This is a genomic window from Mycobacterium sp. NGS41 (genome assembly GCF_059812725.1).
Genome location: NZ_JCALDF010000018.1, coordinates 1 through 57,671 on the forward strand (window position 1 = coordinate 1; position 57,671 = coordinate 57,671).

The window sequence follows — 57,671 nt, forward strand, 5'->3', positions numbered from 1 at the left end:
ATAGAAGCGTCGGGTCTGCTCGATGGACTTGAGGGCGCCGCGCGCCAGGACCGCGTGGAGCTGGTCGACTGGTTACTCGATCGAGGTTTCAGTCTCGAGCACATTCGCGAATCGGGTGCCGCGCCGATGATGCTGCCCGCCTACCGGGTCCTCGGCGATGACGGAACACTGGTGTCTGCGCGCGAAATCTGCGAGTCGACCGGGATCGAGCTCGGTGTGCCGTGTTGCCGCGCGCAGACGCCGAGGCGGTGAAACACGCCAAAGTCTTTCTGGATATCGGCTATGACCCCGACGATGCGGTCGCCGTGATGCGGATGCTGGTGGAAAGCCTGGGGCATGCCGCCGCAATGATGCGTGAGGCGGCCCTCAAGACCCTGCTACGACCTGGTTCTTCCGAGATCGAGCTGGCTAAGGCAACCGAGCAACTGGCCCAGGTGGCGCTTCCGTTGCTGGCGCCGATGATGGACGACCTGATGCGCCTGGAACTGCGTCATTCGGTGCAGAACGAGGCCCTAAACGCGGCGGAACGAGCCGCTGGAACGTTGCCGGGTGCGCGTCCCGTCACCATCGCCTTCGCCGATGTGGCCGGCTTCACGCGGCTCGGCGAAGCGCTACCGGCCGAAGACCTTGAACGGGTGGCCAGCCGGCTCGCGGATTTGGCACACGACGTGGTGATAGCGCCGGTTCGGTTCGTGAAGTCGATCGGCGACGCGGTGATGTTGGCCTGTCCGGACCCCACCCCTCTGTTGCACGCGGTGCTGGACTTGGCCGCTGCCGCGGCGAACGACTTGCCGCCGTTGAGGATTGGTGTTGCGTCCGGGTCAGCAGTCACCCGCGCGGGCGACTGGTTTGGGAGTCCAGTCAACCTGGCTAGCCGGGTCACTGCCGCTGCACAGCCCGGGACGGTTCTGGCCGCTGAGTCGACGCGCGATGCCGTCGGCAACGCCGGGAACTTCGAGTGGTTTTCGATCGGCGCACGACGGCTGAAAGGTGTGAGTGCCGAGGTCAAACTCTTCCGGATTGAACGCGACTCGTTCGAGTCACCGGAGGATAGCTGAATTAGCCAGCGCTGTAACAACCTTGCGGACCGCATCTTCGATAGCGCCGGCGTCGGCGCCCGCGATGTCGCTTCCAGCGAGGTGTTGGCACGACGCCATCGCCGGCTTGATAAACCAGATGCGCACCGAGGGAGGCATGGTGAGCGGGTGCTCCCGTTCTGGCGACGTCGGCCGTGCGCCGTCGGGGACCCTACCGAGGCGGTTCTACAAGGCGCTCGAGCGAGTCGGCGTGCCCAGCGGCGAGATCGTCGGGTCGGTGTGAAAAAGGGCTGAGATGACTTGAAACACTCAAGCATTGCCGGCGATTTGGACGATCACCCCGATGTCCGCGCGCCTCGACTGCCGCAAGGAGTCAAGGTCGGCGCACAATGCTATAGCCACCACTTCTTGACTTCCTGAGGAGACCGCATGTCGCTGTTCGATGTTTCCGAGCGCGCTGAGCAATACCAATCGGATTTGCTCGATTTCATGGGCTCACACGTCTACCCCGCCGAATCCGTCTACGACGAGCAGATGCGGGAAGCGGGTGACCCGCACTTTCATCCGCCTATTCTCGAGGAGCTCAAGGCCGAGGCGCGAAAGCGCGGGCTGTGGAACTTATTTCATCCCCATCCCGAGTGGGGGCCGGGCCTGACCAACCTCGAATACGCGCCGTTGGCCGAGATCATGGGCCGCAGTCACATCGCGTCTGAAGCCTGCAACTGCAGCGCTCCGGATACCGGCAACATGGAGGTGTTCACCCTGTTCGGCACCGACGAGCACAAGGAGCGTTACCTCAAGCCGTTGCTCGACGGCACGATCAGGTCCGCCTTCGCGATGACCGAACCTGCGGTGGCGAGTTCGGACGCGACGAACGTCGAGATGTCGATGGTCCGCGACGGCGACGAGTTTGTTCTAAACGGGCGAAAGTGGTTTGCGTCCAACGGGATGCACCGTAACTGCAGGGTCTTGATTGTGATGGGGAAAACAGACCCGTCAGCGGCTCCGCACCGCCAGCAGTCGATGCTGGTGGTGCCAATCGACGCGCCGGGGATCACGGTGCGGCGCAACCTGCCGGTCTTCGGCTATCAGGACCGCGAAGGGCACGCCGAAATCGACTTCGACGACGTGCGGGTGCCGCTGACGGACGTGCTCAAGGGCGAAGGCGAGGGCTTCGCGATCAGCCAGGCCCGGCTGGGCCCTGGTCGTATCCATCACTGCATGCGCGCGATTGGCATGGCAGAGCGAGCATTGGAGCTGATGTGTACGCGTGCGCAGTCCCGCGTGACCTTCGGAAAGCCGATTAGTGAGAACGCGAATGTGCGCGATTGGATTGCCGAGGCGCGCATCGATATCGAGATGATCCGGCTGCTCACCCTCAAAGCCGCATACCTGATGGATACCGTCGGCAACAAAGCGGCCCGCACCGAGATCGCCGCAATCAAGGTGGCCGCGCCGAACATCGCCCTCAAGATCGTCGACCGGGCGATTCAGGTGCACGGCGGCGGCGGGGTGACTGACGACTTCCCCCTGGCCATGGCGTGGGCGCACCTGCGGACGCTGCGCCTGGCCGACGGTCCGGACGAGGTGCACAAGCGAGCGATCGCGAGCCAGGAGTTGCGTAAGTACCGCGAAGGAACGTCGACGTGAAGGGGTCAGGGAGTGACTTCGCGCCTTCGACGCTCGAAGGATTTCCCGATCGCGCGGAAACGACCCTGCAGTACCGCTAGGTTTTCTCGGAAATCGTCTCGATCAAGCTCGGCCGGGTTCGGTTCGCCGATTCAGGCTCGGGGACTTCGCTTTTCGGTACTTCGGGTTCGATCAGATCCTGCACGGCACGGCGTGCGAGCCGGCCCGTCTCCATGCCACCGAGGATCCGGACCGTTCCACCGGTAGCGGTGTGCTGGTGCTGCCAGTCGCTGATGGCCTGGTGTGCGGCGTGGTCGAGGTAGTTGACCGCGAGATCGACGGTGACAGTGGCACGTTGCGGCATCGACGCCAGCACGCGGGTAAGCCGGGGCAAGGCCAGGAACGTGCAGGCGCCCTCGACGACCACGTGCCATTCGTCGCCAACTTGCTCGGCGGCCACCTTCGCCCGTACCACCCGCCACCCCGTCATCGCGACGGCCAGCGCGAGCCCGATCAATACCCCGTGCAGGAGATTGAGGAAGATGACACAGACCACGGTCACCAGGTAGACAGCGAGATCGCCGTTGCGTAAAGCAGTTTCGATATGAGCCGGCTTCAGCAACTCGATTCCGATCACGATGAGTAGGCCCGCCAGCGCCGCGGTAGGGATTCGTTCGACCAGACCTGCGAAAGGCAGGGCAAACACTAGAATCCAGAAACCGTGCAGGATCGTCGACGCGCTGGTCTTTGCGCCCGCATTGATATTCGCCGAGCTTCGGACGATCACGCCAGCGATGGCAAGCCCTCCGATGGCGCCCGACACCATGTTTGATGCGCCCTGACCGAGCAACTCGCGATTCAAGTCAGTGCGCGGTCCGTTGTGCATCCTGTCGGTGGCAACTGCGGTCAGCAGGCTCTGGACGCTGCAGATGAGCGTGACCGTGATTACTCCGATGGCGATAGCTCCCCAGTTTCCGTGGGGCACCGTCGGCAAGTGCACCGCCTGCAGGATCGAGCTATCCAGCCTGATGCGCGACACATTGAACGGAAGCACTACCGAGATGACGGTCACGACCACGATGGCGACCAACGGACCCGGAATGCGGGCCAGTCGGCGAGGGGCCTTGCGCCACAAGATCATGATGGCGATCACAAGCAGACCCAGGATGAGCCCTGGCCGGTGTGCACCGAGAATTTGGGCGGGCAGACCGGTGACGTTCTCCCAGGCTGTGCTTTGTGATTCGCCGCCGAGCAGCACGTGGGTTTGCTGGAGCGCGATGGTGATACCGATGCCGGCCAGCATCGCGTGTACGACGACGGGTGAGATCGCGAGCGCTGCTCGCGCAACGCGACTGAGCCCCAACAGAATCTGCATAACGCCCGCGACCATGGTGATGAAACACGTTATCCCCCAGCCGAACTCTGCGATGAGATCGGCGACGACGACGGTAAGCCCGGCCGCGGGTCCACTGACCTGCAAATGCGAGCCGCCAACGGCTCCGCCGACGACGCCCCCGACGATCGCCGCGATCAGACCGGCGAGCACAGGCGCGTCCGAAGCTATTGCGATTCCCAGCGATAGCGGAAGTGCGACCAAGAACACAACCAGTGATGCGGGCAAGTCGTGTCGGATTACCGCGCGCAAGCGCCCAATTCGTGATACCGGACCATCTTCAACGTCCTGCTGTTGGGCATGCTGCATCGGTTGCTCCCTCGTTAGGTCGTAGCGGGGGACGTCGCGATATCCGCCCCTATCGTGCGGTAGATGGCATCGGTGTAAAGTACCGGAGCACAAGCGTTTACGCTCTGCGCCAACTTCGTCGTTCAGCTGCGAATGCCTAGCCCCTACCTGTGAAGGTATTGGCGCGTTCCGACACGGTCAACTCGACGGGCGGGGTGCATAGCGAATCCAAATCTTTCGCCCCGCGAGCAGACGCAAAATCGCGTAAAACGGAGCGGTTTTGCGCGATTTTGCGTCTGCTCACCCCATTTAGCGCACGATCTCGCGGTGGCCGGCGTCCAATCGGCGGGTCCAGCCGCGTGCGTCCAGGTGTTCCAACAGCGGGATCGCGACACGTCGGGTAGTGGCAAGGGCCTGCCGCGCTTGGCTTGTGGTGAAGGGCTGCTCGAGCCGGGCCAACTCCCGCATCGCCAGCGCGGGCGCCGTGGGCAGGAGCACCACGCCGTCGCGCAACCGCAGCACCCGGCCGGCCCGCTCGGCCGCGGCCAGTTCGCGCGCACCAAGGTGCAGTGCCGACAGCTCGTAGGCCTCCGGCGCGCGGAACGGCTCAGCCCGCAGCCGGGATTCCAGCTCGCCTACCGCCGCTTCGGCGCCGCCGAGATCGCCACGAGCACCGGCTACCCGGATGTGACCGCCTTCCTGCTCGAGCCCCGCGTCGCTGGCGATAGCATCAAGCAACGACTCGTCGGGCAGGGCAAGCAGATCACGCGCCGCTCCGCGAGATAGCCCACCAGCCAACGGATCTCGGGCGTGCAGCTCGTCGACCGCTGTCCGTAGTCGCTGCTGCCACGCGTCATATGTCGGCCGATGCACCCACCAGCCGCCTAGTACCCGCACCTGCGCGGGTACGGCCTCCGGCAGTAACCCGAGCCGACGCAAGTGGCTGTCTTCCACCGCACCCCGACGGGCCACTTCGGCGGCAACGTCGCCGCGGGCGTCCATGTCGACCAGCGCCGCGGCGCGGCGGGCGCCAGCGCCGCGTCGGCGCAACACCGGCGGATCGGCGTCGAGGACCTGAGCACCGCCGAGCAGTCGAGCGCTGCCTGGGGCACGCCACACCAGCCGGTCGCCGAGAACCAGGGGCAGCCGCCGGTCGAGCGTGAGTCGCCCGTGGTCGTCGTCGAAAGCTCGCAGCCGCGCGGGTACGGCCGCGGTACCGACGTGCACGATGAGTTGCGCCCCGACCTCGGTCAATGGGCTGCCGGTAGTGCGCTGCACGTCGAGCGCGCGAGTGCTCGGCCAGGCGTCGGGAGTGACCAGGGCGTCGCCGCGGTGGATGGCATCGCGCGCGATGCCGCGCAGGTTGAGCGCCACCCGCGTCACGGGTCCAAGGGTGGTGTGCGGCTCGCCGCAGCTCTGCAGACCGCGGACCACGGCCGGCCGCACACGCTCCGCGCCGAGCAGGTCCAATCGGTCACCGCGGGCCAGGGTCCCGGCCGTGAGCGTCCCGGTCACGACGGTGCCGGCTCCCGCGATGGTGAAGGAACGGTCTACCCACAGCCGCAGCCGGGAGGTGGTATCGGGGGCGGGCACCTGGGCCAGGACGCGATCCAAGGCGGCGCGTAACTCGGGCAGGCCGGTGCCGTCGACCGCGGACACGATCACCCCGGGCGCGTCGCGCAGACCCGTCTCGGCCAGCTGCGCGCGCGTCTGCGCAAGTACCTCGGCTCCGCGCTCGGCTGCCCGGTCGGCGCGGGTAATCGCGACCACGCCGTGCCGAATTCCCAACGCCGCGATGGCATCTCGATGGTCGCTGGACTGCGCCTGCCAACCCTCGTCGGCCGCCACGACGAAGCAGACCACCGGCGCCGGACCAAGGCCGGCCAGGGTATTGCCTAGGAAGCGCTGGTGGCCCGGCACATCGACAAACGCGATCGCGCGGCCTGACGGCAGCGTGGTCCAGGCGAAGCCGAGGTCGATGGTCAGCCCGCGTCGACGCTCCTCCTCCCACCGGTCCGGCTCCATTCCGGTGAGGGCACGGATGAGGGTGCTCTTGCCATGGTCGACGTGGCCGGCGGTGGCTATGACGTTCGTGACGTGCACGATCTAAAGATCCGCACCTAACGCTGCGCGGACAGCGGCCAGCAGGCGATCGTCGTCGGACTCGGGTATGCAGCGCAGGTCCAGCAGACAGGCGCCGTCGTGCACCCGCGGCAGCACCGCGGGGTCACCGGAACGCAGCAGGGCAGCCGCGGATTCGGGAAGCCGAACCGCCCATCCGGGCAGTGGGACGCCCGGAGCTCCGCCACCGCCGACCCGGCCATCGTGTGCGACGACGGACGCGCCGACCGCCGCGGCGAGGCGCTCGGCCCGGGCCCGCAGCCGCTCGGGGTCGGCGTGCAGGAACTGAGTCACCGGGGAAACACCGGCCCGGACGGTCGCCTCAAGCGCGGCGAGGGTGAGTTTGTCGGCGCGGACGGCGCGCGCCAGCGGGTGCCGTGCCATCCGGGCCACCACATCGGCCCGGCCGAGCACTACGCCCGCCTGCGGTCCGCCGAGCAGTTTGTCGCCACTGGCGGTGACCACGTCGGCGCCGTCGGTCAGCGCCGTTGCGGCATCGGGCTCATCGGGCAGCAGCGGGTCGGGCGCCAGCAGTCCACTGCCCAGGTCGGCGACCAACGGCACTCCCCGCTCCGCGGTCAACGCCCGCAACTCGGTCAGCGAAACGGTCGCAGTGAAGCCCTCCAGCCGGAAGTTGCTTTGGTGCACCTTGAGCACGCACCCGGTGTGCGGCCCGATCGCCTCGGCGTAGTCCTTCAGATGAGTGCGGTTGGTGGTGCCCACTTCACGCAGGCGCGTGCCGGTCGAGGCGATCAAGTCAGGCAGCCGGAATCCGGCGCCGATCTCGATCAGCTCCCCGCGACTCACCACCACTTCAGCACCGGCAGCCAGCGCGGTAGTCGCCAGTACCAGCGCTGCCGCGCCGTTGTTGACCACGAGCGCGTCCTCGGCCGCCGGACAGGCAGTCAGCAGAGCTTCCCGCGCAGCGACCCCCCGCTTGGAGCGGGTACCGGTGATGAGGTCTAGTTCGACGTCGACGTAGCCGCTGGCCGCGACCAGCGCTTCGACCGCCCCCGGCGCCAGCGGCGCACGGCCCAGATTGGTGTGCACGACGACGCCGGTGGCGTTCAGCACGGGACGTAACGCCGTGGTCGTGCGCGCGACCAATGAAGCCATCACGCCGTCCTCCACCTGGTCGGGTGCTAGGTCACCGCGGCGAGCCCGCTCTTGGACGTCGTGCACCACCGCTCTGACGACATGCTCGCCCAACCGTGCTCGCGCCCGTTGCACAGCCGGTAGCGCCAGTAGCTGATCCGTACGTGGAATCAGGCGCCGCGGGTCGACCTGCGTCACGTCCTCTCCTCGTTGGATCCTCGGCGGACTCGCGGAGGCGGACGGGAATCGAACCCGCCAGACCGAGCTGCTCGATCTCACCGGTTTTGAAGACCGGGGGGACCACCAGGAACCCAAACGCCTCCACGGGTAAACCTAGCGTGAGACTCGGCCCTCGATGTCACACCCGCCACATTGGCCTCTGTCGGCGGGAAAGCCACCCACTCCGGCGCGGGGGCTGATGTGGCAGCTGTGACGATGCGCCTCGGTCACCACTGGCACGTACGCTCGGCCCATGTCCACGACGCGCCTCACCGAGTACGCGCACGGCGGCGGCTGCGCCTGCAAGATCCCGCCCGGCGAGCTCGAAGACGCTGTTCGCGGTCTGATCGGGCAGCCGACAGACAACGTCCTCGTCGGGCTCGACGACGGCGACGACGCGGCCGCGGTGCTGGTCGGCAACCTCGCCGTACTGTCCACGGCTGACTTCTTCACCCCGGTCGTCGACGACGCCTACGACTGGGGCCGCATCGCCGCAGCAAACGCGCTTTCGGACATCTACGCGATGGGCGGACGCCCGGTGATCGCGATCAACCTCGTCGGTTGGCCGCGGGAGCTGCTGCCGCTGGAGCTGATGACCGAGGTACTGCGCGGGGGTCTCGCGGTGGCCAACGAAGCGGGCTGCCCAGTGATCGGCGGCCACTCCATCGACGACCCGGAACCTAAGTACGGCATGGCCGTAACCGGTGTGGCCGCTCCCAGCAAGTTGCTGCGCAACGACGCCGCCGAACCGGGTCTGCCGCTCACCCTCACCAAACCGCTCGGTGTCGGGTTGCTCAACAACCGACACAAACAGACCGGCGAGGTCTTCAAAGAAGCGATCGCGACCATGACCCAGCTCAATCGCGACGCCGCCGCTGCTGCCGTGGCCGCCGGGGTGCGCGCGGCCACCGACGTGACCGGATTCGGGTTGCTCGGCCACCTGCACAAGATGTGCCGGGCCTCCCAGGTGGGTGCCGTCGTCGAGCGCGCCGCGGTGCCGGTCATCGACGCCGCACGCGAGGCGCTGCGCGACGGGTTCGTCTCCGGTGGAACCCGCCGCAACCTCGACTGGGTGCGGCCCCACCTGCGGCAGACAGCAGGCGTCACCGAAGACGACCTATTGCTGCTGGCCGACGCGCAGACATCCGGCGGCCTGCTGCTGGTCGGCGAACTACCCGGCCATCCCGTCATCGGCCACACCGTGGCCGGCCACGGCATCGAAATCCGCTAGGCGGTGGTGATCGAGTCGTCGGTGATACCCGCCGCACGGCGCGCGGCCAGCCTGCGCTTTTGCGGCTCGATCGTGTAGCGCGGATCGCGGGCGGATTCCAGACCCGCCTCGAATACGCCGAACCGGGTGAGCGCCGACGCCGCCATCAGGGCCAGACCGGACAACGCCGCGACACCGCGATGCCGGCCGCCCAGCAGCGTGCCCACTCCGCCTGCGATGACCAGCCGCTCGCTCCACCGCAGCATCCGGCCAGGCTTGCCGTGATGCAGTGGCTCGGCGGCCACCGGGTCCATCCGGTGTTCCAGGACTTTCGTCGCGACCAGGTCGCCGACCACGCCGAGGACGGCCAGCCGACGCGCCGGACCGGCCTCGACGACGGGAGTGGTGATCATCGCCAGGCCCGACGCCGCAAGGCTGGCAGAGCTGACGAAGACGAACGGCAGGTCTTCGTGGGCGGCGTTCCAGGTCGGGGTCGCGGTGTCGGCGAGCAGCACCGCGGTGTAGACCGCCAGCGGCGGCGCGAATAGTGCGGCTTCCAAACCGGCGGGCCCTTCGACCACGCGCAGCACGGAACGCAACGGCCCCAACGGAAGTCGTTCGCCCGTCATTTGGTCGATCTCGGCCGCCGCGGCAACGCCGGCACCCGCGCTGAAGGCGCTGAGGATCCACGAGCCGAGGCTCATCGGCGAGGTGAGTTTGATGGTCCTGAGCATGTTGACGAACCGCTCGGGCCGACCCAGGTCCTTGACCAGCGCGGCCGCGCTGAGTATCACGGCGACCAGCGCGGCCAAGCGTGCGTTGCGGCGCAGCGTCGGCCGCCCGGTGAGTTGCGCTCCGGCGGCGAGCAGTCCAGACCCGCCCGCCACCCCACCCAGAAACAAGTACGCCCCTACCTCGTGACCCCACGGCGCCGGTTTGACCACGGGACGCCCGTAGTAGCTGGTGAACTCCGCTTCGGGCACCATCAATGACTCGTCGCGACGGCGCCGCCGGACCCCCCTTTGCGAACGCTTGCCCGGCTGCGGAGGCCGCAGGCTGTCGTACTCCGACGAGCTCACCGCCGCTTCACCTCGCCCCTCGAAGGAAAGCGACGGCCGCCACGACAACCATTCCCGCGGCGGCCATCCCTGCCCGCTTGAACATCTGCGGCAGGTCGGCGGTCGGCACCCGCGGGTCGGGCGGCAGGCCGTAGACCTCGGGCTCGTCGAGTAGCAGGAAGATCGATCCGGTGCCGCCGACGCCGTCGTGCTCGTTGGCGCCGTAGAGGCGGGCCTCAGTGAGGCCACGCGCGTGTAGTTCGGCGACGCGATCCCGTGCCTGCCCTACCAGGTCGTCGCAATCACCGAACTTGATGGACGTGGTCGGACAGGTCTTGGCGCAGGCCGGTACCTGATCTTCGACGAGGCGGTCGTAGCAGAGGGTGCATTTTTGGGCTACTCCAGTGACGGGGCCGGTGACGGGTGTTTCGGCCGGATGATCGGATCGCTGGGCTGGCGTCGTGTACGTCCCGTCGCTGCGCCGTTCGACCACGCCGAACGGGCACCCGGCCACGCAGGTGCCACAGCCGTTGCAGACGTCGTCTTGTACGACGACGGTGCCGAATTCGGTGCGGAACAGCGCGCCCGTCGGGCAGACGTCCAGGCAGCCGGCGTGCGTGCAGTGCTTGCACACATCGGAGGCCATCAGCCAGCGGAACTCCGGGGTGTCCGGCGGGCTGGTGTCCACAGTGTCCGGCGAGCCGGGGACGGCCGGCATGCCCAGGTTCACCAGCGCCCGGCCGGACTCCCGCGCCTCCTCGATACGTTCGCGGCCCTGCTCGATGAACGCGACGTGCCGCCAGGTGCTGGCACCCAAGTGGCCGGTGTTGTCGTACGACGAGCCCAGCAGTTGCAGGTCACCGTCAAGCGGGTTTCGATTCCACTCCTTGCATGCCACTTCGCACGCCTTGCAGCCGATGCAGATCGATGTGTCGGTGAAGAAACCCTTGCGCGGCTTAGGATCTGGCCACCGCGCGTCGGCGGTGGGATCAGTTGGTCCAGCCAGTTGGCCCATCAGTCCTCCCGTTCCGGCCGGGTGACCCGCACGTTACCCGTCTCCACCGTCGCACCCGCCCGCGACTGATACTCCTCGATCAGGCGCAGCAGCGCCTCGCCCTGGGGCCGGCGGCCCGGACGGATGTCGCAGGATCCGGCCTTGGACTCCTGGATCTGTACGTTCGGGTCCAGGGTCACGCCGAGCAGGTCGTTGGCCGCGTCACCGCTCACCACCGCGTCACCCCCCACCCCCCAGTGGTAGGGCAGCCCGATCTGGTGCACCGTGTGTCCGCCGATCACCAGCGGGTTCATCCGTTCTGTGACAAGCACTTTGGCCTCGATAGCTGCGCGTGGTGAGACGATGGTGGCCCAGCCGTAGGGTTCCAGGCCCCGTTCGGCGGCCAACTCCGGGGATACCTCGCAGAACATCTCGGGCTGCAACTCGGACAGGTAGGGCAGCCAGCGACTCATGCCGCCCGCGGTGTGATGCTCGGTGAGCCGATAGGTGGTGAACACGTACGGGTACACCTCAGCCCCAGGGTCGCCGGCACTCGGTGCGCTCAAATTGTCCTTGCGCGGGAACATGATTCGCGACGGACTCTGCTGTTGCGGGTAGAGCGCGTTGGCGACCGGCGACTCCTGCGGTTCGTAGTGGGTGGGCAGCGGGCCGTCGACCATACCCTTGGACGCGAACAGCCAGCCCTTGCCGTCGGCCTGCATGACGAACGGGTCATCACCCGCCAGCGCTGCCGGGCCGCCAAGGCCGGGATCCGGCCGGGCGCTCGGAGCGCGGTCGACCGGGAAGTCCGGCACGTCGTCGCCCACCCAGCGGCCCTGCTGCTCGTCCCACCAGATGCACTTCTTGCGCTCACTCCACGGCTTGCCGTCGGGGTCGGCCGACGCGCGGTTGTAGAGAATGCGGCGGTCGGCGGGCCAGGCCCAGCCCCATTCCGACTGACTCGGCGTCGGACCGCCGTGCGGCACCCGACGGGCGGCCTGGTTGACGCTGTCGGCGTATACCCCGGAGTAGATCCAACAGCCACACGACGTCGAACCGTCGGAGCGTAGTTCGGTGTACCCGGAGACGGGCTTGCCGGCGTCGGGACCAGAAACGTGATAGCCGTTGATCTCGGCGACCACGGATTCGGCATCGGGCTCGCCGTGCTCGTCGATGGGGTAGTCCCACGTCAGATCGAGCAGCGGGCGGTCACGTTCGTCGGTCGAATCGGCCAGCCGCGCACGAATTCGCTTGCCCAGCTCCACGAAGAACTGCAGTTCGCTCTGGCAGTCACCCGGCGGCGCGACCGCCTGATGCCGCCATTGCACCAGCCGCTGGGTCTGGGTGAACGACCCGGCTTTCTCGACGTGAGTGGCGGCGGGGAAGAAGAACACCTCTGTGTCGATGTCCTCGGTGCGCAACTCGCCGGACGCGATCTCTGGCCCGTCCTTCCACCAGGTGGCCGACTCGATGAGGTTGAGATCGCGGACCACCAACCACTTCAGGTGCGACATGCCGAGGCGCTGCATGCGACCATGCGCCGATCCGACGGCCGGGTTCTGGCCCAACAAAAAGTATCCGTCGACCTCGTCGTCGAGCATCGCCATCACCGTCTGATACGTGCCGTGTGGTCCATCGATCCGCGGCAGGTAGTCGTAGGCCCAGTTGTTGTCTTCGTGTGCGGCCTCACCCCACCAGGCTTTGAGCAGGCTGACGATATACGTGTCGGCGTTGGCCCAGAAGCCTTTCTGGGTCTTCGGCCCGACCGCCTCGACGTATTCGCCAAAGGTGTCGTGGACGCCGGCTTTGGGCATCGGCAGATAGCCGGGCAGCAGGTTGAACAGCGTCGGAATATCGGTGGAGCCCTGGATGGTGGCGTGTCCGCGCAGCGCCATGATGCCGCTGCCCGGGCGTCCGACATTGCCGAGCAGCAGCTGCAAAATCGTTGCGGTGCGGATGAATTGGGCACCGAGCGTGTGCTGGGTCCATCCCACGGCGTAGGCGAAACAGGTGGTCCGCTCGCGACCGGAGTTCTCGACGACGGTCCGCGCCAGGTAGTAGAAGTCCTCGATGCTGATGCCGCAGACGTCGCGCACCATCTCGGGTGTGTAGCGGGCGTAGTGGCGTTTGAGGATCTGGAACACCGTCTGCGGATGCTGCAGGGTCTGGTCGCGCACCACCTGGGCATGCGGAAGCGGGGGCCCACCACTGCCGAGCTCATCTCCCGACGCGCGCTCCGAGGCGCTGGCTCCGTGTTCGTGATCGGCGTCCTGCTCTGCTTCGTGTTCGGCATAAGCCCACGAGGACGGGTCGTAGTGGCCGGTATCAGGGTCAAAGCCGGAGAACAGACCGCCGAGATCCTCGGTGTCCCGGTAGTTTTCGTTGATCAGGGTCGCGGCGTTGGTGTAAGCGAGCACGTACTCCTCGAACCACAGGTCATGGGTGAGGACGTGATTGATGAGCGCGCCCAGCAGCACCACATCGGACCCGGCCCGGATCGCAATGTGCTTGTCGCACACCGCCGAAGTACGGGTGAACCGTGGGTCCACGTGAATCACCTTGGCGCCCTTGGCTCGGGCCTCTTCTACCCACTGAAAACCGACCGGATGGCACTCGGCCATGTTCGAGCCTTGAATGACGATGCAGTCCGCGTTGGCCATGTCTTGCAGTGACTGGGTGGCGCCGCCGCGCCCGAAGGAGGTTCCCAGACCGGGAACCGTGGCGGAGTGTCAAATACGGGCTTGGTTCTCGATCTGGATGGCACCCGCGGCGGTGAAGAGCTTCTTGATGACGTAGTTCTCTTCGTTGTCCAACGTCGCGCCGCCAAGCGCGGCGATCTTCATCGTGCGCCGCAGCGGATGGCCTTTCTTGTCGATGTCCTGCCAGGCATTGCGGCGGGCGTCGACGAAGCGGTCGGCAACCATGTCGATGGCGGTGTCGAGATCCAGCGGCTGCCATTCGGTGGAGCGGGGGGCACGGTAGAGCATCTTGATCTGCCGTCCCGGGGAGTTGACGAGCTGCTCGCTGGCCGAGCCCTTCGGACACAGCCGGCCGCGCGAGATCGGCGAATCGGGATCGCCTTCGATCTGCACAACCCTCTCGTCCTTGACATAAACCCGTTGCCCGCAACCGACCGCGCAGTAGGGGCACACACTTTGCACCACCCGGTCGGCGGTCGATGTGCGCGGGGCGATGGCGCGGGTATGTTTAGACGTCACCGCCGGTCCGCGGCCGAGCACATCCCCCGAGCGCAACTGACGGACAACGGGCCATTCTAGGAAAAGACGCGTCAAGCCATTCTTTTCAGCCATCTTCGTAGCCTAGTGCGCTGCATGACGAACTTGAACCGCTTCGAGCCTGCGTCCACGGCGTCGAGACTGCGTCCACGGCTACGGTTTCGGCAATTCGCACGCCGTGAGCGCAGGTTCGATGCGGGAAAGCGAGGACGCGATTTGCCCAACCTCAAGTGAGTGAGTACTCTCTCACCATGCCCAACTCGGGACGTGCCCGGCTGTTGGCCGCGGCGTTGAAGCTCTTTGCCGCCAAGGGATACGCGGCGACGTCGGTGGCCGACATCCAGCGGGCATCCGGTCTGGCGCCCGGATCGGGTGCGCTGTACAAGCACTTCGCGTCCAAGCGCGAATTGTTAGAGGCCGCAGTCCAGTACCGCATCGATAGCATCGTGTCCGCGCGAGAGCAGTACGACGCCGAGGAACCAGGCGGCGTGAAACAAGCGGTGTGCACCGCGGGCCGATTGATCTGGGACAACCTGAAACAGAGCGAAGACCTGCTCAAGGTCATGCTTCGCGAACCCGACGAGCTCGGCGATCTCGACGAGAAGACGTGGCAGGTCATCACCGACAACGCCTATCAACGGTTCGCCGACGAATTGACCAAGTCGAATCGCTCCGGCCGCACACGCATCCCTGATCCCGAGGCCGTCGCGGCCGTTGCCATCGGGTCGCTGTCCTACGCCGCCACGCTGCAAGCACTGACCGGCCGCTCCCCCGGCAATATCGACGACGACCGCTACTTCGAGGCCTGGGTCAACCAGACCCTCAGCGTTCTGGCGCGGTACACCAATGACCCCAAAAATTCCGAACAACAATCTATTTCAGGAGTTTGAACCGTGACTTTCTCAATGCAACTGAGCGACGACGTCATCCAGGTCCGCGATTGGGTGCACGAGTTTGCAGCCGAAGTCATCCGCCCTGCCGCGGCCGAATGGGACGAACGCGAAGAGACCCCATGGCCGGTGATCCAGGAGGCCGCGAAGGTGGGCCTTTATTCACCCGATTTCTTCGCGCAGCAAGCCGCTGAGGAGACGGGGTTGGGCATGCTCGCCGCGTTCGAGGAGATGTTCTGGGGTGACGCGGGTATTGCGCTGTCCATCATGGGCACCGGCCTAGCCGCAGCGGCGTTGGCGGGCAACGGAACTCCCGAACAGCTCGGCCGCTGGCTGCCCGAAATGTTCGGCACCGCCGGCGAGCCCAAGCTGGGTGCGTTCTGCTCGTCGGAGCCCGACGCGGGCTCTGACGTCGGCGGCATCCGCACTCGTGCGCGCTACGACGAGGCGTCGCGCGAGTGGGTTCTCAACGGCACCAAGACGTGGGCGACCAACGGCGGTATCGCCAACGTGCACATCGTGGTGGCCTCCGTCTATCCCGAACTCGGCACCCGTGGCCAGGCCTCATTCGTCATCGGGCCAGATACCAAAGGGCTGGCTCAGGGGCAGAAATTCAAGAAGCACGGGATTCGCGCGTCACACACCGCCGAGGTGGTGCTCGACAACGTCCACCTGCCCGAGGACGCGATCCTCGGCGGCCGCGAGAAGTTCGAAACACGCATCGCCCGGGTCAAATCCGGTGCCTCCGCGGGCGGCCAGGCGGCGATGAAGACCTTCGAGCGCACCCGCCCCACCGTCGGCGCCATGGCCGTCGGCGTAGCCCGAGCCGCGTACGAGTACGCACTCGACTACGCCTGCCAGCGTGAGCAATTCGGTCGCAAGATCGGCGAGTTCCAAGCGGTGGCGTTCAAGCTGGCGGACATGAAGAGCCGGATCGACGCGGCACGGTTGCTGGTGTGGCGGGCCGGCTGGATGGCACGCAACAACCAGAACTTCGAGTCCGCCGAGGGCTCGATGGCCAAGCTGGTGGCAAGCGAGACCGCGGTCTACGTCACCGACGAAGCCATCCAGATTTTGGGCGGCAACGGCTATACCCGTGATTACCCAGTGGAGCGGATGCACCGCGACGCAAAGATCTTCACCATCTTCGAGGGAACCAGCGAGATCCAGCGCTTGGTGATTTCGCGAGCGGTGACGGGCCTGCCCATCCGCTAGCGGCCTGAGCTCCCCTCGGTCCGCCGAGCGTGGGCCCTATGGACTAGAAATCGTCGGAATTCGTCCATATCCCCCACCTTCGACGCGACCATGAGGGTGTAGGCCGGACAAGGTGTTGACAACTTTACGTTACGTAATGTAACGATATCGTCATGGCTGCGCCCGAACCCAGCCGCGGTCGTCCGCGTGATCCGCGCACCCAGCGCGACATCACGGGCGCGACGCGTCGGTTGCTGACCCGCGACGGCTACGACCAGGTGACCATCGACGCGATCGCCCGCGAGGCCGGAGTCAGCCGGCCCACCGTCTACCGGCGCTGGCCGTCCAAGGCGCACGTGGTGTTCGATGCGGCATTCGGTCAGCCGCCAGATGCCGCGCTGGTCAAGAACTCCGGCGACTTTAAGACCGATCTGCTGGTGTTCGTCCGCGGCGTGCTGCGGTTCTGGCGTGAGCCCGTGGTCGAGGCCGCCGCGCTCGGTATTCTCGCCGACCGCAACCGCGACCGAGAACTGCACATCCGCACCCAGCAGCTGCTCGACGAACGCACCCTCACCGAGTTCGGGGAACTGGTGAGCAGCGGGGTCGAGCAAGGTCTGCTGTGCGCGGACGTGGACGTCGACATGCTCTACCAGGTGCTCGTCGGCACCGCCTTCTACGCCGCCCAGGTACAGCAATATGACGATATAGATGCCCTCGCAGAACGACTGTGCGCCTTGGTCATTCGCGGAGCCGGAAAACGAAAGTGAGAAATAGATGACAAGCGATGTATCCGAAGCGTCAGAAGCCTTTCGAGGCCTGCTCGACGAGGTGCGTGCCATCGAACAGAAAATGCTCGCTGCCGACCCGCCATTGGACGAGCCCGACGTCCTCGACGGCTACCGCCTGGCCTTCAGCGTGCTTCGGGTCGCAGTCGACACCTACGTCTGGGGCGACAAGGACAACCCGATTCTGGTTGACGTGATCGGCCCATACCTGAAGTGGGGCGGCGACAACTCCGATGCGTTCTACCAAGTCGCCCCTATCGATCCGAATCGCACGTACCGAGTCAGCGGGAACCGCGGCGACGCCGTCTATATGTCGATGACGGTCTACGGCGGACCCGACGATGGCCGTTACAGCAACCGGATCGTCGGGACCATCAACGACCGAAACCTCGAGTTCGACGACGACGGCAACTTCGAGTTCATTCTCAGCCCGGATCCGCAGCCGGGAACGTGGCTGAAACTCGACCCTGACGCGGTCCACGCGCTGACCCGTGACTATCTGACCGAACCGGCTACCGGTCGCCGCACCCAATGGAAGATTGAAGCGATCGACCCGCCCGCCCGCAAGCAAGACAGTCCCGAGGACCTGGCCCGACGGTTCCGCGCGGCGCGCACTTGGCTGCGTGAGCAGATGTCGTTTCTGCCCACCCGCGTTCAACCGGCCAACCAGATCGCCGAGCCCTTCCCGGTGCCGCAGCACGCCTACGGCTGGTCGGCGGCCGATGCCGCCTATGCCATGGGCGCTTACGACCTGGAACCGAACCAGGCGCTGGTGATCGACGGCACGTCACCGGACTGCGTGTTCTGGAATCTGTGCCTGTGGAACCCGTTCCTGCACACCTACGACTACACCTACGAACGGGTCACCATCAACGGCGCGCACATCGACTATGAACCCGACGCCTCGTGGCGAATCGTGGTCAGCGACAAGGACCCTGGCCACCCCAACTGGGTGTCTACCGCGGGACGCGCCCGCGGACTGATCTGGCTGCGCTGGTTCCTACCCGAACAGACGCCGGAACGTCCTAGCTGCCAGGTCGTCGATGTCGCGAGCCTGACGCCGTGAGCGACCGTCCCGCTGACATCAGGCTGGCGGATCTGGCCAATCCCGTCTATCCGGCTGCGGCGCAACCGATCCGGGACGGTCTGGCCGCTTACGGCGCGACACTGAAGCTGCAGCCTGAGGAGATGATCGCCGCGGCCGAGCAGCGTACCGGCCTGAACGGTTGGGGTGATCCGGCGTTTCGGGAACGCCTCGACGTGCTGTGTGCGTCGCTGCGTGACGAGGCGGGCCTGTCCGACACCGGCGTGGCGATGGCCTACGAGCAGGTGGTGCAGAACCTGGTCAACCGGTTGCGGTTGGAAGCGCTGATTGCCGAGCATCCCGAGATCGAGGACATTCCTATCGAGCGGCCGATCGTCATCTGCGGGTTGCCGCGCACGGGCACCACGCATCTGCACAACATGCTGGCCGCCGACCCGTCGCTGCGCCACCTGCCGTACTGGGAGAGTCTGGAACCCTTTCCGCCACCCGACGAGGCACATGATGAGCAGCCGCGCCGCGACCGCTGCACGACGGCCCTGGAACTGACAAACACGTCGATGCCGGAATTCAGGCGCATGCACGACATGACGGTTGAGCACGCGCACGAAGAGATCCAGTTGTTCGCCAACGACATCTCCGGCATGCTGCTCGAAAGCGTCTATCACATACCGAGTTTCGCCGCCCACTACAAGGCGCACGACCAAACGCCCAGCTATGCCTATCTCAAGCGCATGATGCGCGCCATGCAATGGTTGCGCGGCGGTAGCCGGTGGGTGCTGAAGTCGCCGCAGCACCTCGAGCAGTTCCCGGCACTGCTCGCCACCTTCCCGGATGCGACTTTCGTCGTGACACACCGCGATCCGGTGGAGGTGGTGTTGTCGATGGCCACCATGATCTGCTATTCGTCGCGGATGGCCATGGCACGGCCGGACCCGGTGAAGACCGCGCGGTACTGGCTGGCCAGGGCCGAGGATTTCCTGAACGGTTGTCTGCGCGACCGAGATCTGTTGCCGCCCGGCCAGTCGATCGACGTGCAGTTCACCGACTTCATGGCCGACGAGGAGGCAACCATCGCACGGATCTACGAGTTGGCCGGCCAGCCGTTCGACCACTCCGTACGCCAAGCCATGGCCGAGTTCCGCGCCGAGCATCCGCGCGGCCGCTACGGCGGTGTGCTCTACAACGCCGAAGACCTAGGACTGGACCGCGAAGAGATAGCCACCCGCCTTGCCGCATACCGAAAGCGCTTCATCGACTCCGCCCGGTAATCTCGAATCTCGGCGATGAGTTGGCAATCTGTGACGGAGGGCATTGCAAATGCCGAATGACGGGTGGCGGGATCTCGTTGCCGGTCTCTCCGCCGCCGGCCGTGATCTGGATGAGTCGACCGCCGAACTCGACGCTACCGACCGCGCCGATGCCCACCTGGCGTTACTGCGCGCGTTGAACAATCTCCTCGGACGCTTTGAAATCGACCGGGAGAAACCCGAACTCGTGCCTTTCAACGGTTGGCGCGAGAAGTTCTTCATGGATAACCCCGACTACCGGTACTGGATCACCGACATCCGGGACGACGGCGAGTACCGCATCACCGGCAACGTCGGCGACTCCGTGTACCAATCGATCACGGTCTACGCCGGAACAAACATCGCGACGACGACGGCGGTCGCGCGCATCGACAGCGACGAGCTGACGCTCGACTCCGACGGCAACTTCACCGTTACGTTGTCCCGCAGTGCGATCGCGCACAACACGTGGTTGGAGTTGCCGCAAGGATCGACTTCGGTGTGGGTGCGCTATGTCCACAACGAAGCCAGCCCGGCTCATCCGGGGTGGTGTCGCATTCAGACGCCGCAGCCCAACTCAGCTGAGCCGCCGGTGGACGCAGGCCAGTTTGACCGCGACCTGTCCCGGCTCGGCGGTTTCTTGGGGCAGCTACCGAGACTGCTCGACTTGTCGGTCGCCGCTGACACCAAGGCACCGAACAGTGTGCGGCACTGGACGGCAATGGCCGGCGGGGCGGCGTTCACCGAGCCGGGAATTCACTACCTGCGCGGGGCCTGGCAACTGGCCGCGGACGAGGCACTCGTCGTCGAGGGACCGTTGGTGACGTGCCGGCACTGGAATATGGTGTTGTACAACAGGTTTCTGAACTCACTGGACTTTCGCCACCGGGTTGTCTCGCACACGGCGGCCACTGCCTCGATCACCGACGGGCGATTTCGCTTCGTGCTGGCCGGTCGAGATCCCCACACAGACGGTTACGACTGGCTCGACACCGAAGGGCGTCGTTTCGGGTTGTTCGTGATGCGGTTCCTACAGCCCGAGTCCGCGCCGGAGCTGCCGACTGTTCGCTGCGTCCGGCTCGACGATCTCGTTGCGGACATATGAGCTGGCAAGCGCCCGTCCGGACACCGGCGGCCGCGATCTACGCGGCCGCCGAGCAGGATCGCGCGGAGCGGCCCGAGCGATACCGCCTCGACGCCGATGCGGTGATCGAAAAGGCCGCCCGCCGCTGTGAAGACGCGTTGTTCGCCGACGGGTGGCAAGCCGGACTGGAATCGCTGCTGCATTCGGCCGAGCAGGACGGCCGCCTCAACGCGGTCGGTGTCCGGATGGTGTCACAGATGGCCACCGGAAGGCTGGTGGCGGGCGCCACGATTGCCAGGTGTCGCCGTGAGCATCCCGAAGTCGTTGCTACACAGCTTGACCCGCCCATTGTCATCGTAGGCGGCTGGCGGACCGGCACGACGTTTCTGTTCCGGCTGCTGGGCAGCGATCCACGCCTGCATGCGCCGCTGCCCGCGGAGCTCGTCGCGCCGTGGCTCTCCGTCGATTCGGCTCGGCCTATGGATCCCGAAACCACCTCAGCGGCAACCCAGTTGCTGCACACACTCAATCCCGACATGGCATTCGTGCATCCGTCCGGCCCCACCCTGCCCGAGGAATGCGTGCTGGGGATGGGCACCGACCTTCGCAATTGGGGGTTCACCTCGATGTTGCGGTTGCCGGCCTATTCGAATTGGCTGGCCGGCCAGGATTTCGGTGGTACTTATGGCCGGTACCGGGAAGTGCTGCAGCTGCTCGCATCCGGCGATCGCCGCCGTTTCGTGCTGAAGGCGCCGGCGCACACCGCGGAGCTGCGCCATCTCGCCGCCACCTTTCCCGGCGCCGTCGTCGTACAGATCCACCGCGACATCGTCGAGACGCTGACCTCGGGAGCCAGTCTGTTCGCCGTGTACCGATCCACCTACAGCGACGATGTCGATCCCGTCGATGTCGGCCGCCAACAGATCGATCAAAGCGAATTGTGGTTGCGCAGGGCCGCAGACTTCCGCGCCTCTACCGCCGCCGGCGAGCTGTCTTTCGTCGACCTCGAGTATCGACAGCTGCTCGCGAATCCTGCTGCCGCGCTGGCGGTTATCTATCAGGCCGCTGACATGGCGCCGCCGACGGAGCTCGGCCAGTTCGTGGCCGACTATCACTCGGCACACCCTGCCGAGCTCAATCGCCACCGGTACGCGCCTGCCGACTTCGGTATCGACGAAGACGAACTGCGTGAGCGGTTCGCCTTTCTCAGTCGACCAGCTCCCGAAGCGTCTCGATGAGCTTGACCCGCTCGGCCGGCGACTCCGCGATGGGTGCGACCGTCAGGGTGGTCACCCCGGCCTCGCGGAACGCCGCCACCCGTTCTTTGACGAAACCCGCAGGACCGATCAGGTTGACGTCTCGCACCAGTTCGTCGGGCACCGCCTTTGCAGCGCCGTCCTTATCGCCGCCCAGATAGAGTTCCTGGATCCGGTCGGCTTGCGCGCCGTAGCCGTATCGGGTGGCCAGGGTGTGGTAGAAGTTCTTGCCCTTGGCGCCCATACCGCCGATGTAGAGCGCCAGGTGTGGTTTGACGAATTCGCGTAATGGCTCGACGTTTTCGCCGATGGCCAGCACCGGACCGGCGTAGACCTCGAGCTTGCCCAAGGCAGGATCGCGCTTGGCCTGGCCGGCGTCTAACGCGCCGCCCCATACCTCGCGAGCCTTTTCCGGCAGATAGAAGATCGGTTGCCAGCCCTCGGCGATCTCGGCGGCCAGCTCGACGTTCTTGGGGCCGAGTGCGGCAACCAGGATCGGAATACGTTCCCGGACTGGCTGATTGATGAGCTTCAGGGGTTTGCCGAGCCCGGTCCCCTGCTCGGCTGGCAGCGGAATGGTGTAGTGCTTGCCTTGGTGTTGCAGGGTTTCGCGACGCCACACCTGACGGCAGATCTCGATGACTTCGCGGGTGCGGGCGATCGGTGCGTCGTAGGGCACGCCGTGGAAGCCCTCGATGACCTGTGGACCCGAGGCGCCCAGGCCGAGGATGAAGCGGCCATCGGAGACGTAGTCGAGACCCGCGGCGGTCATTGCGGTCAGGGTAGGCGTGCGGGTGTAGAGCTGCAGAATGCCGGAAGCCAGCTGAACCCGCTCGGTGCTGGCCGCGAGGTAGCCGAGCGCACTTACCGCATCGAACGAATACGCCTCGGGGACAAAGACAATATCCAGGCCGGCGCGTTCCAGGTCGGCCACTTCGGCGGCCACCTCCTTGAAGCCGCCCGCGTAGTTGATCGCCAATCCGATGCGCATGATCAGTCCCGCTGCGCGCCGGCCAATTCGGCGGCCTCCTGTTGGATGCGGTCGAATTGCGCGCCCATCGCCTCCGACAGCACCGTCGCGCCCGACAGTGGTCGCACCATAACCATGAAGTCGTCGATCAAACCCTCGTCATTGAAGTGCAGGAAGTCGCAGCCCGTGATCTTCTTTCCCGCCACTACGGTTTCGAACACGAACGCGTGATCGCGGCCGTTGGCGTCATGGATTTCCCGGACGTAGCGGAAGTCCTCGAAGACCCGCAGCACTCCGCGCAGGAACGCTGCGGTGATCGGCTTGCCAACGTACGGCTTGAACGCGATCGGGCTGGTGAAGACGACGTCGTCGGCGAGCATTGCCTGGATGGCCGCCTCGTCGCCCTGTTCGACTGCCTTGCGGAAGGGATGCTGAGAACTCACGAGACACCTCGCCTTAGTCAACTTGTTCAGTAGGTGTGGTCGACGGTAGAGGCTGCGCCATCGTATGTCCATAGGCGATTAATCACTTTGTTGAATAATCGTGCTGTTGTATGATCGAGCGATGTCGCTCCGCGATGCCGTGTTGGCTGCGCTCCTCGAGGGCGAGTATTCCGGCTATGACCTGGCCAAAGATTTCGACGCCTCAGTGGCCAACTTCTGGATGGCCACACCGCAGCAGCTGTATCGCGAGCTAGAACGACTAGCCGAGCAAGGTCTCATCGAGGCGCGGGTGGTCCAGCAAGAGCGCCGACCTAACAAGCGGATGTACTCATTGACGAAGTCCGGCCGCGAGGCTATCCAGAAGTTCACTGCGGCAACGCCGAAGCCCTGCGTTATCCGCGATGAGCTGCTGGTCAAAGTGCAGGCTTCCGATGCCGGTGACACGCCGGCGGTCCGCGAATTCATTCTGGAGCGATTGCAGTGGGCCACAGGGAAACTCGAACGCTACGAACGACTGCGAACACGGATCCTTGACGGCCGCACCGAGCAGGATTATCTTGCTCACGCCGAACGAGTGGGCCCCTACCTGACCTTGCTGCGCGGAATCTCGTTTGAACAAGAGAACATTCGTTGGGCCGAACACGCGCTGAAAGTCATCGAACGCCGTCTGCCGGCGAGGACTTGATTGCACCAGCCCCACCCGTCACTCCTACCCGCCGGCGGCGAGGATGTGTCCTCGTCCAGCTCATAGCGACATTCCGTTGGTGTGCAACGGTCGTCGCTGGCAGGCGGACAAAAAGCCACTTCCGTTCACACTGTGACTGGTGGGGACGTGCAGTGAACGTCAAGCCGGCCGGGGCGCTCGCATTGCCGCTGCCGGGACGAGTCATGATGACCAGATGAACGCCGACATCCGTGTTCTCGACGGCGAGGACGACCTGATCGCCGCGGCTAACCTCTTCCGCACCGCCATGGTCGGTTTTCCGCCGTTGTCGAACCTGCCGCCCGGCCAGATCAGCAAGTTGCTTGAGCCCGGCCGCACCATCGGAGCATTCGTCGACGGGCAGTTCGTCGGCACCGCCGATGCCGTAACGAGCGGCATAACCCTTCCCGGCGGAACGATCGTCAGCCATGCCGCCGTGACACACATCGGCGTCCTCCCGTCGTTCACCCGAAAAGGAATCGCCACCGACCTGATACGCCATCAACTGCGCGACATGGCCGCGCGGGGTGAGGTACTCGCGACGCTGCGGGCGTCGGAGGCGACGATCTACGAACGGTACGGCTACGGAGTGGCGAATTCATGCCAAAGCGTTGAGGTTCAGACGGCTCGCGCCGCGTTGCGTCCAGGCGTGGGGTCCGGCGGGCCGGTGCGGCTGCTCGACCCGGCCGACGCGTGGGACCTGCTGCCGCGGATCTACGCCGACAATCGGCCGTCCCGGCCGGGGACCGTCGATCGCACACCGATATGGTGGGAGGGTCTGCGGCTGCGCGCCGAATCAGCCTCACGGCCTTCGTATATCGCGGTGCACGGTAAGCCGGGCTTCGAGTCGGGTTTCGTCCGTTACCGGCCCATCGACACCGAGCAGTGGTTCATCAGTGACCAGCGCACCATCGTGGTCGAAGATTTCTTTGCGCCGACCGCAGACGCCTATCTCGGGCTGTTGCGTTTCCTGTTGGGGCTGGATCTTGTTGACCGCGTGGTGTTCTGGTCGCTGCCCGTCGACGATCCGCTGCCCTTACTGCTAGTCGATCGGCGGGCGGTGAAGGTGGCTGCGGTGTACGACGAAACGTGGCTGCGCGTCGTCGATGTCGCGAAGGCGCTGGCCGCCCGCCGATATGCCGGCACCGGATCGGTCACTGTCGAAGTGAATGATCCACTCTTACCGAACAATTCGGCCAGCTTCGCCATCGCGGGCGACGGCGCCCAACCGACAAACCGGCCCGCGCAGTTACGTGTCGGAGTGGAGGGCCTCGGCACCGTTCTGCTTGGCGGTACGACCTGGCGCAGTCTCGCGGTCGCCGGGTTGGTCCAGTTTGACGATCCGGCGGCACTTGCCGAGGCCGATCAGCTGTTCGCCGTACCCGACGCACCGTACGCCGGCTTCTTCTTCTAGCCGTACCCGTGATTGTCGTCATCGGTGCGGGGATATGCGGGCTCGCCGCCGGCTACGAGCTGTCGCGGCGCGGAGAGCACGTGGTTGTTTTCGAGCGCGGTGAGCCGTTTGCCGAGCAGTCCGCTGGACTGGCACGAATCTTCCGCATCGCACATCGGCGTCCGGCGCTGTGCGCGCTCGCGTTGCGGGCCCGCGAAGGCTGGCAGCGCTGGGAAGCAGAGTTCGGCGCGGGACGATTGCTTGGCTCCGAAGGCTTTGTCGCCGCCGGCCCCACCGACGACATCGCAGCGGCCATGACGGACTCCGGCGCCGCGTTCTCGTGGCTTGACCGGCGCGCGATCACGGCGCGGATCCCGTTCACCGCTGCGCCCTGGGAGACCGCCGTTTTCGACCCGCTCGGCGGCAGCCTGCGCATCCGACGCGCACTGACTGCCCTCGCGCAGCGAGTGACCGTCCGACGCGAAGAGGTCGTCTCGGTGTCCGACGACGGCTTGGTGGCCCTTGCCAACGGCACCACAGTGCAAGCCGATCACGTGCTGATCTGTGCGGGAGTCCAGACGCCGGCACTCTTCGGTCCGCTGGACGTCGAGTTCTTTCCGCATACTCGTTTCACCTACACCGGCGCCAATGCCGCAGGCGCAGCATGCCTTTCCGCGCCCGAAGGCTACGGATTGCCGCTCGGCAGCACAGGCCGCTGGGCCTTCGGCCAGGACACGCCCGACCCCGCGACTGTGCGCGCGCTGTTCCCGTCGCTGGTGGCCGTCGACCAGGTGGACTGTGTCACGGTGCGCGCGCCATGGCTGGACTCCGGTGGCGACGGGTGGACGGTTTCGCGCCGCGGCCGCGTCGTCGCGTTCGTCGGGAGCAATCTCATGAAGTTCGGGCCGCTGCTCGGTGAACTGCTGGCCCAGGCCATGCTGAGCGACGAACTGCCCGACGATCTGATCGTGAGCTGAGGCGATTCAGCTTAGCGGCGAAAACTTGCGCGCAGCGACTCGAAACCTTGAAGGGTGTTGTTCAACAACCGAACCGGCTTCCCAACACTGATGTGGTCGACTTCCTGAATCATCGCGCGCATTAACGCGTGCATTTCCATCTTTGACAGGTACATGCCGACACACGCGTGTGCGCCGAAACCCCATCCGAGGTTGGCCCCCTTGCGGTGCAACGAGAAGACCTCGGGCTGTTCGAACTGGGTTTCATCCATGTTCGCCGACGCGTAGAGCAACGCAACACGCTGGCCACGACGCAGCACCGTGCCGTCGACCTCGGTGTCGCGCTTGATCATTCGCGTGAAACCACGCACCGGCGAGCCGAGGCGGACGGCTTCGGCCGCGGCAGCCGGCACCAGATCGGGATTGCGCCGCAGTTCGTTCCATACGTCGGGTTCGGTGCCCAGGCTCCACAACAGCTGGGCGGATGCCAGGATTGTGGTGTCCAGGCTCGGGCCGATGAAGTCGATCACCATCGCCTTGGCTTCCGCCGAATTCAATGTGCCGTCATGGCCAGCTGCCAGAATCGATTCCGCCCAGCCGCCGCACTTGACGTTCTCGGTGCGGATAGTTCGCGCGTAACGCCTCAGGCTCAATCCAGTCCGCATTGCCTTGAGGGTTCGCCTGTTGATCGGACCCAGGACGTCGAATCCGCCGCGGCCGTATTTCAGCAGTTGGTTGTGGTCGATGTCGACACCGACGAGATCGGCGACTACCCGGATCGGGAGATGCGCGGCGAAATCGGCGACACCGTCGAACTCGTCGCGATGGCGCAGCCCGTCGATAAGCGACCCTGCTTCCACTTGCAGGATCGGGTCAACCGCCGAGAGCGCCTTGGCCGAAAGCGATTGCAGCAGTAGGCGACGCCGTTTGACGTGGGCGTCGCCGTCGCTGGCGAGCGTGGTCCCCGCGGTGAGGATATTGGTGATCGGATTGGCAGCGACTCCGTCGCCGCTGCAATAGGTCTTGTCGTCGCCAAGCGCTTGGCGGACATCCCGGTAGCGGCCCATGACCCAGAGCTGATGCTTCGGCAGCCAGACCGCGGCTCCTGCCTCGCGGATCCGGCGGTAGGTCTCCACCGGCTTGAGCAGCGTCTCCCTCCCGTAGAGGTCTACCGGCAGCGTGGGAATTCCGGCCGCAGGTCCGCGATCAAACACGCTCATGATTGAACACCCACCGCCGGATGGCTGACTTGATTTCGCGAAACGGGGGGCAGGCGAACCCGCGGTGCGGGAGGATTCTTGTCGCGGCGCCGCCGAGTGGTGCATAAAAGCGCCAATTTGTCACTGTGCGGAGGAACAGCGATGGGTCACTACCGAGCAAATCTCCGGGACCTGGAGTTCAACCTGTTCGAGGTTCTCGGTCTCGACGCCGTGCTTGATTCGGGTGTTTACGGCGATCTGGACACCGCGACGGTGCGTGACATTCTCCGCGAGGTGGCGCGGCTGTCCGAGGGGCCGATCGCCGACTCGTTCGTCGCAGCCGATCGCAACCCGCCGCGTTTCCTCCCGGACGAGCACACGATCGCGGTGCCGGATGCGGTGCGGCCGGCCGTGGCCGCGTTCAAGGATTCCGGATGGTGGCGGGTCGGGATGTCCGAGGCGATCGGCGGGATGCCGGCACCGGCCCCGCTGACGTGGGCGGTCAACGAGATGATGATCTGCGCCAACCCGGCCATTCAGTGGTACAGCACACCGCTGATGTCGCAAGTGCTCGCGTTGGTCGGCACCGAAGAGCAGCAGCAGTGGGCGCGGATCGGGTTGGAGCGAGGCTGGACGGGGACGATGGCGTTGACCGAGCCCGACGCGGGTTCCGACGTCGGCGCCGGGCGCACCAAGGCGATCGCCCAACCGGACGGCACCTGGCACATCGAGGGAGTGAAGCGGTTCATCTCCGGAGGCGACGTCGGTGACACCGCGGAGAACCTGTTCCACCTGGTGCTGGCCCGTCCGGATGGTGCCGGACCAGGCACGAAGGGCCTGAGCCTGTTCTACGTGCCGAAGTACCTGTTCGATCCGGACACGCTGGACCTACGCGAACGCAACGGGGTGTTCGCGACGGCGCTGGAAGACAAGATGGGCATCAAAGCCTCCCCGACCTGCGAATTGACCTTTGGCGCAACCGGCATTCCCGCCGTCGGGTACCTGGTCGGCGACGTGCACAACGGCATCGCCCAGATGTTCACGGCCATCCAGTACGCGCGGATGATGGTCGGTGTCAAGTCCATCGGGACGCTGTCGATCGCCTACTTGCATGCGCTCGACTATGCGCAGCAGCGTGTGCAGGGCCCCGACTTGAGCCGCTTCATGGACAAGACCGCGCCCCGGGTGCCGATCACCCGCCACCCAGACGTGCGGCGAAGCCTCATGTTGCAGAAGGCGTACGCCGAAGGGCTGCGCGCTCTGTATATGTACGCCGCCTCCTATCAATACGACTCGGGTGTTGCGCTGGTGGCGGGTGTGGACGCCGACCTGGCGGGGCGTGTGCACGATCTGCTGCTGCCCATCGTCAAGGGTGTCGGCTCCGAAAAGTCCTATCAGTGGATCAACGAAAGCCTGCAAACCCTCGGCGGATCCGGGTTTTTGAAGGACTACCCCATCGAGCAGTACATCCGGGATACTAGAATCGACTCGCTCTACGAAGGCACGACCGCGATCCAATCGCTGGACTTTGTGTTCCGCAAGGTCGCGCGCGACCGGGGCATCGCATTCGGCCACGTCGCCGGGCAGATCACCGCGTTCATCGACAACATCACCGGCGACCGGTTCAAGGCCGAGCGGGCACAACTGACTACCGCCCTGTCGGACGTGCAAGCGATGACCGGCACGCTCACCACGTATCTGCTTGCCGCAGAACACAATCCGACTGAGCTATACAAGGTCGGTCTGGTGTCGGTGGCTTTTCTGCACTCTGTCGGTGACCTGTTGATTGGATGGCGACTGCTGGTACAGGCCGAGATCGCCGCTGCCGCAATCGATGCCGGTTCCGATGATGGGTTCTACCGAGGCAAGATTGCGGCCGCCTCGTTTTTCGCGAAGACGATCCTGCCGTCGACCTCGACGACCCGCGCCGTTGTCGAGAACGTCGACGTCGAGCTGATGGACCTGGCCGACGACGCCTTCTGACATCGCGTACCGCATCATCCCCCGGCCGGCGGCTGTGCCACCACCGTCGGCTTGAAGCCGTACTTCGGCGCGGCGAACGGGACTGGCGATCCACGTCCGCCGCCCAGCAACGGCAATCCATTGAACGCGTTGGTCGGGGGTTCTGCGGCGCCGAGCCCGTTGAGCGTCACGGCGGACGGGGTTGGCGTCGGGGCCGCACCCGCCCAGGAGGCCGGAACCGACAATCCTCCGACCGACACCGCCCTACCCACTCCTGCCGCAGCATTGCCCATGACATTCGGAAACGCATTCGGCAACGCAGCAATAGCCTTGCCCGCATCGGAGGCGGCCTTGGCCGCCTGCGGCATCATTGCCGCGCTGAGGCCTTGGATGTCTTTGAACGAGGTCGTGAAAAGCCGCACGGGCGAAATCAATCTGATGAACGCGTCAAAGGGCGTGCTGGCATCCAATGTTGACGACCCCGTCAGGCCCTCCAGAATGTCGCCGGCAACTCCGCCCACGACGATCCCGCTGCCGTCGGAGGTGAGCGTGAGACCGAGCCCATTCAGCGCACCAGTGATATTGGTAGCCCACGGTGGGGTGTTCGTGAAGCCGGCGAGACCCCGTAGCGCGCTGGGAATAGCCATGCCGTCCGCGTTGATGCCGGTGCTTGTTGCGACCGCTTGAGCGACGGCAGTGGCCTGGCCGGCCAGACCGGTCGGGTTTGTGGCCTGTGCCGTTGGGCTGAACGGCGTCAACGTCGACGCCGCAGCCGATGTCCCGGCGTATCCGTACATTGCGGCGGCATCCTGAGCCCACATTTCGGCGTATTGGGCCTCGGTCGCCGCAATCGCCGCGGTGTTCTGACCAAGGAAGTTTGTGGCCAGCAACGCCATCAACAAGGCGCGGTTGGCCGCAACCTCCAGCGGCGGCACCGTCTGCGCGAACGCCGCCTCGAAGGCACCCGCCGCCGCCACAGCCTGGCCCGCAACCTCGTCGGCCTGCCCGGCGGTGCCGCTCAGCCACGCCAACTGCGGAGCGGCCGCTGCGGCCATTGCCCCCGCGGATGGACCCTGCCACGGTCCGTCGGTCAAGCCACTGATCACCGAAACGTAGGAGGACGCTGTGGTGTGCAGCTCACTGGCCAGCGCCTCCCAGGCCGCCGCGGCGGCCAGCATCGGCCCGGAGCCGGGGCCGGAGTACATCAACGCGGAGTTGATCTCCGGCGGTAACAGCCCGAAATCGACCACTGTTGACTCGCTAACACACCGCGGTGGCGTTGGCGGCCTCAGTGGCCGCATACGAACCGGCGCTGATGGTCAGCGTCGTAGCCAACTGCGCACGGATGGTTGCGGCCTGAGCGCTGATTTCTTGGTAAAGCCTCGCATGCGAAGCGAACTGCGCAGCGGTCAGAATCGAAACCACGTCGGCAGCGGCCGGAACTACCCCAGTAGTCGCGGCTGCCGCGGCGGCGTTTTCGGCCCAGACCGAGGCGTTTAACGCCTCCATTTCCGCAGCTGCAGCCGCAAGGATCTGCGGCTCTGCGATCACCATTGACATGTTGCTCCTCAAAAACTTTTTGAATCAACAGGTTTCAGTAACTGCACCGTCACCGAACCAACTGCGAGGGTAGGCCAACGACGTCCCGACATGACAAGCTCACGCGCGCTTGTTCATTGCGTTGTCGATAACTGTTCACGTTGCCAGCCCATTTGAGCTATGCATGAAAGATGTTGCAAACCAATATGTTTGACACGAAATATGAACAGCATAGGGATTTGCCACCGGCTGTAGACGGCGTACATTCCCGCTGCGGCCGCCCAGAGGACGGCTGGATCCACCGGCTATTCTGCACTGCCGCAGCGCTTTTAATGTCCCATTGCGCCGACCCACCGCCGAGACCCGATCGACGAGAAGAGCGCTAAGCGAATTCATCTCATATATGGCACACATATGTTTTTGCGCGCTGTACCCGCGGTGCCGTGGCGGGCGGTGTTTACGCGGCGGTACGCGTCCCGAACCAAGTGCTGAGCGCGTCGGCGAGCCCATGATGGGAATGGTCCCCCGCCCAGGCAACGTATCCGTCGGGCCGGATCAACACGGCGGTGGGAGCGCTGACCACGCCAAGTACCGGAAGATCCCAGTCGCCGTCGTATTTCGCGTCGACCAAACGAACACGATCGCTCCATGCAGAGATGTCCAAGCCGCCGGGATCGTCGAGGTTGAGCAGCAGTGGGCGGGCGTCGTGCAACAGCGTGAATACCCGTACCGGGCCATCGGGGGTGACCAGGCCGAGATCCGGCATGCGACGGCCCAGCAACGGGTGCCCTTCACCAAGGTCGTAGTGGATGTCCAAGCCGGACATGATCGCGGCGAAGCGCTTGTGCGGCTCTTCCATGCTCAAGAGTTCGGAAACGACTTCGCGCATCGCCTTCGTGCGATCGTCGGTGCGAAGAAGCGCCATGTGCGCCATCGCGTTGCGCAGCACGCGCGCAGCGACCGGGTGCCGCTCGGCATGATAGGTATCCAGCAGGCTTTCGGGTGAGGTCTGATTGACCACCTGCGCCAGCTTCCATCCCAGGTTCGCCGCGTCCTGCACACCGGTGTTGAGACCCTGTCCACCCACCGGGTGATGCACATGTGCGGCATCGCCGGCCAGCAGGATCCTGCCGTTGCGATAGGCCGCGGCCTGCCTCGCCGCATCGGTGAACCTGGAAATCCAAGCGGGACTGTGGATCCCGTAATCGGTTCCATACACGACTGTGAGCGCCTCGCTCAGCTCAGCCAAGGTGGGCTCGCTGTTGGGTCGCAATTCCTGCTCGGTCACCATGACCCGCACGGCGCTTCGCTCCTCCACCACGCTCAGCGCATGGACGCCGAGGGCGTCGTGGCGGATGCCCCATTCCGGCGGATCGTCCGTATTGAAGTCCATCTCCACCTCGGCGAGCAGATAGCTCGTCGTCGGATCCCAACCGACGAATTCGATGCCGGCTGCTTTGCGGGCCAGGCTGCGTCCGCCATCGCAGCCGACCAGAAACTCCGCGCGCAGCAACTGGCCACCCGCCAGCTCGACGTCCACACCGCTGCCATCCTGGGCGATACCGGTTACCTCACGTCCGCGATAGATCGGCACTGCCAGTTCGTCGACCCAGTCGGCCAGTATGCGCTCGATGTGGTTTTGCCATAGCGCGAGTCCGTAGGGGTGCCGGGTGGGAAAGTCGCTGATGTCCAGGCGGATTTGAGCAAATCCGGCTACCTGCGCCACCTGGCCCTGAGACAGGAACCGATCGGCGATTCCGCGCTGGTCGAGCATCTCGATGGTGCGCGAATGCAGGCCGCCCGCACGCGAGCCGATCAGGTCCTGGCCGGCCCGGCGCTCGACGATGGCTACGTCGACGTCTGCCAGCGCCAACTCCCCCGCCAGCATCAGTCCTGTCGGTCCCGCTCCGACGACAACCACCGCGTGGCCCGATTTCGGCTCGGCTGCGCTGCGCGACTTATCCGATGTCGGAATGCCACCCACTAGACAACCCCCGTTTCGTGAATTATGGCTTCGGCCAGCAATTTTGCGGCATACCCCCGGTCTTGCCGCAAGCCCCGGGGTGAGCTATAAGTTGAAAGTGAGAGTTCTTCTCCGTTCCCTCGGCCCCAGCCGCCGCCGCAACGCGTTAAATGCAGAATGGGAGAGATGGCCGCAGTACGCAGTGGCCGGGGAGGCTGGGAGCCGGAATGGCTGATATCACCATGTTGATCCTCGCTGATCATGAATGGTTCCGGGAACAGTTCGCCAGGCTGGATTATCTGCAGTCGCAGACACCCGTCGACCGCGCAGCCCTCGAGCGGGTATGGCGTCCTCTCGCCGACAAGCTCGACGTACACGCATATATCGAAGAAAGTATTTTCTACCCGCAACTGCTGAAGCGGGGCGCCGACGACCCCGAAGGCGAGACGCTCGACGCCATCGGCGATCACAACGACATTCGCGACGGAGTACGGGCCGCCAACGCAAGCGGCATTGGCACCAAGGAGTGGTGGGCGGCAGTGGGCCGCACCCGGCTGGCGAACGACGAGCACATGGGTGAGGAAGAACGAGAAGGCCTGTCAGACTTCCGTCGCCATGCCCCGATCGGACTACGCGAAGCGCTCGGGCGGCAATACAGCGAATTTATGGCTCAGCATCCCACCACCGAAGGGCTGCCGATCGCCGACCGCGACCCCGAAGGCTACGTGGAAAATGTTGAGAGCACCCAACGCTCCGAACGCACCGACTTTTCGCTTCGGATCGGCAGCCTCAAGGGCAAATGACGTGACGTCGTGGGATGCGCCGGGGCGGTACATCGCCAGTTCCGCCCGTCACTTCAGTCGCCGGCGCGGGGCCCATTCCGCGAGTTCAGGGTTCTGAGGACTTCAGGGCCGCCGACCTCGCGTGGTTAACTGCGACCGTGGCCAGACAACCAGAGTTGGCACGACGCTTCTTCGATCGATTTGAGCCAGTGCATGCGGTGACGTACTTCGCGCCTGAGGCGCGAGCCGCATTGGACGCGTTGGGCTACCCCGGGTTCTGGATGGGCTACTTCGCCGCGAGGTCCGCCCCGTTGGGCATGGTGCCGACCGAAGTGGTCACCGCGATCTTCTATAACTTCGCGCCAGAACGGGTCGCCAGGGCGCTGCCCGCCGCGTGGCGGATCGCGGGTCCGGAAGCAGCATTGCGTGCCCGCCAGGATTCTGCCGTGGCGGCACTGCGCCGCTACGGTCTGAAAGTAGACGAAAGTACTTGTGTCGCAGCGGAATTGGCGGAAAAGGCAGCCCGGGGGGCGCCGCTGGACGGAAGACCACTGTTCGCCGCTAATCTGGCGCTGCCCTGGCCGGATGATCCGCTGGCCGCGCTGTGGCACGCCACGACGCTGTTGCGCGAACAGCGCGGCGACGCGCACGTTGCGGTACTGACCGCTGCGGGTGTGTCCGGCCGTGAATCCAACGTGTTGCATGTGGCGGCCGGCCGTGTTACGCGTGAATTCATCGCCCGCAGCCGCGATTACGACGAGACGGCGTGGCGCCACTACGAACAACGGCTGATCGAGCGAGGTCTGCTCAATGACGACGGCTCTTTGACGGTGGCCGGCCGGGAGTTGAAGGACGGCATCGAATCGAGCACCGACTTGCTTGCGTTATCGGCCCTGGACGCGCTCAACGACGATGAAGTGGAAACCCTGTTCCGGGCGCTCACCCCGATCACCCGGGCAGTGGTCGCCGGCGGCGATATTCCCGGTGTCACCCCGATGGGTGTGCGCCATGACGAATTGCACGACGACAGCGCACATTTGGGCGGTCCTTCAGCTTGAACCACACGACTGCGATGATGGACCCATGACAGTTCAGTGGGATTTGGCGGATGCGGTCGAGAGTGACCCGGTTGTCGGCTCGGTAGCCACCTTCGACAGCCTGGCAGTCGCCGGTTCGGTCGCGACCGCAAAGAGCGTCGCCGTTGCCGGGTCGGCGTCGACTGCGGGCAGCGTGGCGGTGGCGGGCTCGGTTGCGACAGCGGGCAGCGTTGCGGTCGCCGGTTCGGCGGCCATCGCCGGTAGCGCCTTGGTGATTTCCAGCGCCTTGACCGCGGTGTGTGTGGGCGTACGGGAATGCGTCGCATGCCTGGCGTGTATTGCCTGTACCCGCTGCGCGGCCTGCCTCGGCTGTGTGCGCTGCACCGATTGCGTGGGATGTATCGGCTGTGTGAATTGCTCGGGACTACGAAACGCCAAGGGCGCCAGAAACGTTCACGTGCAACCTGCCGCGTGAGTAGCCACTACCAGGTCATTAGCGCCAGGCGAATACCGGTTGCTCAAGCTCGTCGACCCTGTCGCGGCGGCCTTCGAGGCACAGCCACCGCAACTGCAGCAGAACAGCACCCGTCGGCGCGTAAATCAAGTCGTTTCCCAGCGGGATCTGCACGACCGGCCGCGGGCTTTCGGGGATGGCGATGAATCGGGGCGAATCGGGGCGCTGCAGTTGATGCAGGCCCACCCGATACACCGCCAGCACCTCGTCGGGCGCGGGCCTGGGATCGAGTCGTCCGCCGCCCCAGATCACCACCGGGGTGATGACATAACCCGACCGTGTCGGGTAGTCGTCGAGCAATCCGAGCACGGTCGTGTCGGACAGACGGATGCCGACCTCCTCGTCCAACTCCCGCAGTGCGGCGTCTACGACGGTTTCGCCGGGGTCCACGCGCCCGCCGGGCAGCGCCCATTGCGCGGCGTGTGAGGTGAGGCGAGATGCTCTCCGGCACAGAAAGAACGCTGCGCCGCCGGAGACGTCGACCATGCGACCGTCCAGGCCGGCCTCCGGCATCGGCCGCCCGTCGATCCATTCGTCTACCGGCGCCGGGTCCACCCTGTCCTCGCCGACCTCGGAGTCGACCAGCACCACCGCTACGGCCGCATGCCGCTTCGTCGAGTCGGTTACGGCGCGGCGCTCATGACGCGCCAAATGCACACCGATCCGCTCACGCAGCGCATCGTCATAGGTGATGGTCACCGCTCGACCATATGCATGCGCCGCTCATGCCGGTCCGGCGGATGCTGCGGCGTCCCAGTTAGGGCCGTATCCGATCGAAACCTCGAGCGGCATATCGAGCGGATAGGCGCTGTCCATGTGTTCACCGACGTATTCCGCCAATGTGGCGCACTCACCGTCGGCGACCTCGAACACCAGCCCGTCGGCCAACGGCAACAACATGCGTGATTTTAGGCCGGCATCCTTGATCGCCTGGTTGACGTCGATCATCGCGGCCTTGACGATGTCCGTCGCGCCGCCCTTGATCGACGTGACCCGCTTCTCGATCTGGCGATAGCGCGCCGTCATCAGACCGGCATAGCCATCCCCCGCCACGAACGCCTCGCGGATCTGCCGCCCGGCAGCGATCTCGTGCAGGTTCGGGTTGGACGACGAGAGCTCGCCGCTGGTCTGGTGAAAGGTGGCATGAATACGGCCGTCGGAGCCGATCGAATTCAGCAGTTCGCTGGCCTGGCCCTGAATGCGCGTCAGCATCGCGCGATCCACCGCGACGCCCGCGGTCTCCATCTCGGCCAGCACCCGCTGAACGGGCAGCTCGCGTCGGCTCAGCAAAGACGAGGAGTCGATACGCGCCAACTCCTCGTCCAGCGCGTCGGCGAGGTCGAGCACCGCGCAGGCCCTCAGGATCAACGCCGACACGGCTGGCTGTTGACCTTTCGGCGATGACAATTGCTGTGGCTCAACAGCTTCCGCAGGAAGCGCACACCGCATGTGGTGCACCAACAAGTCGTTGAGGGCCAGACTTCGATGCTGGGGACGCAACAAGTAAGCCGCCAACGCGGTATCCGAGGTGACACCGCGCAACGTCCAGCCGCAGCCGGCTAAAGCGTGCATCGCCAGTTTCGCCTCGTGCACCGCCTTGGGCGGGCCGGGGTCGGCAAGCCAGGATGCCAAGGCCGCCTCGTCGTCTGGCTTCAACGCGGCGACGTCGATGTAGCGGCCATCCCCGTCGGCCGCCACGATCGCCAGTGCGACGGTTTTGGAGCCGTAGCCGAGGTCAGTGCCGACGACGGCCAGGCCGAAGCGATTCCCCAGGCTATGTTCGGCCAGCCAGGCGGCGAGCTCCCCGGCTTGCAGCGCCCGCCCGCGTACGTCGAGTCCATTCGACACGTTCGCCATCCCTTATTCGTGTCTTGTTTCGTGCGGTAGTGATGATCTGCCAACCATTGTGGCGATCCGCCTGACCCACTGATATGCCCGGCCGATCGCTCTCGCTACGGTCAGTGGATACGTCACGGAGGTTTCTATGGCTGAGCAGATTCCCTTGGTCGACTATCTGGTGCTCGACGACGGTCAACCACACTTGGTCGCGCAGGAATGTACCGGGTGCGGCGCGCGGTTTTTCGACCGGCGCAACGCGTGTGCCGGCTGTTTTGCGACCGATTTCAAGACCGTGCCGGTTGCCACCGAGGGCACGGTGCGGACCTTTACCATCGTCACCTTCGCCGCACCGGGGATTCCCGTCCCGTTCGTGGCTTCGGTGGTCGACTGCGAGGGCACGCAGGTCCGCGCCAACCTGGTCAACGTCGACCCCGATCCCGAGCATGTGCGCGACGGGATGAAGGTGCGACTGGCCACCTTTCCGATCGGCACCGACTCGGCGGGCACGGAGGCCATCGGTTTCGGCTTCGAGCCCATCCCCTGACTTAGCACCGATTTGACGAAGGAGCAGCGACGATGAGCGCCAGCGACGAAATTTGGATCCTCGGCATCCGGATGACCAAGTTCGGCAAGCACCCCGATTTGGACACCGTTGACTTGGCCGCCGAGGCAGCCGCCGGCGCTTTAGCTGACGCCGGCGTGACCATGGCCGACGTCGGTGTGCTGGCGGCGGGCAACCTGATGGCCGCCAATGCCGGGATCGGTCAACAGCTGCAGAAGCAGATCGGCCAGACCGGCATCCCGGTGTACAACGTGGCCAACGCCTGCGCGACTGGGGCCACCGCACTGCGGACCGCGATCATGGCCGTCAAGGCCGGCGAGGTCGACTATGGCTTGGCCGTCGGCGTGGAGAAGCTCTCCGGTGCCGGCCTGCTGGGCGCGGGCGGGCAGAAAAAGGGCGACACCGACGTCTGGGCACCGAAGGGCCGATACGGCGCTGTCGCGCCGGTCGACGGGCGGATCGGCACCGAGGCCATGCCCGGCGTCTTCGCCCAGATCGGCACCGAATACGGCCACAAGTACGGCGGCACCAGCTTCGAGCTGTTCGCCAAGATCAGCGAGAAGAACCACGCCCACTCGACGTTGAATCCGCTGGCTGCCTACCAGAAGAGGTTCACCCTCGAGCAGATCATGAACGACGTCATGATCGCCTACCCGAACACCCGGGCGATGTGCTCGGCCAACTGTGACGGTGCCGCGGCCGCGGTCGTGTGCAACGGCGAGACGCTGAAGTCCCTCTCGCTTGAGCAGCGTCGGCGCGCGGTGAAGGTGGCGGCGTCGGTGCTGACCACCGATCCCTACGAGGCGGGATGCCAGGTACTGCCGAACGTCAACACGCTGACCCGCAACGCGGCGGCGACCGCGTATGAGCAGGCCGGCGTCGCACCGAGCGATCTGGACCTGGTCGAGCTGCACGACTGCTTCGCCACCGCCGAGCTGGTGCACTACGACAACCTGATGCTGTGCGACGAAGGCGGCGCAGCCGACTTCTTCAACTCCGGCGCCACCTGGCGCGACGGCTCGACGCCGGTGAATGTGTCGGGCGGGCTGCAGTCCAAGGGCCACCCCATTGCGGCCACCGGTATCGCCAACATCTGGGAAATCTGCCACCATCTCCGCGGAGAAGCCGGCGATCGTCAGATCGACAACGCCAAAGTCGGCCTGGCTCACGTCATCGGCCTGGGCTCCGCGTGCGGCGTGCACATTCTGGAAAAATCCGCCGCCTAGTAGCGCGAGTACCCTCCACCGCGAGCAGACGCAGAATCGCACAATTAGCGCCCGGATCGTGCGATTCCGCGTCTGCTCGGCCAAGGGTCAGGTGCCGCCCGCCCGCAAGAATTTCGCAAGCCATCGGGTGCAAGCTTGACGTTGCTGGGCGGCAACGAAGAGGACCCATCATGAGGCGAGGAATCGCGGGCTTAGCGACGACTTTGTTCGTGTCTGTCGGTGTGGCTCTGGCCGGTTTGGGCGCAGGTGCCGCCAATGCGACCGGACGGCCGTATTGCCCAAGCGATCCCCCGAACTGGGCTCCCGGCGGACCCCCGAATACGAGTTTCGTGCATTGGGACTGGAACGTCTGCCACAACTATCACTACGGTCCGACCGGTGTGGTCGACGAAGACACAGGTCATGTCTGGCCCTATCCCACCGGGCCGATAGCGCCTGCGGGCCCACGCGCGCCTCGTGGAGCACCACCGCCCGGATGCCCTCCGTGGGCGACCATCTTCAGCGGCCCGGCGCAGTGTGGCGGTCTCTAGAACCGGCCGGCTATATCGGGGCCACCCGGTCAGCCCACGGCAGCGCCTGTTCAAGCTGAGCCGCCAGCCGGATCAGCAGCGACTCGCCACCCAGCGGCGCGACGAACTGGACACCGAGCGGCAAAGAGTCGGCGGTCCAGTGCAGCGGTAGCGAAATCGCCGGACGGCCAGTGAGATTGGCCAGCTGGGTGTACGGCACCCAACCGAGGTTCTGCTGCACCATGTCGTCGACGATCTTGGTGTGGCGCAGCAAGCCGGCGGTTCGTGTCTTGATCAAAGCGTCGGCGCCGAGTTGCAGTGCGATCGGTAGGTCGAACTCGCCGATCCTCGGCGGCGGGGTTGCCAAGGTGGGCGTCAGCAGCAGGTCGTACGACTCGAAGAACGTGCTCAGCCGACGTGTGTGCTCATGACGCCGTTGCACGGCGTCCACGTAGTCGACGCCGCTCGTCGCGCGGCCGAGCGCGGCCATGATCAGCGAGTCGCGCTCGAATGACTCGTTGCCCGCGCCGGTCAAGCGTTTGGCCTCGTCGACCTCCCAGGCCATATAGACGAACCAGGTGAGCAGGAAGTCTCGGGCGAGCGCGGCGTCGTCGTAGGGCGCCTGCGGTAGTTCGTCGACGCGATGGCCCAGGTCGGTAAGCACGCGCACGGCGGCTTCGACAGCCGCGAACGCTTCGGGGTGCGGCTTCGGGGTGATCGCCGACGGCACCCGCACACCGATCCGCAGCTTCCCGGGATTCCCGCCCACACACGACGCGAACGGCTCGGCGGGCAGCGCCGGCAGGAACGGCCCGAAAGGCTCCCCGCCGCAAATGATGTCGAGCATCGCAGCCGTATCGCGCACTGTTCGTGACACGACACCCTGTACCGCCGCGCCGTGCATCGACTCGCCGATAGCCGGCCCCATGGGCGTCAGCCCGCGCCCTGCCTTCAAGCCGACCAGCCCGCAGCACGCCGCCGGGATGCGCGTCGACCCGCCACCGTCGTTCGCGCCCGCACACGGCACGATCTCCGCCGCGACCGCGGCTGCCGACCCGCCTGACGACCCGCCCGGCGTCCGCTGCAGATCCCACGGATTGCGCGCCGGCCCCCACGCCACCGACTCGGTGATCCCCTTCGCCCCGAACTCCGGCAGGTTGGTCTTGCCGAAGATCACCAGGCCGGCGTCGATCCAGCGCTGCACAACGGTTGCGTGCTCGGCGACAGGCGTAGACATCAGGGAACGGGACCCTTGCGAGCTCGGCAGACCCGCGTAGTCCTGCGCGATGTCCTTGATCAGGAACGGGACGCCAGCGAATGGACCCCTGAGCTCAGTCGGCGAGGCAGGGACGTCGCGCACGATGGCGTTGATCCGCGGGTTCACCGCGGCGGCCCGGTCCCGTGCCAGCGTAAGCAGCTCTGCGGCGGTCACCTCTTTGTCGGCGACCAGCTTCGCCAGTCCGGTGGCGTCGTATTTCCGGTACTCGTCGAAGTTCATCGTCTGACCGTATGTCGCGCCGTCCTCGTTTTCAGCAGGGTTTCGCGACGGGCGATTCGGGAGATCCTGACCGGAGGCAATTTACAGACAATCTGGAGGGCCTCGCGTGGATCAGCCAAGCAACAGCAATTCGGCGCCGGTGCCGAAAGACGCCCGGAAGACGACGGAAGCGCAGCGGGCGGAGGAAGAGCAACTGGAGCACCAGGACGTCGACCCGGACGCGCCGGGCGCGCACCAGTCTCATCGGCAAATCCCCGATGAGAGCACGCGGTAGCACAGCTCTGCCGTAGCGCGGTGGCGTCCGCAATTCCCTGTCGTCGCAGCTTCTACGAATTTCGCAGCGACTCCGCGGTAGCCTTTGGCGCGACAGTCAGGAACAGGAAGCGCCATGGACGAAGTTGACGATGGCGCCCCGGGCGAGGCACCGGCGGCTGCGACCGAGGCGGCTTCCAGGCCGCCGCCACGGCCCAGGAGGAAATTCTGGATCTGGGCCGTCATAGCATTTTTCGCGATCCCCGCGGTCGGCTGGATCCCTGTGGGCGTCGTGCTGAACCGTCAGCACCAACATCGGGATCAGCTGACGTCAGAGCGGGAACGTCAGTACGCGCTGCCCTTCACCGATCTGCATGTTCCGCATGGCGTCGCCGTCGACGCCGCCGGCAACGTCTATGTCACCGACGCACTCGCCAATCGAGTGCTCAAACTGGCGACGGGGTCAAACGTCCAAACTGTCTTGCCGTTCACGGGTCTCGACCTCTCCGCTGGCGTGGTCAACGAATCGACCGCCGGGGTGGCGGTGGATGATGCGGGCAACGTTTACGTTGCCGATACCGGCCACGATCGGGTACTCGAGCTGCCGGCCGGGTCGGGCACCCAAATCGTGCTGCCGCTCGAGGCCCTGAGCTTTCCCCAGGGTGTGGCGGTCGACAGGGCCGCCAGCGTGTACGTCGCCGACGACCACAATTCTCGAGTGGTGAAGTTGGCCGCCGGGTCGAGCAACCAAACTGTGTTGCCGTCCACCGGCAGGTATGTCTATCCGCACGACGTGGCGGTGGATACCAGCGGCACCGTCTACGTGCGCGCACATGCCGGAAAGCACGTTCAGCTGCTGAAACTGGCTCCGGGGTCGGACAGATGGACCAAGTTGCCGTCCGCCGGGGGCGAGGAGTTCGTCGCCGTGGACACCGTCGGCACCGTGTACGTGATCAGGTCACGCGGCGGTGTGATGAAGTTGGCGCCTGGCTCGAGCGACTGGATCGAGCTGCCCGGGAATCACCGCTTCGTAGATCCTCAGGGATTGGCGCTCGACACGCCCGGAAACGTGTACGTCACCGACCACACCGGTGACCGGCAGCCGGTGACCCTCGGCAAGTGGGCGATCTTCAAGGACAACAGCCACGGTTTCGTGCTCGGGTTGCCGGCCGGCCGAATGCGTTGGTGAGCGGAGTCGCGAAAGTCGTTATTGTGCAACGAATTCGAGCCGTCAAGCCCTGGTGCGGCGCACCCGTCACTTTGGTCACACAGGTCCCCGCGCTCCTTGGCCGTCGATTGTGTGAGGCGATATCGCCGCGGCTATCGTTTTGCTCATCGCAATATGCCCCGATTTTTCTGATACCCGAGTGGCGGGTGTGACCACGCACCCACGGCCGACAATCCTCGCCGCAGCCAACTATGGGATAGATGCGCCAGAAGGGTGAGTAATGGCAATCAGCCTGGATGAACGTGCCGAGTTGAAAACGGCGGTACACGACCTGCTGCAGCACAAATGCACCGAGGCCGACGTGCGGCGGGTGGTCGATACCGAAGAGGGTTTCGACCGCGATTTGTGGCGGCTGCTGGCCGAGCAAGGCGTCACCGGCATCCTGGTCGGCGGCGGGTACGGCGGCGTCGGCCTGGGTCCGCTCGAAGTTGAGGCGGTTGCCGACGAGATCGGGGCAGCGCTGCTTCCCGCACCGTGGTTATCCAGCGCGGTGCTGACCGCCGCACTGATTCAGGCAGCGGGCGCCGAGGACGACAAACGCCGGCTGCTGCCCGGCCTGGCCGACGGCACGTCTATCGGCACGGTCGCAATCATCGGTGAACGCGGGACGTGGACCCCGGACGACGTTGCCGTACAGGCCACTGCACGGAACACGCTCTCGGGTAGTGCGCACTACGTCACCTGGGGGCAGGTCGCCGACATCGTTCTTGTCGTCGCCAACACCGCAGACGCTATCGGAGTATTCGAAGTTGCGCCGGACGCCGACGGGTTCACCCGCACTGCGGCAACGGTTTTCGACCCCACGGTTCGTCTCTCGACGTTCACATTTCGTGACACACCGGCACGACGGTTGGGCAGCGCGGGATGGGAGGCCGTTCAGGACGCGCTGGACTTCGCGGTGATCGCCCTGGCTGGAGAGCAGGTCGGTGCCTCCCGCCGGATCTTCGACATAACAATTGAATACCTCAAGACGCGAGTTCAGTTCGGGCGGGCGATCGGCAGCTTCCAGGCGCTCAAACATATGGCCGCCGATCTGCTGCTGGAAAATGAATCGGCGATGTCGGCGGCGCACCATGCGGCGGCGATGAAGGCTTCACAGAGTGAGAAGTGCACCGGCGCAATCGCTCTGGCGGGATTCGTGTGCGCCGAAGCCTACGAGTCCACTGCCATGCAAGCGATCCAGATGCACGGTGGCATCGGGTTCACCTGGGAACACCCGGCGCACCTTTTCCTTCGTCGCGCCCGCACCGGCATGCAGCTGTTCGGGGCCCCAGCGGTCTACCGCGAGCGTTACCTCGTCTCGAAAGGCGCGTGAAATGTCCGCAAACCCTTTACACACTTTGCCTACCGCCGAGCAGTTGCGCGCCGAAGTCCGCGAATGGCTGGCCGCCAACCGGACCGAACTTCCGAAATCCGACGATCCATGGAGCAGTCCGCCGGAGCGGATCGCGTGGCTGGAGAAGGTTGTCGACGAAGGCTATGCGGTACCGACCTATCCGACCGAATGGTTCGGCCGCGGGTATCCCAGCGACCTCGCCGCCGTCGTCACCCAGGAGTTCCGTGCCGTCAAGGCCCCCGGCGCTGGGCAGGACAAGTACAACATCTTCGCCAACACCACACTGAAGCTGGGCTCCGATGCCCTTAAGCACGAGCTGCTGCGAGACTTCTTGGTCGAGCGGGCCCGAACCTGCCTGTTGTACAGCGAGCCCGGAGCGGGCTCGGACCTTGCCGGTGTGCGCACCACCGCCGTCAAACAAGGCGATCACTGGGTGGTGAACGGGCAGAAGGTGTGGACGTCGGGGGCAAAGACGGCCGACTATGCGCTGCTGATCGCCCGCACCGATTGGGATGCGCCCAAACACAAGGGCCTGACTTTCTTCCTTATGCCGATGAAACAACCAGGCATTGAGGTCAGGCCGTTGGTGCAGATCACCGGGGAGTCCCACTTCAACGAGGTATTCATCACCGACGCAACGGTGCCCGACAGATATCTGCTCGGCGGCGAGGGTAACGGCTGGCGCGCACTGCAGACCGCACTGGCCTACGAGCGCTCCATCATGGGTGACAGCGGGCGCGCCTCGCGCAACCGGTCGCGTGCCGACGACCTCATCGCACTGGCCCGTGAACACGGGCGCATCGACGACCCCGCCGTGCGGCGGTCGTTGGCCAAGGTCTTGGCCATGCGAGAACTCAACGCGCTCAACAACGCACGCGCAAAGGCGGCCACCGCGCAGGGCACGTCCAGCTCGATTATGTCCCTGGGCAAACTCGCGATGTCGAAGATTCTGCACGCCGAGGCCCGGATGAAGACCGAACTGATCGGAGCTCAAGCCCTGCTGGCAGGTAGCGACAATCCCGAGGCCGACGACGTCAACTTCCTTGCCCTCAACGCATTCTTCACTTCGATCGGTGGCGGCACCGATCAGATCCAACGCAACATCATCGGGGAACGTGTCCTTGGACTGCCTAAGGAACCCGAGGCCGACCGTGACATTCCGTTCCGCCAAGCCCGCAGAAGCTGAACATGACAGCGCCTTGTCAGCCAGCGCCCTTACCGTTGTCGACGCGATAGACGGCGCCGTGGATGGCCGCGGCATCTTCGCTGGCGAGGAAAGCGATCACGTTGGCGACGTCGTGGGGCTGCATCATGCCGCGCGGTGCGGCCGAGCGCATGATCAGGTCATAGTTGGGGTTCTCCGGCGCGCTGAACTGCTCGATCTGCGGGGTCAGCATGCCGCCGGGGCAGACCGCGTTGACGCGCAATCGATCCGCGGTGTATTCGACGGCCAGGGCACGGGTCAACCCGATCAGCCCATGTTTGGCCGAGCAGTAGCCGGCCGAATACGCCTGGCCCTCGACACCGGCGATGGAGGCGACGTTGACGATGTTGCCGCCGCGGGCCAGCAGATGCGGCAGCGCGGCGCGGCACAGGTAGAAGGGCCCGTTCAGATTGATCGCGAGGTCCTGCTCCCAGTCGTCGTCGCTCATTAACTCGGTCCGACGCATCTGGTGGCGCCCGGCGATGTTGATCAGCACATCAAGTCCGCCGAACTGTGCGACACACCGCTCGACCGCACCCCTGCAGGCCTGCGCAGAGACCACATCCACCGACGCATACGCACCGCCCTCGACGTCGGCGAACACCTCGGCGAGCCGATCGGTATCTCGCGCAATCCCGAAGACCGTCGCGCCCTGCTGGGCAAGTAAGCGCGCCGTTTCCGCACCGAGGCCCGACGAAGCGCCGGTCACCAAGGTGATCTTGCCCTCCAATGCCGCCAATCTCTGCCTTTCTAGATCCGTTGTGCGACAACAATATCAGGCGAGAAATTCATGTCGTGTCAGCTGCTGGGAGCGGATCTCTGCACCGCCAGTTCGATGGCGGCGGCAACCAGGTCAGGTTGGTGGATCTGGACGTAGTGGTCGCTGCCGGTCACGAAGATGTGCGGAGTTTCCGGCCGCAACGCAACCAGGTCTGATGCGCCTACCCGCCACGCCTCTTCCAAATTCGCGGCCTGCGCGGCCGGGGTGTTCGGAGGGACTGCGAACGGCTCGGTCCTCGCTAACACCACGGTGGGGATAGGCGGGAATGCGGGTGCGGCGGCGACCTGGTCGACGCTCTTGTCGATGTCGATTACCTCGAACGACGACGAACCGATGAACTGCGGCAAGGGTTCATCCAGCTGGTGTCGGTAAGCGGGCCAGTCGGGTCCCATCAAGTTTGGTATCTCGACTGCGAAGGCGTCGACGAACACCACCGCTCGCGCTTGGTCAGGGTAGGTCTGGGCGTACAGCCGCGCGAACAACCCGCCCAGTGAGTGCCCGACGAGGACGAAGGGGCCGGGCAGATGTGCGGCGTCGAGCAGTGCATGCAAGTCGCTGACGACGTCCTGCGCCGTGCGCGGCATCGCAGCCGGTGAACTGCGGTCGCTGATAGTGGGCGGGTCGGAATTGCGCAAGGTGCCTGGGCGGTCGTAAGCGCAGACGCGGTGCTCGCGGGCAAGGGCGGGCAGCACGGCGGGACCGACGGCCGGGGCGACGGCGTCGGACTGGCTCCACGGGTCCGACGAGTTGTGGTAGCCGGACTCCAAAATGATTGTCGGGCCGCCCTTTCCGTGGCATTCGAGGTAAAGATGCCGTCCGTTGCCGATCTCGAAAGGACCGCGGAAATCGCCCGCCGCGGCTGGTGCCGGGCGGCTGTTAGCCCGTTCGGTGCCGCAGCCCACCGCCGCTGCCAGCAATACGCCAGCTATCAGGAGTCGACAGACCGACCCAGCGGTGGTCGGCCGATGAGCCGGGAATTTCCGCACTGCGCCCATCGCGTCATTGTGCGGGCACGTCACACAGCTGGGTGAATCTGTTCTCGGCGTGGCGAAAGGATTTCAGCCTCGGGCCCTTCCCTCAAGCTCGGTGTCCACCGTTCGGTTGACATCGGGATTCAGCCGTCGGGCCGTCGCGCGATCGGGACACCTCCGCGCAGGATCGATTCATGGACACCAATCGAGCAGGCGAGGCGAGTGCGCACTCCGGCTGCGCGGTGTTGCGAATCGCGCGAAATCTTTTGAACTGCATCGTTGTTGGTTTGCCACCGGCATCCCGGTCGGCATCGAACTGAAGGAGAGGATTGCATGACAACAATATTGGGCGAAGACACGGTTGACACCGCGAACCCATACCTGAGCGCAAACTGGGCTCCGGTCCGCCAAGAGATCACCGCGACCGAGCTCGAGGTCACCGGCACGATTCCGGAGCACCTCGATGGGCGGTACCTGCGCAACGGACCCAACCCACTCGGCGTTTCAGACCCCGCTCACTACCATGCGTTTCTAGGCGCCGGGATGGTGCACGGCTTGCGACTGCGGGACGGCAAGGCACAGTGGTATCGCAACCGCTGGGTGCGATCAGCTGATATGTCCCGCCGCCTCGGCGAACGGTGGCCCGGCGGCCCGCACGAAGGCGGATTCGACTTCGCGGCCAACACCAACATCATCGGCCACGCCGGTAAGACGTTCGCCATTACCGAGGCCGGAGTACGACCCTATGAATTGACCGACGACCTGGACACTGTCGGACCCTCCGACTTCGGTGGAACACTGCGCGCCGGCTACACCGCCCACCCGAAGCGTGACCCGCAGACCGGTGAATTGCACGCGGTGTCCTACAACCCCATGCAAGGTCGGCTGGTTCGCTATTCAGTGACTGGTACCGACGGCAAGGTTCGCCGCAGCGTCGACATCCGGTTGCCGGAACAGACGATGATGCACGACTTCTCCCTCACCGAGAAGCACATCGTGCTCTACGACCTGCCGGTCGCGGTGGATTTCGGCGCAACCCTGAAGAGCCGGCCCGCCCAGGCGATCGCGTCGTGGGTGAGTCGTTTCGTGTCGCGCCACGCGGCCCCGGACTTCGTCCTCCGGGCTGCCATGCGGGGGTCGGAGCATGGTCGTTCGCCCGATGTCGCGTTGCCCTACCGATGGGCGCCGGAACGTCAGGCCCGGGTGGGCGTCATGCCCCGCTCGGGTACAGCGACGGACATCCGTTGGTTCGAGGTGCAGCCGTGCTACGTCTTCCATCCACTCAATGCCTTCGATGACGGCGACAAGATCGTGCTCGACGTCGTGCGCCACCCGACGGTGTTCGCCGACGGCCCGGATTTGTTTCCGCAGGTTCGGACTCTTGATCGCTGGACCGTAAACCTCAGCACGGGCTCGGTTGCCGAAGACCGTCTCAGCGATACGTCGCAGGAGTTTCCGCGCGTCGACGAGCGTCTGGTCGGCCGGCCGCACCGCTACGGCTACGCCGTCGGCTATGCACCGGGCTCGCGCGGTTTGTCATCGCCGAACGCGATCCTCAAGCACGACGTTGTGCGGTGCGCTACGGACGCCGTTTCATTCGGCCCTGGACGGGAGCCCAGCGAGTTCGTGTTCGTCCCATCCGCACCGGATGCCGCCGAAGACGACGGCGTCGCGATGGGCTTCGTCTATGACCGCACCACCGACCGCAGTGATCTGGTGCTGCTCGACCCTCAGACGTTGGAAACGGTCGCCACCGTGCATCTTCCCGCCCGGGTGCCGAATGGGTTTCACGGCAACTGGGTGCCCACCCAGGGTTAGCATCGCGCAATGGACGACGGCGCGGCGCAGGCCAATGAGTGGCATTGGCTGTGGGACGTCTACATCGCGGGCACCTGCGCCGCCGCCATCGCCGCCGTCTTCCTGCTCAACGACCGGTTTCCGGGCAACGCGCCGGCGGCCGCTGTGCTCCTGGGTGGCATCGTCATCTGGACGCTGACCGTCGGGCGGCGGGTGTCCCGATCGGGCGAACTCAACTGGCGAACAGCAACATTCGTTGCCGTCCCGGTGACGATGTTCGTGCTGGCAACGTGGTTCTCCGAGGTCGCCGTTGCGGCGATCCCGGCGATCTTCCCGATCGTCTTCTCCGCGCTGCCGTTGGGAATCGCGATCGGGGTCACCACCGCCGTCAACCTCACCCCGCTGGCGATCGAAGTCGTCGGCAAAGGTTGGCGGACTCCTACGTTTACGGTGGGCGTCGCGATCACGTTGATCGGCATGATCATTTCCCCGTTGATCGGCACCATGGTTGTCACCGCGACGCGACAACGGACCAAACTGGCGGCTGTGGTCGCTGAATTGCAGGCCAGCCGCGCCGAAACCGAGCGGTTGTCGCGCGCGGCAGGCATTTCCGCCGAACGTGAACGGCTGGCCCGCGAGATCCACGACACATTGGCGCAAGGTTTCACCAGCATCGTGGCGTTGGCGCAGGCCGTCGACGCGGAGTTGGAGTCCGACCGCGCCGCGGCGCGCCGACATGTCGAGTTGATCCGCGCCGCGGCCCGCGAGAACCTTGCCGAGGCACGGGCGATGGTCGCCGACTTGACGCCCGACGCGCTCGACGAGGCTTCGCTGGTCGCCGCGATCCGGCGGCAATGCGACCGGCTTACCGCGGAAACGGCCATCGCGGTGAGCATGTCCGCCGACCCGAACCTGCCCGCTTTGGGAATGGCGGCCGACGTGGCGCTGCTGCGGGTCGCGCAGGAGGCGCTCGCCAATATCCGTAAACACGCGAATGCCACTGCGGTGCAGTTGGAATTGTCCGCTACAACCGACGGTGTCCGATTCTCGTTGGCAGACAACGGCGTCGGCTTGGCCAATGACTGCACCGAAGGATTCGGGCTGCGCGGGATGCGAGCCCGGGTCAGCGAGATCGGCGGGACGATGACCGTCTCTCCCACGCCCGGCGGCGGGGTGACCATCCGAGTAGAGGTTCCGGCATGACGACGGTTCTGTTGGTCGACGATCATCCGATGGTCCGCGAGGGTCTGCGCGCGATGATCGACGCCGAGACCGATCTCACGGTTGTCGGAGAGGCGGGATCTGGCGCCGAAGCCGTCGCCATGGCCGAAAACCTGCGTCCCGACGTGGTTCTCATGGACCTGCGCATGCCCGGTGTCGACGGTGTCACCGCGACCGAACGGATCCTGGCTGCGCTGCCGGAAACCCGGGTACTCGTGGTCACCACTTACGAGTCCGATGCCGACATCCTGCGCGCTGTCGAAGCCGGTGCGGCGGGTTATCTGCTCAAGGATGCGTCCCGTGCCAAGCTGGCGCAGGCGGTACGCGATGCGGCGCGCGGCAAGACCGTGCTCGCACCCTCGGTGGCTGACCGTCTGGTGCGCTGGGTGCGCAAACCCGCCGCGGCCAAACTATCGGCTCGCGAGGTCGAGGTCCTTGCGCTGGTCGCAAAAGGCAGGACCAATGCCGAGATCGGAAGCGAGCTCTACATCAGCGAGGCGACAGTGAAGACCCATCTCTTGCGGACATTCAACAAGCTCGGTGTTTCCGACCGAACGGCTGCGGTAACCACCGCGATGTCGCTCGGCCTCCTCAACTGACCGGTATCTCCCAGGTCCCTCTGTAAACGCAGACGATGGCCGTCGCAAGGCACCATCCTGGCCAATTAGGGTGCTACCAGGGCGGGCGCCTGCACGCTGAACAACGATCGGTCGAACGACGACGGTGGTGCGTGCGGGATGAGACATAACTGTCGCGTTTGCCAACTCGGCGCGAGGGGTGCACATGGCGAAGAATCACGACCACATGTCCGCATGGCCCGCCGACGGGTATTCGCCGTCGGCACCCGTCCAGCAGTACCTTCCGCCACCTAAGAAGCGCTCGTTGGGCAGGAGGATCCTCGCGGCGCTTGGCGCATTCGTGCTGGTGATCGCCGTGAAGATGGGCGTGCACGCGGTGCTGGATCGCGACGACGATCATCCGTCGAACAACGGCCTGGACTACGCGATCGGCACCTGCCTGGATCTCTCCAAAGCCATCAACCTCGTCAAACCGAGCGACGTGCACGTGGCACCGTGCTCATCACCGACGGCGCTGGCGAAGGTCGTAGCGAAGTACAAGGGCGCGAAGAAATGCCCCAACGGCAACTACGGAACTTTGGGAAGCTCCGACAGCGGTCTGTGCCTGCAGGACAATTTGACGGTCGGCAGTTGCTATAGCCGGGCCCTCATCTCCCACATGTTCGCGCCCTCGGGTTGCACCCGTGGCTTTACCACCGACCCGAACTTCAGGGTTGCACTCCGGCGCGACGGGGTGGACGACCCGCGTTTATGCGACGCCGATCAGCTGGCGGTCGACTTTCCCGAGCCCCCGCTGACCTACTGCCTGGACGTTTTGGTACTCAACCGCTGAACACAGGCGTAACGTGACGGCTGCTATGGGGGCCATCACTTGCGCTGCCCGCGCAACTAACTTCTCCGCCCGCTCAGACGTCCGTGGCATGTGCTTTCTGAGGTGCTGCGCTAAGGCCGTGTGCGGCCAGCAGACACAGCTGTTATCGGGGAGTGCGACGTGACGTTCAAGCGGCGAGATCAGTCGCGGGACCAGGGGGTTGCGCCGGATGACTCCGCGCCAGTGACCAATGACGATGCGCCCCAATCGGTGGATCAGGACGAGGTGTGGACCTCGCAACTGGCTGATGAACTGCATGCCATCGATGCGGTGTTGGGTGCCGGCGGGTCGCAGCGGGTCGGCCGGTTCCGTTTTTTCCTCGAAGGCCAGCGTTGGGAATGGTCGGACGCGGTGGCGCGCATGCACGGCTATGACAGCAGCGAAGCGGTGCAGCCCACCACCGAGCTCTTGTTGCGGCACAAGCATCCCGACGACCGCCAGCAAGTCACGGCCGCCCTGGATCGGGTGCTGCGCGGCGAACCTTTCAGCAGCCGCCACCGCATTATCGACACCGCCGGACATACCCGCACGGTGGTAGTGGTTGGCGACTCATTGCTTGGCGCCACCGGGACGGTGATCGGCACCACCGGGTTCTACATCGATGTCACCGAGGCAGTGCAATCGGACATCACCGCCGTGCTTTCCGAGACGGCGGCCGCCCGAGCCCGCATCGAACAGGCCAAAGGCGTGCTGATGGCCGCCTACGGGATATCGGCCGAGCGGGCATTCGACATCCTGGTTTGGCGCTCTCAAGAAAGCAACAGCAAGGTGCGCGACCTGGCCGCTCGCTTCCTGGCCGCCATCGACCAGAAGGCGCCACCCGAGCGGCTGGCCTACATCGACCACGCCCTACTCACTGCGGAATAAACCGATACGCGGGTACTACGTCTTCGTCAGCTCGGCATATCGTGCGACGTGTTGGTCGGTGCTTCCGAACTCGTACTGAATTGCGGTGAGCCGCTTGAAGTAGTGGCCAATCGCCAGCTCCTCGGTCATGCCCATTCCACCGTGCAGCTGCACGGCCTGCTGACCGATAAACCGTGCGGCACGGCCGATGGTGGCCTTGCAAGCCGATACCGCACGAGCCCGGGCCGCCTCGTCGGACTCGAGATTCAGGATCGCGAGATAGACGGCGGCGACGGACTGCTCGAGTTCCATGTACATGTCGACCATGCGATGCTGCAGCACCTGAAAACGGCCGATCGACTGCCCGAACTGCTGGCGCTGCTTGCAGTATTCGACGGTGTCCGCCAGCACTTTTCGCATGCACCCAACCGCCTCGGAGCAGATCGCCGCGGCGCCCTCGTCCCGCGCTCGGGCCAAAGATGGCCACGCCCGGCCTTCTTCGCCCAGCAATGCCTCGGATGGAAGTCGCAGATCGTTGAACGTGATGTCGGCTGCGCGCCGGTCGTCGATGGTTCGATACGGGTGAGCCTCGATACCGTTGGAGCCAAACTCGGTGAGGAACAACGAGATTCCGTCTACCCCGGCTGTACGCGCGGTGACCAGCAGATGTGTCGCCAGCGGGGCACCCACCGCCATGGTCTTGGCGCCGTTCAATACCCAGCCGTCACCGTCGGGTTGCGCCACGGTCGACACGTCCTGCCAACGATCAGCCGAGTCCGCCTCCGCGGCGGCCAGCACCGCCACCGCATTGCCTGCAATGATCTGCTTCAGCAGAGAGATCGCCGTCGGGCCGCCGGCTCGGCGCAGCAGCCCGCCGGCAACGACAACCGTGTCGACGTACGGTTCGATCACCAGTGCGTGACCAAGCGCCTCGGCGATAACCATGAGTTCAACAGGGCCACCGCCGATTCCGCCGACATCTTCGGGCAATGTGGCGCCCAGAATGCCCAGCTCGGTGGCAAAGCCGCGCCAGATACCGGGCTGCCAACCGGCACCGGTCTTCCCGGCCGCACGGCTGGTCTCGAGGTCGTACCGCGCGGCGAGAAACTTCGCTAGCCCGTCACGCAGCAGCTGCTGCTCGTTGGTCAGGTTGAAGTCCATCTACAGTCCCAGTGCCGCTTTGGCGAGAATGTTGCGCTGAATCTCGTTGCTGCCGGCGTATATTGAGCCGGCCCGGTCGTTGAAGTACCGCAACGGCGCAACGGCTTGCCACGACTCACCGGACAGGTATCCGTCGGCGGGCGGTTCGAATTCGGCGATCGGCCCGCCAGGCATAGTTGCGTGCGGCTGATAGGCGCGGCCGCGCGGGCCGGCCGCCTCCATCGCGAGTTCGGTGAGTACCTGGCTCAGTTCTGTGCCCAAGATCTTGAGCATGGACGACGACGCACCGGGGTTGCGTCCCTCGGCCACCGTGGCGAGCACTCGGTATTCGAGAATCTCTAACACCTCGGCCCGGATCCGCGCGTCGGCCAGTTTGCGCATGAACGCTTCGTCGTCGGCCAGCCGTCCGCGGCCCGGCCCGGGTTGACCCTTCGCCGCTTGACCAATCTCCTCGGCCATCACTTGCAGGGCTGGCGCCACCGCGCCCCCGCCGCGCTCGAACTCCAATAGATACTTGGCAACCGCCCAACCGCTATCGATCTCGCCGATGACATTGGCTTTGGGCACCCGCACCTCGTCGAAGAACACCTGATTTTGGATCTGCTCGCCTGAGGTCATCACCAGCGGGCGAATCGCAATACCCGGCGACGTCATCTCGATCAGCACGAACGTGATGCCTTGTTGCTTCTTCTCCATGCGGGAGGTGCGCACCAGCGCGAACATCCAATTCGCCTCGGCGGCATGGGTGGTCCAGATCTTGCTACCGGTACATACCAAATCGTCGCCGTCAGCTACGGCTGCCATCGACAACGCTGCCAGATCCGACCCAGCCTCCGGCTCGGAGTATCCCTGGCAAAAGAACACTTCGCCGGTCAGGATCCGCGGCAGGAAGTAGTCTTTTTGCGCATCGGTGCCGTACGCGATGATCGCGTGCGCGACCATCCGAATCCCCATCGGCGACAAGGCCGGCGCACCTGCGAGCGTCGATTCGCGATTGAAGATGTAGTGCTGCGTCAGGCTCCAGTCGCAGCCGCCGTACTCGACCGGCCAGGCGGGCGCCGCCCAGCCCCGTTCGTGCAGAATCGCCTGCCACGCCATGCTGGCTTCGTGGTCGGCGTAGACGCTGGTCATCAACCGGCCCGCACGCCGCAGATCGGGAGTCAGCTTCTGGTCAAGAAAACTCCGGACCTCATCTCGGAATGCCCGGTCAGCGTTTGACCACTGCAGATCCATGAATTTCCCAGGGCGTGCCGTCGTATCAGCGCAATGTCCGCGTGAGTCTAGCTCACCGCATCAGCTGTGGCTGTGGGTTCGACTCGACGCTGTCGTGAGACTGAACTATTGCGGGATAGTCGCGCGGGTTGGTTCGCTGGCCTTGATGGCTGGAAACCAGGGCGCTCCCCGCAGGGGGCGGTAGTCGGCGACGGCGAACGCGGTTGCGGCGGCGGCGATCAGCGCGCCGAAGACGCCGGGCTGACGGGTGGCGTGTTCGGGAAAGTCAAAGGGAATCAGCCAGGCGAGCAGCAGCATTGAGGTGGTGTTGAGCAAGTCGGTTGCGGCGATGAGCGATAGGTCAGGGCGGCCTACGCCGTATTGGCCGCCGGTGATCGCCGTCGCGATCCCGAACACGCCAGCGACCAGGAACAGCACGGCGGCCACCGTGTTGAACTCCCAACCGGTGCGGTTGACACCGTGAACGCTCGCCCACGGCAGAAACGTCGCCAACATCAACGCGCCGCCGCCAACGCCGGCGATCAGCCGTCGGTATATGGAGGTCTTGGTAGTCATGTCCGTCCTCCGGCCTGCCTTATCCATAACAACCGTTATTCCTTGTCACGAACATAACGACTGTTATGGCATGATGTCAACGATGAATTCCGCCGACACCTCGTTGAGCACCCGGGACCGCTTGGTGGCGGCCGCCTTGGTCGTGCTCGAGCGGGACGGACCGGCGGCGATTCAGGCCCGAACACTGGCGGGCGAGATCGGCGCGTCGACGATGGCGGTGTACACGCACTTCGGGGGCATGCCCAAGCTGATCGAAGCGGTGATGCGGGAAGGGCTTGCGCGCTTCGCCGAGCACACTCGCGGCGTTCCTCACACCGACGACCCGATGGCCGATCTCATCGCCGGCGGACTGGCGTACGGCGAGTTCGCCATGCAAAACCCGCAGCTCTACCGACTGCTGTTCGGTCTCAGCGACCTTGGCGGAGCCCATAAGCTCCCCAACGACGCGGCCACGCCTTGGGATCTCGCCGAAGGAGTTGACGCATTGTCGGTGCTGGTCAGTGCGGTCGAACGGGTCATCGACGCCGGGCGGATCCGACCGCAGGAGCCGACCCCGGCGGCCACCCAGATCTTAAGTGCCACACACGGTTTCGTGCTGCTGGCGATGACCGGATTCATCGACCCCCAAGGACTGCAAGACGTGATGGTTCCGATGGCGATCAACTTGATGGTGGGTCTCGGCGACCCCCGTCGGCGTGCCGAACGCTCGCTGGCCGCCGCGATCCACGCGCGCGCATCTCAGCAACAAGACGAAGCACGCCGCGGAGCCGTGTGACTCGAACAGGCGCGTTAGTGTGATTGGTCGGCCGCACCGTACGACTGCGGCTGAGGCAGCCCCGCATTTTCACAGAGAGCACTACATCTTGAGGCCGGAATGGTTGGCGCGCAACAGGTCACGACGTGATTGACGTCGCCGCGCTGCAATCGTGGATGGACGAACGAGGCCTCGGCGCCGGTCCATTGAACAACGTGCACGGCATTGCGGGCGGATCCCAGAACATCATGGCCCGCTTCGAGCGCGACGGACGCGAGTATGTGCTGCGCAGAGGCCCTCAACATCCCCGTCCCTACAGCAACACCGCAATCCTGCGCGAGACCCGGGTGCTGGCCGCCCTGGCCACTACCGACGTGCCGCACGCACGGCTTATTCAGGCCTGCGATGACCCCTCAGTTCTGGGCGGATCGGTGTTCTATCTGATGGAACCCATCGACGGGTTCAATGCCAGTGTCGAACTACCCCCGCTGCACGCGACAAGCGAAACCGCCCGACGTGGCATGGCTTTCGCGCTCGTTGACGCACTCGCGACCCTAGGGGCAGTGGACCATATCGCGGTCGGATTGGCGGATTTCGGCAAACCCGACGGATTTCTGGAACGCCAGGTTCCCCGCTGGCTTGCCGAACTGGACTCCTACCACTCGCCGACGTTCACTCCCCAGATCCCTGATGTCTCGCCCGTGGCGGACTGGTTGACCGCACGGCTACCGGCTCACTGGACGCCAGGCATCATGCACGGCGACTATCACGCCGCGAACGTGATGTTCTCCCGCACAAGCCCATCCGTGGCTGCGATCGTGGACTGGGAGATGGCGACGATCGGGGATCCGCTCCTCGACTTGGGCTGGCTGCTGGCGTCCTGGCGGCTGCCCGACGTCGAAGGGGTGTTCGGCGGTCCATTTGTGCGGTCGGCCAACCTGCCGACAACAGCCGAACTCGCACATCGGTACAGCCGGCAGACCCGACGCGATATGACCCACCTGCGCTGGTATTCCGTCCTCGCCTGCTTCAAGCTCGGCATCCTCCTGGAGGGAACCTGGGCGCGTGCTCACGCCGGCAAGGCCCCGATGGAAGTCGGCGAACAACTGCATAACACGACCGTGCGTCTCTTCGAGCGCGCAACCGAACTGATGGAGGAAACCTCATGATCGACTTCACCATTCCCGATGCGACCTCGGCCCTGGCCGACGAGATCCGTCAGTTCGTCATCGACGAGATCGTCCAGTTCGAGACAGATCCGCGGCTGACTCAACACGGACCCACCGACGAACTGCGGAGCGAGATGGTCGAGCTCGCGCGCAGACGGGGGCTGTTGACTTTCCAAGCGCCGCAGCGGTTTGGCGGACGCGAACCCTCACACGTCGACCAAGCGGTCCTCTACGAGGCGGCCGGCTGGTCCACGCTCGGTCCGGTGGCACTGAACTGCGCCGCCCCCGACGAAGGCAACATGTACCTGCTTGCCAAGATCGCCAACGACGACCAGGCCGATACTTTTCTGCGCCCCGTGATCGACGGGCACCAACGCTCCGTGTTCGCCATGACCGAGCCCGACGGCGCCGGCTCTGACCCCGGACAGCTCAAAACAACCGCGGTCTTCGACGGCACGCAATACCTCATCAACGGTCTCAAATGGCTCATCACCGGCGCAGCGGGCGCCAAGACCTGGATCATCATGGCCAACGTCATAGACAACCCACACGGCGCCGGCGGCCCGACCCTGTTCCTCTGCGACGGTAATACGCCTGGCATCGAGATCGAACGCATCATGTCGACCATGGACCGCAACTACGTCGCCGGCCACGGCGTCGTCCGACTCAACAACGTCGCGCTACCCGCGTCCAGCGTGCTCGGCGAAGTCGGGCAAGCCTTGCGCTACGCGCAGTTACGACTCGCGCCGGCCCGACTGACGCACTGCATGCGTTGGCTGGGCGCCGCCGAGCGCGCCCA

49 protein-coding genes, 1 tRNA gene and 2 pseudogenes (1 of these 52 running past the window's edge) are annotated in these 57,671 nt (G+C 65.3%); 31 read left to right on the forward strand and 21 right to left on the reverse strand.

Annotated features, from left to right (window positions below; all coding sequences use genetic code 11):
• Together AC5Y21_RS16675 and AC5Y21_RS16680 are read left to right on the forward strand one after the other, a co-directional pair.
• Positions 1 to 1,058: pseudogene (locus AC5Y21_RS16675) on the forward strand (adenylate/guanylate cyclase domain-containing protein); the annotation flags it as partial.
• 408 nt (positions 1,059 to 1,466) lie between these two features.
• Complete coding sequence (locus AC5Y21_RS16680; protein WP_499913823.1) at positions 1,467 to 2,687, forward strand: acyl-CoA dehydrogenase family protein; 1,221 nt, start codon at positions 1,467 to 1,469, stop codon at positions 2,685 to 2,687.
• 76 nt (positions 2,688 to 2,763) lie between these two features.
• On the opposite strand, the gene AC5Y21_RS16685 is transcribed toward AC5Y21_RS16680, so the two are convergent.
• The 4 genes from AC5Y21_RS16685 to AC5Y21_RS16700 all read right to left on the reverse strand — a co-directional run bounded on the left by AC5Y21_RS16685 (position 2,764) and on the right by AC5Y21_RS16700 (position 7,886).
• Entirely contained in the window at positions 2,764 to 4,368 is a 1,605-nt protein-coding gene (locus tag AC5Y21_RS16685; RefSeq protein WP_499913825.1) for a SulP family inorganic anion transporter, read from the reverse strand.
• A gap of 288 nt (positions 4,369 to 4,656) precedes the next feature.
• Entirely contained in the window at positions 4,657 to 6,450 is a 1,794-nt protein-coding gene (gene selB / locus AC5Y21_RS16690) for a selenocysteine-specific translation elongation factor (protein WP_499913827.1), read from the reverse strand.
• Between the two features lie 3 nt (positions 6,451 to 6,453).
• Positions 6,454 to 7,761 carry an L-seryl-tRNA(Sec) selenium transferase gene (gene selA, locus AC5Y21_RS16695; protein ID WP_499913829.1) on the reverse strand — a complete coding sequence of 436 codons (1,308 nt, stop codon included), beginning with the start codon at positions 7,759 to 7,761 and terminating at the stop codon, positions 6,454 to 6,456.
• Between the two features lie 32 nt (positions 7,762 to 7,793).
• A tRNA-Sec gene (locus tag AC5Y21_RS16700) sits at positions 7,794 to 7,886 on the reverse strand.
• Between the two features lie 149 nt (positions 7,887 to 8,035).
• On the opposite strand from AC5Y21_RS16700, the gene selD reads away from it, so the two are divergent.
• Positions 8,036 to 9,013 (forward strand): selenide, water dikinase SelD, encoded by a 978-nt coding sequence (gene selD, locus AC5Y21_RS16705; protein ID WP_499913831.1) that lies wholly within the window; start codon positions 8,036 to 8,038, stop codon positions 9,011 to 9,013.
• Here selD and nrfD read toward each other — a convergent pair.
• From nrfD to fdh, 3 genes are read right to left on the reverse strand one after another with little or no spacing between them, the layout of a single operon-like run.
• Positions 9,010 to 10,071, reverse strand: a complete 1,062-nt coding sequence (gene nrfD / locus AC5Y21_RS16710) for an NrfD/PsrC family molybdoenzyme membrane anchor subunit (RefSeq protein ID WP_499913833.1) — start codon at positions 10,069 to 10,071, stop codon at positions 9,010 to 9,012. The two genes, selD and nrfD, sit on opposite strands and share 4 nt — an antisense overlap.
• Before the next feature lie 7 nt (positions 10,072 to 10,078).
• Complete coding sequence (locus AC5Y21_RS16715; RefSeq protein WP_499913835.1) at positions 10,079 to 11,065, reverse strand: 4Fe-4S dicluster domain-containing protein; 987 nt, start codon at positions 11,063 to 11,065, stop codon at positions 10,079 to 10,081.
• Positions 11,065 to 14,355, reverse strand: a complete 3,291-nt coding sequence (gene fdh, locus AC5Y21_RS16720) for a formate dehydrogenase (protein WP_499913837.1) — start codon at positions 14,353 to 14,355, stop codon at positions 11,065 to 11,067. Before fdh ends, AC5Y21_RS16715 begins: the two co-directional genes overlap by 1 nt.
• A gap of 176 nt (positions 14,356 to 14,531) precedes the next feature.
• On the opposite strand from fdh, the gene AC5Y21_RS16725 reads away from it, so the two are divergent.
• The 7 genes from AC5Y21_RS16725 (at position 14,532) to AC5Y21_RS16755 (ending at position 21,802) form a co-directional block, all read left to right on the forward strand.
• Complete coding sequence (locus AC5Y21_RS16725) at positions 14,532 to 15,170, forward strand: TetR/AcrR family transcriptional regulator (RefSeq protein WP_499913839.1); 639 nt, start codon at positions 14,532 to 14,534, stop codon at positions 15,168 to 15,170.
• Positions 15,171 to 15,173: 3 nt separating this feature from the next.
• Complete coding sequence (locus tag AC5Y21_RS16730) at positions 15,174 to 16,385, forward strand: acyl-CoA dehydrogenase family protein (RefSeq protein ID WP_499913841.1); 1,212 nt, start codon at positions 15,174 to 15,176, stop codon at positions 16,383 to 16,385.
• A gap of 152 nt (positions 16,386 to 16,537) precedes the next feature.
• Complete coding sequence (locus AC5Y21_RS16735) at positions 16,538 to 17,131, forward strand: TetR/AcrR family transcriptional regulator (protein ID WP_499913843.1); 594 nt, start codon at positions 16,538 to 16,540, stop codon at positions 17,129 to 17,131.
• 7 nt (positions 17,132 to 17,138) lie between these two features.
• Positions 17,139 to 18,215 carry a DUF1214 domain-containing protein gene (locus tag AC5Y21_RS16740; RefSeq protein ID WP_499913845.1) on the forward strand — a complete coding sequence of 359 codons (1,077 nt, stop codon included), beginning with the start codon at positions 17,139 to 17,141 and terminating at the stop codon, positions 18,213 to 18,215.
• Positions 18,212 to 19,462 carry a sulfotransferase family protein gene (locus tag AC5Y21_RS16745; protein WP_499913847.1) on the forward strand — a complete coding sequence of 417 codons (1,251 nt, stop codon included), beginning with the start codon at positions 18,212 to 18,214 and terminating at the stop codon, positions 19,460 to 19,462. Before AC5Y21_RS16740 ends, AC5Y21_RS16745 begins: the two co-directional genes overlap by 4 nt.
• Before the next feature lie 49 nt (positions 19,463 to 19,511).
• Complete coding sequence (locus AC5Y21_RS16750; RefSeq protein WP_499913849.1) at positions 19,512 to 20,585, forward strand: DUF1214 domain-containing protein; 1,074 nt, start codon at positions 19,512 to 19,514, stop codon at positions 20,583 to 20,585.
• Entirely contained in the window at positions 20,582 to 21,802 is a 1,221-nt protein-coding gene (locus tag AC5Y21_RS16755; protein WP_499913851.1) for a sulfotransferase family protein, read from the forward strand. The genes AC5Y21_RS16750 and AC5Y21_RS16755 overlap by 4 nt, the downstream gene beginning before the upstream one ends.
• Here AC5Y21_RS16755 and AC5Y21_RS16760 read toward each other — a convergent pair.
• Positions 21,771 to 22,811 carry an LLM class F420-dependent oxidoreductase gene (locus AC5Y21_RS16760; protein WP_499913853.1) on the reverse strand — a complete coding sequence of 347 codons (1,041 nt, stop codon included), beginning with the start codon at positions 22,809 to 22,811 and terminating at the stop codon, positions 21,771 to 21,773. The two genes, AC5Y21_RS16755 and AC5Y21_RS16760, sit on opposite strands and share 32 nt — an antisense overlap.
• Positions 22,812 to 22,813: 2 nt before the next feature.
• Entirely contained in the window at positions 22,814 to 23,170 is a 357-nt protein-coding gene (locus tag AC5Y21_RS16765; RefSeq protein WP_499913947.1) for a nuclear transport factor 2-like protein, read from the reverse strand.
• A 184-nt stretch (positions 23,171 to 23,354) separates the two neighbouring features.
• Between AC5Y21_RS16765 and AC5Y21_RS16770 the strand changes: the two genes are divergently transcribed.
• From AC5Y21_RS16770 to AC5Y21_RS16780, 3 genes are all read left to right on the forward strand, one after another.
• Entirely contained in the window at positions 23,355 to 23,918 is a 564-nt protein-coding gene (locus tag AC5Y21_RS16770) for a PadR family transcriptional regulator (protein WP_499913855.1), read from the forward strand.
• A 214-nt stretch (positions 23,919 to 24,132) separates the two neighbouring features.
• Complete coding sequence (locus AC5Y21_RS16775; RefSeq protein ID WP_499913856.1) at positions 24,133 to 25,350, forward strand: GNAT family N-acetyltransferase; 1,218 nt, start codon at positions 24,133 to 24,135, stop codon at positions 25,348 to 25,350.
• An 8-nt stretch (positions 25,351 to 25,358) separates the two neighbouring features.
• A complete protein-coding gene (locus tag AC5Y21_RS16780; RefSeq protein ID WP_499913857.1) occupies positions 25,359 to 26,306 on the forward strand; it encodes an NAD(P)/FAD-dependent oxidoreductase in 948 nt (315 codons plus the stop codon).
• Between the two features lie 11 nt (positions 26,307 to 26,317).
• Here AC5Y21_RS16780 and AC5Y21_RS16785 read toward each other — a convergent pair whose 3' ends face one another.
• Positions 26,318 to 27,505, reverse strand: a complete 1,188-nt coding sequence (locus AC5Y21_RS16785; protein ID WP_499913858.1) for a cytochrome P450 — start codon at positions 27,503 to 27,505, stop codon at positions 26,318 to 26,320.
• A 141-nt stretch (positions 27,506 to 27,646) separates the two neighbouring features.
• Here AC5Y21_RS16785 and AC5Y21_RS16790 point away from each other — a divergent pair, with 141 nt between their 5' ends.
• A complete protein-coding gene (locus AC5Y21_RS16790) occupies positions 27,647 to 29,467 on the forward strand; it encodes an acyl-CoA dehydrogenase (protein WP_499913859.1) in 1,821 nt (606 codons plus the stop codon).
• Positions 29,468 to 29,481: 14 nt separating this feature from the next.
• Here the strand turns inward: AC5Y21_RS16790 and AC5Y21_RS16795 are convergent, their stop codons facing one another.
• The 3 genes from AC5Y21_RS16795 to AC5Y21_RS16805 all read right to left on the reverse strand — a co-directional run bounded on the left by AC5Y21_RS16795 (position 29,482) and on the right by AC5Y21_RS16805 (position 32,960).
• Positions 29,482 to 30,696, reverse strand: coding sequence for a PPE family protein (locus tag AC5Y21_RS16795; RefSeq protein WP_499913860.1), 1,215 nt, complete (start codon positions 30,694 to 30,696; stop codon positions 29,482 to 29,484).
• A 10-nt stretch (positions 30,697 to 30,706) separates the two neighbouring features.
• Positions 30,707 to 31,006, reverse strand: a complete 300-nt coding sequence (locus AC5Y21_RS16800; protein ID WP_499913861.1) for a PE family protein — start codon at positions 31,004 to 31,006, stop codon at positions 30,707 to 30,709.
• A gap of 436 nt (positions 31,007 to 31,442) precedes the next feature.
• Positions 31,443 to 32,960 carry an FAD-dependent monooxygenase gene (locus tag AC5Y21_RS16805; RefSeq protein ID WP_499913948.1) on the reverse strand — a complete coding sequence of 506 codons (1,518 nt, stop codon included), beginning with the start codon at positions 32,958 to 32,960 and terminating at the stop codon, positions 31,443 to 31,445.
• Between the two features lie 215 nt (positions 32,961 to 33,175).
• Here AC5Y21_RS16805 and AC5Y21_RS16810 point away from each other — a divergent pair, with 215 nt between their 5' ends.
• The 3 genes from AC5Y21_RS16810 to AC5Y21_RS16820 all read left to right on the forward strand — a co-directional run bounded on the left by AC5Y21_RS16810 (position 33,176) and on the right by AC5Y21_RS16820 (position 35,242).
• A complete protein-coding gene (locus tag AC5Y21_RS16810) occupies positions 33,176 to 33,751 on the forward strand; it encodes a hemerythrin domain-containing protein (RefSeq protein WP_499913863.1) in 576 nt (191 codons plus the stop codon).
• A gap of 137 nt (positions 33,752 to 33,888) precedes the next feature.
• Positions 33,889 to 34,788, forward strand: a complete 900-nt coding sequence (locus AC5Y21_RS16815) for an SCO6745 family protein (protein WP_499913864.1) — start codon at positions 33,889 to 33,891, stop codon at positions 34,786 to 34,788.
• Positions 34,789 to 34,813: 25 nt separating this feature from the next.
• Positions 34,814 to 35,242: a hypothetical protein gene (locus AC5Y21_RS16820; protein WP_499913865.1), complete on the forward strand. Its 429-nt coding sequence runs from the start codon at positions 34,814 to 34,816 to the stop codon at positions 35,240 to 35,242.
• Positions 35,243 to 35,260: 18 nt separating this feature from the next.
• Here the strand turns inward: AC5Y21_RS16820 and AC5Y21_RS16825 are convergent, their stop codons facing one another.
• Positions 35,261 to 35,980 carry an NUDIX hydrolase gene (locus AC5Y21_RS16825; protein ID WP_499913866.1) on the reverse strand — a complete coding sequence of 240 codons (720 nt, stop codon included), beginning with the start codon at positions 35,978 to 35,980 and terminating at the stop codon, positions 35,261 to 35,263.
• A 24-nt stretch (positions 35,981 to 36,004) separates the two neighbouring features.
• A pseudogene (locus AC5Y21_RS16830) lies at positions 36,005 to 37,129 on the reverse strand (DNA polymerase); the annotation flags it as partial.
• A 136-nt stretch (positions 37,130 to 37,265) separates the two neighbouring features.
• Between AC5Y21_RS16830 and AC5Y21_RS16835 the strand changes: the two are divergent.
• Together AC5Y21_RS16835 and AC5Y21_RS16840 are read left to right on the forward strand one after the other, a co-directional pair.
• The gene (locus AC5Y21_RS16835) at positions 37,266 to 37,664 is read left to right on the forward strand and encodes a Zn-ribbon domain-containing OB-fold protein (protein WP_499913868.1); all 399 of its coding nucleotides are present in this window, start codon (positions 37,266 to 37,268) and stop codon (positions 37,662 to 37,664) included.
• Positions 37,665 to 37,696: 32 nt separating this feature from the next.
• Complete coding sequence (locus AC5Y21_RS16840) at positions 37,697 to 38,908, forward strand: thiolase family protein (RefSeq protein WP_499913870.1); 1,212 nt, start codon at positions 37,697 to 37,699, stop codon at positions 38,906 to 38,908.
• Between the two features lie 540 nt (positions 38,909 to 39,448).
• On the opposite strand, the gene AC5Y21_RS16845 is transcribed toward AC5Y21_RS16840, so the two are convergent.
• The gene (locus AC5Y21_RS16845) at positions 39,449 to 40,915 is read right to left on the reverse strand and encodes an amidase (protein ID WP_499913872.1); all 1,467 of its coding nucleotides are present in this window, start codon (positions 40,913 to 40,915) and stop codon (positions 39,449 to 39,451) included.
• A 106-nt stretch (positions 40,916 to 41,021) separates the two neighbouring features.
• Between AC5Y21_RS16845 and AC5Y21_RS16850 the strand changes: the two genes are divergently transcribed.
• From AC5Y21_RS16850 to AC5Y21_RS16865, 4 genes are all read left to right on the forward strand, one after another.
• A complete protein-coding gene (locus AC5Y21_RS16850; RefSeq protein ID WP_499913874.1) occupies positions 41,022 to 41,189 on the forward strand; it encodes a hypothetical protein in 168 nt (55 codons plus the stop codon).
• Between the two features lie 114 nt (positions 41,190 to 41,303).
• Positions 41,304 to 42,356, forward strand: a complete 1,053-nt coding sequence (locus tag AC5Y21_RS16855; RefSeq protein ID WP_499913875.1) for an NHL repeat-containing protein — start codon at positions 41,304 to 41,306, stop codon at positions 42,354 to 42,356.
• A gap of 259 nt (positions 42,357 to 42,615) precedes the next feature.
• Positions 42,616 to 43,710 (forward strand): acyl-CoA dehydrogenase family protein, encoded by a 1,095-nt coding sequence (locus AC5Y21_RS16860; RefSeq protein ID WP_499913877.1) that lies wholly within the window; start codon positions 42,616 to 42,618, stop codon positions 43,708 to 43,710.
• Position 43,711: 1 nt separating this feature from the next.
• Positions 43,712 to 44,917, forward strand: coding sequence for an acyl-CoA dehydrogenase family protein (locus tag AC5Y21_RS16865; RefSeq protein WP_499913879.1), 1,206 nt, complete (start codon positions 43,712 to 43,714; stop codon positions 44,915 to 44,917).
• 16 nt (positions 44,918 to 44,933) lie between these two features.
• Here AC5Y21_RS16865 and AC5Y21_RS16870 read toward each other — a convergent pair whose 3' ends face one another.
• Positions 44,934 to 45,674, reverse strand: a complete 741-nt coding sequence (locus tag AC5Y21_RS16870; RefSeq protein WP_499913881.1) for an SDR family NAD(P)-dependent oxidoreductase — start codon at positions 45,672 to 45,674, stop codon at positions 44,934 to 44,936.
• Between the two features lie 59 nt (positions 45,675 to 45,733).
• Positions 45,734 to 46,711: an alpha/beta fold hydrolase gene (locus tag AC5Y21_RS16875; protein WP_499913882.1), complete on the reverse strand. Its 978-nt coding sequence runs from the start codon at positions 46,709 to 46,711 to the stop codon at positions 45,734 to 45,736.
• A gap of 309 nt (positions 46,712 to 47,020) precedes the next feature.
• Between AC5Y21_RS16875 and AC5Y21_RS16880 the strand changes: the two genes are divergently transcribed.
• The 5 genes from AC5Y21_RS16880 to AC5Y21_RS16900 all read left to right on the forward strand — a co-directional run bounded on the left by AC5Y21_RS16880 (position 47,021) and on the right by AC5Y21_RS16900 (position 52,021).
• Entirely contained in the window at positions 47,021 to 48,505 is a 1,485-nt protein-coding gene (locus AC5Y21_RS16880; RefSeq protein ID WP_499913883.1) for a carotenoid oxygenase family protein, read from the forward strand.
• A gap of 9 nt (positions 48,506 to 48,514) precedes the next feature.
• Positions 48,515 to 49,687: a sensor histidine kinase gene (locus tag AC5Y21_RS16885; RefSeq protein WP_499913884.1), complete on the forward strand. Its 1,173-nt coding sequence runs from the start codon at positions 48,515 to 48,517 to the stop codon at positions 49,685 to 49,687.
• The gene (locus AC5Y21_RS16890; RefSeq protein WP_499913885.1) at positions 49,684 to 50,304 is read left to right on the forward strand and encodes a response regulator; all 621 of its coding nucleotides are present in this window, start codon (positions 49,684 to 49,686) and stop codon (positions 50,302 to 50,304) included. The genes AC5Y21_RS16885 and AC5Y21_RS16890 overlap by 4 nt, the downstream gene beginning before the upstream one ends.
• Before the next feature lie 184 nt (positions 50,305 to 50,488).
• Positions 50,489 to 51,115, forward strand: a complete 627-nt coding sequence (locus tag AC5Y21_RS16895; protein ID WP_499913887.1) for an LppU/SCO3897 family protein — start codon at positions 50,489 to 50,491, stop codon at positions 51,113 to 51,115.
• A gap of 249 nt (positions 51,116 to 51,364) precedes the next feature.
• Positions 51,365 to 52,021 (forward strand): PAS and ANTAR domain-containing protein, encoded by a 657-nt coding sequence (locus AC5Y21_RS16900; protein WP_499913950.1) that lies wholly within the window; start codon positions 51,365 to 51,367, stop codon positions 52,019 to 52,021.
• Positions 52,022 to 52,036: 15 nt separating this feature from the next.
• Here the strand turns inward: AC5Y21_RS16900 and AC5Y21_RS16905 are convergent, their stop codons facing one another.
• The 3 genes from AC5Y21_RS16905 to AC5Y21_RS16915 all read right to left on the reverse strand — a co-directional run bounded on the left by AC5Y21_RS16905 (position 52,037) and on the right by AC5Y21_RS16915 (position 54,949).
• A complete protein-coding gene (locus AC5Y21_RS16905) occupies positions 52,037 to 53,161 on the reverse strand; it encodes an acyl-CoA dehydrogenase family protein (protein WP_499913888.1) in 1,125 nt (374 codons plus the stop codon).
• On the reverse strand, positions 53,162 to 54,394 hold the full coding sequence (locus AC5Y21_RS16910) for an acyl-CoA dehydrogenase family protein (RefSeq protein WP_499913889.1): 1,233 nt from the start codon (positions 54,392 to 54,394) through the stop codon (positions 53,162 to 53,164).
• Positions 54,395 to 54,499: 105 nt separating this feature from the next.
• Positions 54,500 to 54,949 carry a hypothetical protein gene (locus AC5Y21_RS16915; protein ID WP_499913890.1) on the reverse strand — a complete coding sequence of 150 codons (450 nt, stop codon included), beginning with the start codon at positions 54,947 to 54,949 and terminating at the stop codon, positions 54,500 to 54,502.
• Positions 54,950 to 55,031: 82 nt separating this feature from the next.
• Here AC5Y21_RS16915 and AC5Y21_RS16920 point away from each other — a divergent pair, with 82 nt between their 5' ends.
• The 3 genes from AC5Y21_RS16920 to AC5Y21_RS16930 form a co-directional block, all read left to right on the forward strand.
• Positions 55,032 to 55,724 (forward strand): TetR/AcrR family transcriptional regulator, encoded by a 693-nt coding sequence (locus tag AC5Y21_RS16920; protein ID WP_499913892.1) that lies wholly within the window; start codon positions 55,032 to 55,034, stop codon positions 55,722 to 55,724.
• A gap of 155 nt (positions 55,725 to 55,879) precedes the next feature.
• On the forward strand, positions 55,880 to 56,872 hold the full coding sequence (locus AC5Y21_RS16925) for a phosphotransferase family protein (protein ID WP_499913952.1): 993 nt from the start codon (positions 55,880 to 55,882) through the stop codon (positions 56,870 to 56,872).
• A protein-coding gene (locus AC5Y21_RS16930) for an acyl-CoA dehydrogenase family protein (protein ID WP_499913894.1) crosses the window boundary here: on the forward strand, positions 56,869 to 57,671 show its 5' portion. It continues 385 nt past the right edge of the window; only the first 803 of its 1,188 coding nucleotides appear in the window; it begins with the start codon at positions 56,869 to 56,871; the stop codon falls past the right edge of the window. Before AC5Y21_RS16925 ends, AC5Y21_RS16930 begins: the two co-directional genes overlap by 4 nt.

Coding starts and splice junctions, on each gene's coding strand:
- AC5Y21_RS16680 (WP_499913823.1), top strand. CDS start 1,467: ATGTCGCTGTTCGATGTTTCCGAGCGCGCTGAGCAATACCAATCGGAT.
- AC5Y21_RS16685 (WP_499913825.1), bottom strand. CDS start 4,368: ATGCAGCATGCCCAACAGCAGGACGTTGAAGATGGTCCGGTATCACGA.
- selD (WP_499913831.1), top strand. CDS start 8,036: ATGTCCACGACGCGCCTCACCGAGTACGCGCACGGCGGCGGCTGCGCC.
- AC5Y21_RS16715 (WP_499913835.1), bottom strand. CDS start 11,065: ATGGGCCAACTGGCTGGACCAACTGATCCCACCGCCGACGCGCGGTGG.
- AC5Y21_RS16725 (WP_499913839.1), top strand. CDS start 14,532: ATGCCCAACTCGGGACGTGCCCGGCTGTTGGCCGCGGCGTTGAAGCTC.
- AC5Y21_RS16735 (WP_499913843.1), top strand. CDS start 16,538: ATGGCTGCGCCCGAACCCAGCCGCGGTCGTCCGCGTGATCCGCGCACC.
- AC5Y21_RS16740 (WP_499913845.1), top strand. CDS start 17,139: ATGACAAGCGATGTATCCGAAGCGTCAGAAGCCTTTCGAGGCCTGCTC.
- AC5Y21_RS16750 (WP_499913849.1), top strand. CDS start 19,512: ATGCCGAATGACGGGTGGCGGGATCTCGTTGCCGGTCTCTCCGCCGCC.
- AC5Y21_RS16755 (WP_499913851.1), top strand. CDS start 20,582: ATGAGCTGGCAAGCGCCCGTCCGGACACCGGCGGCCGCGATCTACGCG.
- AC5Y21_RS16760 (WP_499913853.1), bottom strand. CDS start 22,811: ATGCGCATCGGATTGGCGATCAACTACGCGGGCGGCTTCAAGGAGGTG.
- AC5Y21_RS16765 (WP_499913947.1), bottom strand. CDS start 23,170: ATGCTCGCCGACGACGTCGTCTTCACCAGCCCGATCGCGTTCAAGCCG.
- AC5Y21_RS16770 (WP_499913855.1), top strand. CDS start 23,355: ATGTCGCTCCGCGATGCCGTGTTGGCTGCGCTCCTCGAGGGCGAGTAT.
- AC5Y21_RS16775 (WP_499913856.1), top strand. CDS start 24,133: ATGAACGCCGACATCCGTGTTCTCGACGGCGAGGACGACCTGATCGCC.
- AC5Y21_RS16785 (WP_499913858.1), bottom strand. CDS start 27,505: ATGAGCGTGTTTGATCGCGGACCTGCGGCCGGAATTCCCACGCTGCCG.
- AC5Y21_RS16790 (WP_499913859.1), top strand. CDS start 27,647: ATGGGTCACTACCGAGCAAATCTCCGGGACCTGGAGTTCAACCTGTTC.
- AC5Y21_RS16800 (WP_499913861.1), bottom strand. CDS start 31,006: ATGTCAATGGTGATCGCAGAGCCGCAGATCCTTGCGGCTGCAGCTGCG.
- AC5Y21_RS16810 (WP_499913863.1), top strand. CDS start 33,176: ATGGCTGATATCACCATGTTGATCCTCGCTGATCATGAATGGTTCCGG.
- AC5Y21_RS16820 (WP_499913865.1), top strand. CDS start 34,814: ATGACAGTTCAGTGGGATTTGGCGGATGCGGTCGAGAGTGACCCGGTT.
- AC5Y21_RS16835 (WP_499913868.1), top strand. CDS start 37,266: ATGGCTGAGCAGATTCCCTTGGTCGACTATCTGGTGCTCGACGACGGT.
- AC5Y21_RS16840 (WP_499913870.1), top strand. CDS start 37,697: ATGAGCGCCAGCGACGAAATTTGGATCCTCGGCATCCGGATGACCAAG.
- AC5Y21_RS16845 (WP_499913872.1), bottom strand. CDS start 40,915: ATGAACTTCGACGAGTACCGGAAATACGACGCCACCGGACTGGCGAAG.
- AC5Y21_RS16855 (WP_499913875.1), top strand. CDS start 41,304: ATGGACGAAGTTGACGATGGCGCCCCGGGCGAGGCACCGGCGGCTGCG.
- AC5Y21_RS16860 (WP_499913877.1), top strand. CDS start 42,616: ATGGCAATCAGCCTGGATGAACGTGCCGAGTTGAAAACGGCGGTACAC.
- AC5Y21_RS16865 (WP_499913879.1), top strand. CDS start 43,712: ATGTCCGCAAACCCTTTACACACTTTGCCTACCGCCGAGCAGTTGCGC.
- AC5Y21_RS16875 (WP_499913882.1), bottom strand. CDS start 46,711: ATGGGCGCAGTGCGGAAATTCCCGGCTCATCGGCCGACCACCGCTGGG.
- AC5Y21_RS16880 (WP_499913883.1), top strand. CDS start 47,021: ATGACAACAATATTGGGCGAAGACACGGTTGACACCGCGAACCCATAC.
- AC5Y21_RS16885 (WP_499913884.1), top strand. CDS start 48,515: ATGGACGACGGCGCGGCGCAGGCCAATGAGTGGCATTGGCTGTGGGAC.
- AC5Y21_RS16890 (WP_499913885.1), top strand. CDS start 49,684: ATGACGACGGTTCTGTTGGTCGACGATCATCCGATGGTCCGCGAGGGT.
- AC5Y21_RS16895 (WP_499913887.1), top strand. CDS start 50,489: ATGGCGAAGAATCACGACCACATGTCCGCATGGCCCGCCGACGGGTAT.
- AC5Y21_RS16905 (WP_499913888.1), bottom strand. CDS start 53,161: ATGGACTTCAACCTGACCAACGAGCAGCAGCTGCTGCGTGACGGGCTA.
- AC5Y21_RS16910 (WP_499913889.1), bottom strand. CDS start 54,394: ATGGATCTGCAGTGGTCAAACGCTGACCGGGCATTCCGAGATGAGGTC.
- AC5Y21_RS16915 (WP_499913890.1), bottom strand. CDS start 54,949: ATGACTACCAAGACCTCCATATACCGACGGCTGATCGCCGGCGTTGGC.
- AC5Y21_RS16920 (WP_499913892.1), top strand. CDS start 55,032: ATGAATTCCGCCGACACCTCGTTGAGCACCCGGGACCGCTTGGTGGCG.
- AC5Y21_RS16925 (WP_499913952.1), top strand. CDS start 55,880: ATGGACGAACGAGGCCTCGGCGCCGGTCCATTGAACAACGTGCACGGC.